The 57,671-nt window shown below is 58.7% G+C and carries 50 protein-coding genes and 1 pseudogene (2 of these 51 running past the window's edge); 31 read left to right on the forward strand and 20 right to left on the reverse strand.

The features are described from left to right. The 4 genes from fapC to fapF all read left to right on the forward strand — a co-directional run. Window positions 1-871, forward strand: partial view of an amyloid-like fimbrin subunit FapC gene (fapC, locus tag ACA079_RS17225; protein ID WP_497700200.1) — the 3' portion only. It extends 644 nt beyond the left edge of the window; 871 of the gene's 1,515 nt are visible here — the last part of the coding sequence; the start codon falls outside the window, past its left edge; the stop codon is at window positions 869-871. Between the two features lie 62 nt (window positions 872-933). Then, a complete protein-coding gene (gene fapD, locus ACA079_RS17230) occupies window positions 934-1,614 on the forward strand; it encodes a fibril amyloid maturation endopeptidase FapD (protein ID WP_497700201.1) in 681 nt (226 codons plus the stop codon). 34 nt (window positions 1,615-1,648) lie between these two features. Then, window positions 1,649-2,389, forward strand: coding sequence for a fibril amyloid subunit FapE (gene fapE / locus ACA079_RS17235; protein ID WP_497700202.1), 741 nt, complete (start codon window positions 1,649-1,651; stop codon window positions 2,387-2,389). Between the two features lie 46 nt (window positions 2,390-2,435). Beyond that, entirely contained in the window at window positions 2,436-3,716 is a 1,281-nt protein-coding gene (fapF, locus tag ACA079_RS17240; protein ID WP_497700203.1) for a fibril amyloid transporter FapF, read from the forward strand. A 148-nt stretch (window positions 3,717-3,864) separates the two neighbouring features. Here the strand turns inward: fapF and ACA079_RS17245 are convergent, their stop codons facing one another. Next, window positions 3,865-5,190 (reverse strand): sigma-54 dependent transcriptional regulator, encoded by a 1,326-nt coding sequence (locus tag ACA079_RS17245; RefSeq protein WP_497700204.1) that lies wholly within the window; start codon window positions 5,188-5,190, stop codon window positions 3,865-3,867. 342 nt (window positions 5,191-5,532) lie between these two features. Between ACA079_RS17245 and ACA079_RS17250 the strand changes: the two genes are divergently transcribed. The 3 genes from ACA079_RS17250 (at window position 5,533) to nhaB (ending at window position 8,911) form a co-directional block, all read left to right on the forward strand. Beyond that, complete coding sequence (locus ACA079_RS17250; RefSeq protein WP_008149930.1) at window positions 5,533-5,802, forward strand: hypothetical protein; 270 nt, start codon at window positions 5,533-5,535, stop codon at window positions 5,800-5,802. A gap of 238 nt (window positions 5,803-6,040) precedes the next feature. Beyond that, window positions 6,041-7,330 carry an NHL repeat-containing protein gene (locus tag ACA079_RS17255; RefSeq protein ID WP_497700205.1) on the forward strand — a complete coding sequence of 430 codons (1,290 nt, stop codon included), beginning with the start codon at window positions 6,041-6,043 and terminating at the stop codon, window positions 7,328-7,330. A gap of 78 nt (window positions 7,331-7,408) precedes the next feature. Then, window positions 7,409-8,911, forward strand: coding sequence for a sodium/proton antiporter NhaB (nhaB, locus tag ACA079_RS17260; RefSeq protein WP_497700206.1), 1,503 nt, complete (start codon window positions 7,409-7,411; stop codon window positions 8,909-8,911). Window positions 8,912-9,030: 119 nt separating this feature from the next. Here nhaB and ACA079_RS17265 read toward each other — a convergent pair. From ACA079_RS17265 to gnd, 3 genes and pseudogenes are all read right to left on the reverse strand, one after another. Then, window positions 9,031-9,851: pseudogene (locus ACA079_RS17265) on the reverse strand (HAD family hydrolase). Beyond that, entirely contained in the window at window positions 9,848-11,371 is a 1,524-nt protein-coding gene (gene zwf, locus ACA079_RS17270) for a glucose-6-phosphate dehydrogenase (protein ID WP_497700207.1), read from the reverse strand. Before zwf ends, ACA079_RS17265 begins: the two are co-directional and overlap by 4 nt. After that, window positions 11,368-12,348, reverse strand: coding sequence for a phosphogluconate dehydrogenase (NAD(+)-dependent, decarboxylating) (gnd, locus tag ACA079_RS17275; RefSeq protein WP_415769191.1), 981 nt, complete (start codon window positions 12,346-12,348; stop codon window positions 11,368-11,370). The genes zwf and gnd overlap by 4 nt, the downstream gene beginning before the upstream one ends. A gap of 272 nt (window positions 12,349-12,620) precedes the next feature. Here gnd and ACA079_RS17280 point away from each other — a divergent pair, with 272 nt between their 5' ends. The 4 genes from ACA079_RS17280 to ACA079_RS17295 all read left to right on the forward strand — a co-directional run bounded on the left by ACA079_RS17280 (window position 12,621) and on the right by ACA079_RS17295 (window position 17,505). Next, the gene (locus ACA079_RS17280) at window positions 12,621-12,803 is read left to right on the forward strand and encodes a DUF6026 family protein (protein ID WP_033055075.1); all 183 of its coding nucleotides are present in this window, start codon (window positions 12,621-12,623) and stop codon (window positions 12,801-12,803) included. 200 nt (window positions 12,804-13,003) lie between these two features. Beyond that, window positions 13,004-14,737, forward strand: a complete 1,734-nt coding sequence (locus ACA079_RS17285; protein WP_497700208.1) for a phosphoethanolamine transferase CptA — start codon at window positions 13,004-13,006, stop codon at window positions 14,735-14,737. A 224-nt stretch (window positions 14,738-14,961) separates the two neighbouring features. Continuing rightward, entirely contained in the window at window positions 14,962-17,199 is a 2,238-nt protein-coding gene (locus tag ACA079_RS17290; RefSeq protein WP_497700209.1) for a TonB-dependent siderophore receptor, read from the forward strand. Window positions 17,200-17,295: 96 nt separating this feature from the next. Continuing rightward, on the forward strand, window positions 17,296-17,505 hold the full coding sequence (locus ACA079_RS17295; protein WP_497700210.1) for a hypothetical protein: 210 nt from the start codon (window positions 17,296-17,298) through the stop codon (window positions 17,503-17,505). A 74-nt stretch (window positions 17,506-17,579) separates the two neighbouring features. Here ACA079_RS17295 and ACA079_RS17300 read toward each other — a convergent pair whose 3' ends face one another. The 5 genes from ACA079_RS17300 to ACA079_RS17320 all read right to left on the reverse strand — a co-directional run bounded on the left by ACA079_RS17300 (window position 17,580) and on the right by ACA079_RS17320 (window position 21,191). After that, entirely contained in the window at window positions 17,580-18,071 is a 492-nt protein-coding gene (locus tag ACA079_RS17300) for a GNAT family N-acetyltransferase (RefSeq protein ID WP_497700211.1), read from the reverse strand. A 113-nt stretch (window positions 18,072-18,184) separates the two neighbouring features. Further along, on the reverse strand, window positions 18,185-18,766 hold the full coding sequence (locus ACA079_RS17305; protein WP_497700212.1) for a DinB family protein: 582 nt from the start codon (window positions 18,764-18,766) through the stop codon (window positions 18,185-18,187). 16 nt (window positions 18,767-18,782) lie between these two features. Beyond that, a complete protein-coding gene (zapE, locus tag ACA079_RS17310) occupies window positions 18,783-19,901 on the reverse strand; it encodes a cell division protein ZapE (protein ID WP_497700213.1) in 1,119 nt (372 codons plus the stop codon). Window positions 19,902-20,080: 179 nt separating this feature from the next. Beyond that, window positions 20,081-20,422 (reverse strand): nuclear transport factor 2 family protein, encoded by a 342-nt coding sequence (locus tag ACA079_RS17315; protein WP_497700214.1) that lies wholly within the window; start codon window positions 20,420-20,422, stop codon window positions 20,081-20,083. Window positions 20,423-20,474: 52 nt separating this feature from the next. Further along, a complete protein-coding gene (locus ACA079_RS17320) occupies window positions 20,475-21,191 on the reverse strand; it encodes a helix-turn-helix transcriptional regulator (RefSeq protein ID WP_046047173.1) in 717 nt (238 codons plus the stop codon). 203 nt (window positions 21,192-21,394) lie between these two features. Here ACA079_RS17320 and ACA079_RS17325 point away from each other — a divergent pair, with 203 nt between their 5' ends. Continuing rightward, window positions 21,395-22,447, forward strand: coding sequence for an aldo/keto reductase (locus ACA079_RS17325; protein ID WP_497700215.1), 1,053 nt, complete (start codon window positions 21,395-21,397; stop codon window positions 22,445-22,447). 126 nt (window positions 22,448-22,573) lie between these two features. Here the strand turns inward: ACA079_RS17325 and speB are convergent, their stop codons facing one another. Together speB and ACA079_RS17335 are read right to left on the reverse strand one after the other, a co-directional pair. After that, window positions 22,574-23,533 carry an agmatinase gene (speB, locus tag ACA079_RS17330; RefSeq protein WP_497700216.1) on the reverse strand — a complete coding sequence of 320 codons (960 nt, stop codon included), beginning with the start codon at window positions 23,531-23,533 and terminating at the stop codon, window positions 22,574-22,576. 14 nt (window positions 23,534-23,547) lie between these two features. Next, entirely contained in the window at window positions 23,548-24,639 is a 1,092-nt protein-coding gene (locus ACA079_RS17335; protein WP_497700217.1) for a polyamine ABC transporter substrate-binding protein, read from the reverse strand. A gap of 101 nt (window positions 24,640-24,740) precedes the next feature. On the opposite strand from ACA079_RS17335, the gene ACA079_RS17340 reads away from it, so the two are divergent. The 3 genes from ACA079_RS17340 (at window position 24,741) to ACA079_RS17350 (ending at window position 27,955) form a co-directional block, all read left to right on the forward strand. Further along, window positions 24,741-25,634, forward strand: a complete 894-nt coding sequence (locus ACA079_RS17340) for a LysR family transcriptional regulator (protein ID WP_497700218.1) — start codon at window positions 24,741-24,743, stop codon at window positions 25,632-25,634. A 162-nt stretch (window positions 25,635-25,796) separates the two neighbouring features. Continuing rightward, window positions 25,797-27,245, forward strand: a complete 1,449-nt coding sequence (locus ACA079_RS17345; protein WP_497700219.1) for a nucleobase:cation symporter-2 family protein — start codon at window positions 25,797-25,799, stop codon at window positions 27,243-27,245. 53 nt (window positions 27,246-27,298) lie between these two features. Next, on the forward strand, window positions 27,299-27,955 hold the full coding sequence (locus ACA079_RS17350; RefSeq protein ID WP_497700220.1) for a TetR family transcriptional regulator: 657 nt from the start codon (window positions 27,299-27,301) through the stop codon (window positions 27,953-27,955). Window positions 27,956-28,040: 85 nt separating this feature from the next. On the opposite strand, the gene ACA079_RS17355 is transcribed toward ACA079_RS17350, so the two are convergent. The 4 genes from ACA079_RS17355 to ACA079_RS17370 all read right to left on the reverse strand — a co-directional run bounded on the left by ACA079_RS17355 (window position 28,041) and on the right by ACA079_RS17370 (window position 33,947). Next, window positions 28,041-31,595 carry a molybdopterin cofactor-binding domain-containing protein gene (locus tag ACA079_RS17355; protein WP_497700221.1) on the reverse strand — a complete coding sequence of 1,185 codons (3,555 nt, stop codon included), beginning with the start codon at window positions 31,593-31,595 and terminating at the stop codon, window positions 28,041-28,043. Window positions 31,596-31,611: 16 nt separating this feature from the next. Beyond that, on the reverse strand, window positions 31,612-32,088 hold the full coding sequence (locus ACA079_RS17360) for a (2Fe-2S)-binding protein (protein WP_140678490.1): 477 nt from the start codon (window positions 32,086-32,088) through the stop codon (window positions 31,612-31,614). Between the two features lie 161 nt (window positions 32,089-32,249). Further along, window positions 32,250-32,696, reverse strand: coding sequence for a MarR family winged helix-turn-helix transcriptional regulator (locus ACA079_RS17365; protein ID WP_462050771.1), 447 nt, complete (start codon window positions 32,694-32,696; stop codon window positions 32,250-32,252). A 198-nt stretch (window positions 32,697-32,894) separates the two neighbouring features. Next, window positions 32,895-33,947, reverse strand: a complete 1,053-nt coding sequence (locus ACA079_RS17370) for a 2,5-dihydroxypyridine 5,6-dioxygenase (RefSeq protein WP_497700222.1) — start codon at window positions 33,945-33,947, stop codon at window positions 32,895-32,897. Between the two features lie 312 nt (window positions 33,948-34,259). Between ACA079_RS17370 and ACA079_RS17375 the strand changes: the two genes are divergently transcribed. From ACA079_RS17375 to ACA079_RS17405, 7 genes are all read left to right on the forward strand, one after another. After that, the gene (locus tag ACA079_RS17375; protein ID WP_008149895.1) at window positions 34,260-35,408 is read left to right on the forward strand and encodes an FAD-dependent monooxygenase; all 1,149 of its coding nucleotides are present in this window, start codon (window positions 34,260-34,262) and stop codon (window positions 35,406-35,408) included. Further along, window positions 35,405-36,211, forward strand: a complete 807-nt coding sequence (locus ACA079_RS17380) for an alpha/beta fold hydrolase (protein WP_497700223.1) — start codon at window positions 35,405-35,407, stop codon at window positions 36,209-36,211. The genes ACA079_RS17375 and ACA079_RS17380 overlap by 4 nt, the downstream gene beginning before the upstream one ends. Before the next feature lie 18 nt (window positions 36,212-36,229). Then, window positions 36,230-36,982 (forward strand): maleate cis-trans isomerase family protein, encoded by a 753-nt coding sequence (locus ACA079_RS17385; protein ID WP_008149891.1) that lies wholly within the window; start codon window positions 36,230-36,232, stop codon window positions 36,980-36,982. Window positions 36,983-36,994: 12 nt separating this feature from the next. Then, the gene (locus ACA079_RS17390) at window positions 36,995-37,627 is read left to right on the forward strand and encodes an N-carbamoylsarcosine amidohydrolase (protein ID WP_489268549.1); all 633 of its coding nucleotides are present in this window, start codon (window positions 36,995-36,997) and stop codon (window positions 37,625-37,627) included. Window positions 37,628-37,866: 239 nt separating this feature from the next. Next, a complete protein-coding gene (locus ACA079_RS17395; RefSeq protein WP_056739956.1) occupies window positions 37,867-39,177 on the forward strand; it encodes an MFS transporter in 1,311 nt (436 codons plus the stop codon). A 148-nt stretch (window positions 39,178-39,325) separates the two neighbouring features. Beyond that, on the forward strand, window positions 39,326-40,405 hold the full coding sequence (locus ACA079_RS17400; protein ID WP_497700224.1) for a nucleoside hydrolase: 1,080 nt from the start codon (window positions 39,326-39,328) through the stop codon (window positions 40,403-40,405). Window positions 40,406-40,541: 136 nt separating this feature from the next. Next, entirely contained in the window at window positions 40,542-41,015 is a 474-nt protein-coding gene (locus tag ACA079_RS17405) for an LEA/WHy family protein (RefSeq protein WP_497700225.1), read from the forward strand. Between the two features lie 121 nt (window positions 41,016-41,136). Here the strand turns inward: ACA079_RS17405 and ACA079_RS17410 are convergent, their stop codons facing one another. Next, the gene (locus tag ACA079_RS17410) at window positions 41,137-42,060 is read right to left on the reverse strand and encodes a carbon-nitrogen hydrolase family protein (protein ID WP_497700226.1); all 924 of its coding nucleotides are present in this window, start codon (window positions 42,058-42,060) and stop codon (window positions 41,137-41,139) included. A gap of 85 nt (window positions 42,061-42,145) precedes the next feature. On the opposite strand from ACA079_RS17410, the gene ACA079_RS17415 reads away from it, so the two are divergent. Beyond that, window positions 42,146-43,060 carry a LysR family transcriptional regulator gene (locus ACA079_RS17415; protein WP_497700227.1) on the forward strand — a complete coding sequence of 305 codons (915 nt, stop codon included), beginning with the start codon at window positions 42,146-42,148 and terminating at the stop codon, window positions 43,058-43,060. Between the two features lie 96 nt (window positions 43,061-43,156). Here ACA079_RS17415 and ACA079_RS17420 read toward each other — a convergent pair whose 3' ends face one another. Continuing rightward, on the reverse strand, window positions 43,157-43,408 hold the full coding sequence (locus tag ACA079_RS17420) for a hypothetical protein (protein ID WP_129444401.1): 252 nt from the start codon (window positions 43,406-43,408) through the stop codon (window positions 43,157-43,159). 165 nt (window positions 43,409-43,573) lie between these two features. Here ACA079_RS17420 and ACA079_RS17425 point away from each other — a divergent pair, with 165 nt between their 5' ends. After that, window positions 43,574-43,891: an ElaB/YgaM/YqjD family protein gene (locus tag ACA079_RS17425; RefSeq protein ID WP_497700228.1), complete on the forward strand. Its 318-nt coding sequence runs from the start codon at window positions 43,574-43,576 to the stop codon at window positions 43,889-43,891. Window positions 43,892-43,970: 79 nt separating this feature from the next. On the opposite strand, the gene ACA079_RS17430 is transcribed toward ACA079_RS17425, so the two are convergent. Beyond that, a complete protein-coding gene (locus tag ACA079_RS17430; RefSeq protein WP_497700229.1) occupies window positions 43,971-45,011 on the reverse strand; it encodes an Ldh family oxidoreductase in 1,041 nt (346 codons plus the stop codon). A gap of 231 nt (window positions 45,012-45,242) precedes the next feature. Here ACA079_RS17430 and ACA079_RS17435 point away from each other — a divergent pair, with 231 nt between their 5' ends. Beyond that, complete coding sequence (locus tag ACA079_RS17435) at window positions 45,243-50,066, forward strand: dermonecrotic toxin domain-containing protein (RefSeq protein ID WP_497700230.1); 4,824 nt, start codon at window positions 45,243-45,245, stop codon at window positions 50,064-50,066. Window positions 50,067-50,163: 97 nt separating this feature from the next. Continuing rightward, on the forward strand, window positions 50,164-51,165 hold the full coding sequence (locus ACA079_RS17440) for a FecR family protein (RefSeq protein WP_497700231.1): 1,002 nt from the start codon (window positions 50,164-50,166) through the stop codon (window positions 51,163-51,165). A 55-nt stretch (window positions 51,166-51,220) separates the two neighbouring features. Here the strand turns inward: ACA079_RS17440 and pvdQ are convergent, their stop codons facing one another. Then, entirely contained in the window at window positions 51,221-53,566 is a 2,346-nt protein-coding gene (gene pvdQ, locus ACA079_RS17445) for a bifunctional acylase PvdQ (RefSeq protein ID WP_497700232.1), read from the reverse strand. A gap of 245 nt (window positions 53,567-53,811) precedes the next feature. Between pvdQ and ACA079_RS17450 the strand changes: the two genes are divergently transcribed. Beyond that, a complete protein-coding gene (locus ACA079_RS17450) occupies window positions 53,812-54,183 on the forward strand; it encodes a fe2+ zn2+ uptake regulation protein (RefSeq protein ID WP_415769212.1) in 372 nt (123 codons plus the stop codon). A 19-nt stretch (window positions 54,184-54,202) separates the two neighbouring features. On the opposite strand, the gene ACA079_RS17455 is transcribed toward ACA079_RS17450, so the two are convergent. Beyond that, window positions 54,203-54,391, reverse strand: coding sequence for a hypothetical protein (locus tag ACA079_RS17455; protein WP_033055104.1), 189 nt, complete (start codon window positions 54,389-54,391; stop codon window positions 54,203-54,205). Between the two features lie 157 nt (window positions 54,392-54,548). Between ACA079_RS17455 and ACA079_RS17460 the strand changes: the two genes are divergently transcribed. The 4 genes from ACA079_RS17460 to ACA079_RS17475 all read left to right on the forward strand — a co-directional run. Beyond that, window positions 54,549-54,686: a hypothetical protein gene (locus ACA079_RS17460; RefSeq protein ID WP_347805931.1), complete on the forward strand. Its 138-nt coding sequence runs from the start codon at window positions 54,549-54,551 to the stop codon at window positions 54,684-54,686. Window positions 54,687-54,960: 274 nt separating this feature from the next. Further along, window positions 54,961-56,202, forward strand: a complete 1,242-nt coding sequence (locus ACA079_RS17465) for an MFS transporter (protein WP_497700233.1) — start codon at window positions 54,961-54,963, stop codon at window positions 56,200-56,202. A 21-nt stretch (window positions 56,203-56,223) separates the two neighbouring features. Then, entirely contained in the window at window positions 56,224-57,354 is a 1,131-nt protein-coding gene (locus ACA079_RS17470) for a LuxE/PaaK family acyltransferase (protein WP_497700234.1), read from the forward strand. A 1-nt stretch (window position 57,355) separates the two neighbouring features. Continuing rightward, window positions 57,356-57,671, forward strand: the beginning of a protein-coding gene (locus tag ACA079_RS17475) for an aldehyde dehydrogenase family protein (protein ID WP_497700235.1). Its footprint extends 2,087 nt past the window's final position; 316 of the gene's 2,403 nt are visible here — the first part of the coding sequence; its start codon is at window positions 57,356-57,358; the stop codon falls past the right edge of the window.

The following is a 57,671-nucleotide window of genomic DNA, read 5'->3' on the forward strand; positions in this document are numbered from 1 at the left end:
TACGATTACGGTTACCAAAACGGCCAGCGGTAGTTTCTCTAAAGATAAGTCGTTCGAGGTTAGCGGCAGTGAAAGCGCTTCGTCGAGCTGGGCCGCGGCCGGGGCCAGGAGCTCTGATAGCAGTGGTTCCCTCAGCATTGATGTAAGCGGCTCTAAGAGCAGCAATGCGAGCGGTTCCAACAGCAGTTCTGCGAGCGGTTCTAACAGCAGTGCTGCGAGCGGTACCAACAGCAGTACTGCAAGCGGTTCCAACAGCAGCAGTGCAAGCGGTTCTTCGAGTGCATCCTTGGATGCTTCCTTGACCGCTACTTTGGACGCTGCTGCGGCGGCTTCCCATTCCACTACCGTCAATAATGGCAATGGCGATCGCACCCGCAGCAGGAGTTCCGACGCATCGCTTACCGCATCACTTGACGCATCGCTTAGCGTATCGGTAGACAAATCGTTCGACAAATCGCGCGATTCCTCGTTCGACAGATCTCGCGACTCCTCGTTCGACAGAACTCGCGACTCCTCGTACGACAAGTCTCGCGAATCCTCGTACGACAAATCGCGCGATTCCTCGTTCGAAAAATCGTTCGATAAGTCGTTCGAGAAATCGAACGCCTCCTCGTTCGAAAAATCGGGCTCGAAATCGTCCGAATCCGAGTTCGCAAAAGCGGGAAGCTTCAGTGAGAGCAGTTCATTTGATTTGAGCAACACCTATTCCTATCAAGTGCTGACTCCAACTGGCTGGGCCAACCCTGTGACCAACACTGCAACCCTGAGCGGTTCGGTGAATGGCGGCAGTGGCAACCTGGGCGTCAACGTGGCTGCCGGTGTGGGCAACCAACAAAGCAACTCGCTGTCCATCGCCAACCAGTCGTTCTAATTGTTGTCTCTTGAGGCCCCCTTATGGGGGCCTTTTTCAACACAACCAGAAGGCGTCCCACTATGCGCATTATCGCCTTGGCATTTTTGCTTTGCGTGGCCAGTGTGATCGAGGCTGCACAACTGCCGCTTTCCGTCCTGCCGGGCGGCGCGGTGGTGTATAAGCCGATCCAGAGCATACGCGAGCGTAAATTTGCCGACCTGGTGCAACAGAAAACCGACTTCAGTTGCGGCGCAGCTGCGCTGGCTACCGTATTGCGCCAGGCCTATTGGCTGGACGTGAACGAAGAACAAATCATCGAAGGCATGCTGTCACACTCCGATCAGGATCTTGTCCGCGTCCAGGGCTTTTCCATGCTCGACATGAAGCGCTACGTGGAAAGTATCGGCATGCGGGCCCGTGGCTACCGGGTAGCGCCGGAAACGTTGAGCCAGATCAGAATTCCGGTGGTGGTACTCATGGATATCCGTGGCTACAAACATTTTGTGGTCATGCAAAAAGTCCATCAGGGCTGGGTATATATCGGCGATCCGGTACTCGGTCATAAACGTTACAAAGTCGAAGACTTTGTAAAAGGCTGGAACGGCATCATCTTTGCCGTGATCGGCCAGGGCTACGACAAAACCAATGCGTTGCTCTCCCCCCCCCTGCCACTGACCGCCAAGAACCGCATCAACACCTTCAGCCCGGTGCAAGACGCAGAGTTGATGGATTTCGGATTCATCCAAAGCGACTTCTTCTAATAACAAGGGAGCACGACGCTCCGGGAGCATTCCAATGAAGACTCCAATCTGGCTGGCCGTGGTTTGCCTGGCCGCCAGCCTGCCGACCCAGGCACAGACGTTCAAACCTATTGAACTCAATGATCAGGAATTGGCGACCCTGCGAGGCCGTTATGTCATGCCGGGACGGATCGTCAGTTTCGGCATTGTCATGACCAGCGCTTGGCAAAATGCCAACGGTGAAGTGATCGGGGCAACTACCTCGATGCAAATTCAACAATCGACCATCCAGCCACAGTTCTATGTGACGATGATCGACGAAAAAGGTAATGGTTCAGCGAGTTCGCAAGGCACCGGTACCGTCACTGGCGGCAACGGCCTCAACAGCACCGAAGGCGTCACTCAAGTCGTGCGCGCTGCCGGCGACCATAACACTGCCTACAACAACGTTGATATCAACGTCACAAAGGCTAACCAAGCGCCAACAACGCAACAGCAGGGCCAGGCACTGGCCGCAGGCTCGACGTTGGTCGGTTCCAATGGCGCGGGCTCGCTGAGCATTTCCTCGACCGGTACTGGCGTGCAACTCAACATCGTGGCCAACAACAACCAGGGCAGTACCGTACAACGCCTGGCCCAGGGTGGGCTGATGCAGAACACGACTTTGCTCGGCGGTGGTAACCAGGTCCGTAACCTCACGTCCCTCAATGTCGTGCTGCGTGACAACGTGGCGACAACCGGGTCGCTGAACGGCAACCTGGACCAGCTCAAAGGTCTTCGCACTCAAGGATTCTGATCTACGCTCAGTCTCATCAGATGTACTCAGAAGGGACGGCTAACCCATGCACCGATCGTTAACGCTCAGAGCTATCGTATGTTTGAGTAGCCTGGCCCCGGCGACACTGCTGTACGCAGCACCGGACCCCCAGGTCGAGATACTAAAACAAGAACTCATGGAGTTGAAACAGCGTTACGAAGCACAACAGAACGCGCTGATGGTACTCGAGCAACGCGTTCGCCAAGTCGAAGAAGCACCTGCGACACCGGCTCCCAAACGCCTGACCAAATCCCCTGCCGAAACGACCAAGGGTGGCCAGACGGTGGCCGCCGGTGCGCCGGGAACCACAGGCAGTTCATACGGCCAATCGCTCAAGGACGATTCGGAGCCTGCGCAAAGCGTTTCCAACCTGTATGACGAAGCCAGCGGCTTCTTCGGTGGCGGCAAGTTCAGTTTCGAAACCGGCCTGACCTACACGCACTACGATACCCGTGCATTGGTACTTAACGGCTTCCTGGCACTGGACTCGATTTTCCTCGGCAACATCAACCTCGATCGCATCAAGGCCGACAACTGGACACTGGACCTGACCGCCCGCTACAACACGGGACAACGCTGGCAGTTCGACATTAACGTCCCCGTGGTTTATCGCGAATCAACGTACTCCTCCGGTGGCGCTGGTGGCGCGGGCCCGGTGACGTCGGACGCAACCGTTACCCGCGACCCGACCATCGGCGATGTAAACGTTGGTGTTGCTTACAAGTTTCTGGATGAGTCGGCCAACCTGCCCGATGCGGTCGTTACACTGCGCGTCAAGGCGCCGACCGGTGATGACCCTTACGGCATCAAGCTGGTCAATGATCCGTCCAACGATAACCTCTCGGTACCCGAGGACTTGCCTACCGGCAATGGTATCTGGTCGATTACCCCGGGTATCTCGCTGGTCAAGACCTTCGACCCGGCCGTACTGTTCGGAAGCCTGGCCTATACCTACAACATCGAAGACTCTTTCAGCGACATCAGCCCTCAGGTCAACTCCAAGGTGCCCGGGGACGTGAAACTGGGTAATTCCTGGCAGGCCGGCGCCGGCATTGCATTCGCCTTGAACGAGAAGATGAGTATGTCGTTCTCGTTCACCGATCAGTTCGCCCGCAAGAGCAAGATCAAGCCGGACGGTGGTGATTGGCAATCGATTACCAACAGCGATTACAACTCGGCCAACTTCAACATCGGCATGACCCTGGCAGCAACCAATAACCTGACAATCGTTCCCAACCTGTCCATCGGACTGACCGACGACTCGCCGGACTTTTCCTTCAGCCTGAAATTCCCTTACTACTTCTAATCCACAACAACAAAGCCCCGCTGCGACTTCAATCGCAGCGGGGCTTTTTTTGTAGTAGATCAAAAGATCGCAGCCTTCGGCAGCTCCTACAGGGTGAACACATTCCAATGTAGGAGCTGCCGAAGGCTGCGATCTTTGGATCTCGCGTCTAACGTATCTGATGCTTGTGCAACAAACGGTAGAAGGTAGGCCTGGATATCCCCAGCACCTTCGCGGCAATGCTCAAATTATCGCTGTGACGGTTAAGTACATCGCACAAGGCCTGGCGCTCTGCCCGGTGCTTGTAGTTTTCCAGCGTGCCCATCGGCGCGGCAACGGCCTGCTGGCTGATCAGCCCGAGGTCTCGCGCTTCGATCTGCCGGCCTTCGGCGAGTACCAACCCGCGACGTACCCGGTTGGCCAGCTCACGAACATTGCCCGGCCAGTCATGCTTGCCCATGGCAATCAAGGCGTCTTCACTGAAGCTGCGCGGACGGCGGCCGGTTTCATGGCTGTAGAAATGGGAAAAGTGGTTCGCCAGCATCGACAGATCGCCATTGCGCTCACGCAGGGGGGCGGTCGCGACCTGCAAAACGTTCAAGCGATAATACAGATCTTCGCGAAAGCGTTTCTTCTCGATCGCGGCCTCAAGATCGACATGGGTCGCGGCCAACACCCGCACATCCACGGGAATCGGCTGACTGCCGCCCACCCGTTCGATGTGCTTTTCCTGGAGGAAACGCAACAGGTTCGCCTGCAGCTCCAGGGGCAGATCACCGATTTCGTCGAGAAACAGCGTGCCGCCGTTAGCCGCTTCGATCCGCCCGACCTTGCGTTGATGGGCGCCAGTAAAAGCACCCTTCTCGTGGCCAAACAGTTCGGACTGGATCAAGTGTTCGGGAATTGCGCCGCAATTGATCGCGACAAAGGGTTTGCTGTGACGTTGGGATTGTCGATGGAGCGTGCGGGCGACCAGTTCTTTACCGGTACCGCTTTCACCACGGATCAATACCGGCGACTCGGTGGGCGCCAGCTTGCTCAGCAACTTGCGCAGTTCGCGAATGGGTTTGCTGTCGCCAAGCAACTCGTGTTCAGGCTGATCAATGTGAACCGTGCCCTGCCCACGCAGGCGTGCCATCCCGAATGCCCGGCCCAGCGTCACCTGAACCCGGGACACATCGAATGGCAAGGTATGGAAATCGAAAAACCATTCGCAGACAAAGTCCCCGACATTCTGCAATCGCAGGACTTCCTGGTTGAGTACGGCGATCCACTCGGTACCGCTACGGCTGATCAGCTCTTTGACGGCTTCCGGGCGTTCGAGGTGAAAAGGCTGCAAACGCAACAGGCCGACATCGCAGGTTTTGTCGTTAACGTTTTCCAGGGTGCAGCTGTCAACGTCCCAACCCACAGAGCGCAAAACCGGCAGCAGACGATGGCAGTCGTCGCAAGGGTCCACTACTAACAGACGTCGTAAAGCAGGCGCTTCGATCATGGCTGTTCCTTGGCGCCAAATTTATGAAATATTATTAAAAACAGTCGTTTGGCGGACCTGGCTGTAACGTTAGCAATAATTTGACGTGACCTTGTACCGTTTGACTATAGAGCAGTTGCGTTATTAGTTATAAGAAGCGACTTAGTTAGTTACCTAACGACTCCATCCTTTCATTCAGCTTTCAAACCCTGTCCACACCTTGAGCCCATGAAAGAAAGTTGATATTTCTTTTAATTGTATGTGACCCGCCCCCCGGTTGCGGGCATCAGTACAAGTAACCAGCCGAACGGTAAGCCCAACCGACGGCACATCACTTGATTGGGCATACAGAGAGAAAAACCCATGAACGCCCCGCTCCGCATCAACGAAGCTCTTTTGATTGCCGACCGCGCATTCCAACCGTTCCAATGCGTGGCCTGGGCTCCACAAGACGGCAATGGCGAACTCAGCCTGACCGTTATCGATCGCACCAACACCCGCAGCATCGGCCGTAAGCAGATCCCAAGCAGTGCCTATACCGATCCTGCGCAACTTGAATGCCTGCTTGAAGCAGCACGTGCGGAATTGAGCGAGGAGGGTTACAAACTCCAATCGTGGTCGATGCCACACTAAACGTTTTGCGGGTTACTAAACGGTAACCCGCACCCTCCCCGATTAATCTTCGAACTTGCACGCGCCCAACTAATTGGCAGGCTTGTCAGTGGTTCGAAAAGACACTGTTCTGGCACACAGCGACCCTCCGTCTGTTAGTTATGACAGTTGTGCATCCAGGCGTTCAGGGATTGAATGTTTCCTTATAAAGTCGCCATCCAAACTCCCGGTTCAGGACGACTCGCAAGGAGCTGCGTGCATGTCAATCCAGACCGCGTTTGCATTACCGGCAACCCTGAACAACGCCGGCAAACTTGATGCAACCTTTGCCTCGTCTGGCAAAACCCAAGTGTATTTCGCTGGCAGCCTCTCAAGCATGGCCAACGGGGTCGCGATTGATTCACGTGGCAGGTTGTTAGTCGCGGCGAAGGTCGGAACGCCAGGCGGTAGCCGCTTCGGCGTGGCACGCTTGCTCGAGGACGGCTCGGCGGATCTGGCGTTCGGCAATCAAGGCAGCGTCATCGGGCAATTTGAACACGGCTTCGAGGCCATGGCCGGCAAAGTCCACGTACTGCCTGATGGGCACATTCTGGTAGCCGGCCTGCACTACGAAAATGCTCACCGGACACTGCCCGCCCTCGCCCTGTTTGATCAGCATGGTCGGCCGGCTCAATGTTTTGGCGACAATGGCCGCTGCGTTGTGCGTCTGCCGGGCGATCTTTCCCAAGGCGTGCGTGACACCTGGCTCCCTCCCGGCGTATCGGGCGCAGAAGGTTGTGATATCTGCGTGCAGGAGGATGGTCGAATCCTGCTGCAGGCCAATCATCACTTCGAACTGTCCGATCATGTCGGCATGCTGATACGCCTCAACACCGACGGCTCACTGGACAACACCTTCAACGGTCGTGGCTTCGTGATTGTCAGGCACTTGTTGATGAACACCTGGCTCAGCAGCCTGATGGTGCAACGAGACGGCCGGATCCTGGTGGGCGGGTCGATCAACTTCCCTGAAGAAGGTCTGCTGGCCCGCTATCAAACCGACGGCAGGCTCGACGATAGTTTCGCCGTGGATGGTTTCATGACCTTCAAGGCACGTGGGTATAGCGCTCAGGTCAGCCAGATCGTCCAACAGGAAAATGGCGATGTGCAGTGCTTTGGCAGCAGCCGCGACCCGATGCATTGCCTGGCACTGAAAGTACACAGCAACGGCCGCCCGGACATTCATTGCAATGGAGGCCAGGCCCGACTGCTGGAAATCGGTCACAGTGGCTGCCAGTGGACCGACGCAAAGGCACTGCCGGACGGCGGCGTGGTGACGGTCGGAGCCACGATCGGCGGCGTCGAGGCGGATTTCATTCTGGCGCGGCATCTACCCGACGGGCAACTCGATCGCAGCTTCGGCAATGGCACCGGCTGGGTTCGCACCCGCCTTGGCCGCAGCCTGGATACCGCGACTTCAGTGGTCATGCAGGCCGATGGAAACATCGTCGTTGGAGGCTATTCACTGGACGGCAACTATCGAGCGATCGTCTCACGCTATCTGGGGTAGGCCTGCACAGCTTTCCTACACTTGATCTTCCCTTCCTCTTACGGCAAGTTGCGCGCTTCTTAATACAAGGAGTAGCCGATGCCCGGTTCAATGGCTCAGGCGTTCGCGCACAATTTTCTCGGGCATTCACCCCGCTGGTACAAGGCAAGCATTGTCGGTTTCCTGATTCTCAACGCACTGGTGTTGTGGACCGTCGGCCCGGTGGCGGCTGGCTGGCTGCTGGTGCTGGAGTTCATCTTTACCCTGGCGATGGCGCTCAAGTGTTATCCGTTGATGCCCGGCGGCCTGCTGTTGATCGAAGCACTATTGCTGAAGATGACCACGCCCCAGGCACTCTACGACGAGCTGGTGCACAACTTCCCGGTGATCCTGCTGCTGATGTTCATGGTGGCCGGCATCTACTTCATGAAAGACCTGCTGCTGTTTCTGTTCTCACGACTGCTGCTCGGGATTCGCTCCAAGGCGCTGCTGGCGTTGATGTTCTGTTTCCTGTCGGCGTTTCTGTCGGCGTTTCTTGATGCCTTGACCGTGACCGCCGTGATCATCAGTGCAGCCGTCGGCTTTTACTCGGTGTATCACCGCGTCGCCTCGGGCAACGATCCGCGTCAGGACAGTGAGTTTGGCGATGACCAGCACCTGCCCACACTCCATCACGCCGACCTCGAACAATTCCGCGCCTTTCTGCGCAGCCTGCTGATGCACGGTGCCGTGGGTACCGCACTCGGCGGTGTTTGCACATTGGTCGGTGAGCCGCAGAACCTGCTGATCGGCCATGAGATGGGCTGGCACTTCTCTGAGTTCTTTCTGAAAGTCGCTCCGGTTTCATTGCCGGTCCTGGTGGCCGGCCTGATGACCTGCGTCCTGCTGGAGAAACTGCGCTGGTTCGGTTACGGCACGTTGTTGCCGGACAACGTGCGGGCGGTTCTGGCCAATTACGCCGCCGAAGACAATGCCGCACGCACCTCGCGCCAACGTGCAGCGCTCATCGTGCAGGGATTGGCGGCGCTGATTCTGATTGCGGGGCTGGCGTTCCACATTGCCGAGGTCGGCCTGATCGGCTTGATGGTGATCGTGCTGATCACCGCATTCACTGGCATCACCGACGAGCACCGTATCGGCAACGCGTTCAAGGACGCCATGCCGTTCACAGCGCTGCTGGTGGTGTTTTTCGCGGTGGTGGCGGTGATTCACGATCAGCAACTGTTCACGCCTTTGATCCAGTGGGTGTTGGCGCTGCCAGCGGATCAACAACCGGGCATGCTGTTTATTGCCAACGGCTTGCTGTCGGCCATCAGCGATAACGTGTTCGTCGCGACCATTTACATCACCGAAGTCAAACAGGCCTTCATCTCCGGCCACATGAGCCGTGAACATTTCGAGACGCTGGCGATTGCGATCAACACCGGCACCAACCTGCCGAGCGTGGCGACGCCCAATGGTCAGGCTGCGTTTCTGTTCCTGCTGACCTCGGCGATTGCACCGCTGATTCGCCTGTCGTACGGGCGGATGGTGTGGATGGCGTTGCCGTACACCGTGGTGATGGGTGTACTGGGATGGTATGCCGTGAGCTTCTGGCTGTAACACCAATCAATCTGTAGGAGCTGTCGAGTGCAACGAGGCTGCGATCTTTTGATGTTGCCTTTACAAGCGAAGATCAAAAGATCGCAGCCTCGTTGCACTCGACAGCTCCTACAGGGGTTTCAGCGTTTCAGGATATAGCGCTCGATTGCTTGCGCCGCTCCGTCCTCGGTATTGGCGCCCGTCACCACGTCCGCCTGGCGCTTCACTGCCTCTTCCGACTGCCCCATGGCGATCGACAAGCCTGCGCGGTGAAACATCGCCGGGTCGTTGCCGCCATCGCCCAGCGCCGCGGTCTGCTCCAGCGGCACGCCGAGAAATTCGGCCAGTGTCGCCAGTGCTGAACCCTTGTTGGCTTGCATCGCGGTCACGTCCAGATAAATCGGCTGCGAACGGGAGACCTGTGCCTGGCCTTCCACTTTGGGCAGCAGGAGCGCTTCCAGCTCAATCAACAACTGCGTGTTGTTGCTGGTGGCGACGATCTTGTCGATGCGTTCCAGGTACGGCTCAAAACTCTCGACCACCACTGGCGGATAACCCAGGCCGTGCTGTTCACGAGGCACCATTGGGCCGTTCGGATCTTTCAGCAACCAGTCGCCACCACTGAACACCCAGATTTCGATGTCCGGCCGGTCGGCAAACAGCGCCAATGCCGTCAGCGCCGCCGTTGCCGGCAAGTAATGCGCGACCAGCAAACTGCCATCCGGGTTGACGATAGTGCCGCCATTGAACGCTGCCGTTGGCAGGTCGACGCCCAGGGCTTCAATCTGCTGCAACATGGCCTGGGTGGACGACCAGTGGCCAGGCTGAACAGTACGCCTGCCTCGCGCAAGGAACGGACCGTTTCAATGGTGCGTTGGCTGAGGCTGTGATCGGGCAGCAACAAGGTGCCGTCCATGTCGCTGAGCAGAAAACGGATGGGTTGTTGCGTCGGCTCACTCATCCGAGGCCGTGCCAGACGCGACCGTCGCGAGTCAGCAGATCTTCCGCAGCCTGCGGGCCGTCTTCGCCAGCGGCATAGCTCTGCACGCTCGCGTCCTGCTGCCAGGCATCAAGGAAAGGCTGCACGGCGCGCCAGCCGTTCTCGATGTTGTCGGCGCGCTGAAACAGCGTCTGATCGCCGGTCAGGCAATCGTAGATCAGGGTTTCGTAGCCGGTGGACGGCTGCATTTCAAAGAAATCCTTGTAGGCAAAGCCCAGTTCGATATTGGCCATTTTCAAGGCCGGGCCGGGCCGTTTGGCCAGCAAATCGAACCACATGCCTTCGTTAGGCTGAATCTGGATTCGCAGATAGGTCGGTTGCAGCTCATCGACTTCGGTATCGCGGAACTGCGCATACGGCGCCGGTTTGAAGCAGATGACAATCTCGGTGTCGCGCACGCTCATGCGCTTGCCGGTGCGCAGGTAAAACGGCACGCCGACCCAGCGCCAGTTGTCGATCATGACTTTCAGCGCGACGTAGGTTTCGGTATTGCTGTCGGGCGCCACGTTGTTTTCCTGGCGATAACCCGGCAACTCTTTGCCGTCGACTTCACCAGCCGTGTATTGGCCGCGCACCGAATTGGCCAGCGCTTCCTCGACCGACCAGGGGCGAATCGCACCAACCACCTTGGCTTTCTCGCCGCGTACCGCATCGGCGCCAAAGGCGGCCGGAGGCTCCATTGCGACCATCGCCAGCAATTGGAACAGGTGATTGGGCACCATGTCCCGCAAGGCGCCGGTGTGTTCGTAAAAACTGCCACGGGTTTCCACGCCGACGGTTTCAGCGGCGGTGATTTGTACGTGGTCGATGTAGTGATTGTTCCAGAACGCTTCGAACAGGCTGTTGGAAAACCGGCTGATCAAAATGTTCTGCACGGTTTCCTTGCCCAGATAGTGATCGATCCGGTAGATCTGGTTTTCTGTCATCACCTTGAGCAAGCAAGCGTTCAAGGCTTCGGCAGTATGCAGATCGGAACCGAAGGGTTTTTCGATCACTACCCTTCTGAATGCTTCTGGCGATTCTTGCAGCAAGCCGGCGGCGCCGAGACGACGCACCACCTCGCTGAAGAAACGTGGCGCAGTGGCCAGGTAGAAGACGGCATTGCCGGTGCCGCTGGCGGCGATTTTCGCCGCCAGCGCTTGATAAGTGCTGTCGTCCAGGAAGTCGCCCTGGACGTAGCTGATGCCTTTGGCCAACTTGGCCCACAAGTCCGGGTCAAGGGCTTGATCGCCCTTGCCGACCTTGGCGGCCACTTCGGCCCGAATGAAGTCTTCGAGTTTTTTCGCAAAGGCTTCATCGGTGATGGCGTTGTGGTCAACGCCGATGATCCGCAGTCCATCCCCAAGCAGACCGTCACGACTCAGGTTGTACAGCGCCGGCATCAGCAGACGCTTGACCAGATCGCCATGGGCACCGAACAGAAACAGCGTGGTCGGTGGTGCGGGTTCTGCCTTGGACTTATTGCGGATCAGACGGGTCATTTTTTCGAAGTCTCCACGTGGCCGCCGAAGCCGAAGCGCTGGGCCGAGAGAATCTTGTCGCCAAAGGTGCCTTGCCCGCGCGAACGGTAGCGGGAGAACAGCGAGTTCGACAGCACCGGTACCGGCACCGATTGCTCCATGGCGGCTTCGATGGTCCAGCGACCTTCACCGCTGTCAGCCACTTCACCTGTGTAACCGTCGAGTTTCGGATCGCTGGCCAGCGCGTCGGCGGTCAGGTCGAGCAACCAGGACGACACGACGCTGCCACGACGCCAGACTTCGGCGATGTCGCCTACGTTCAGGTCGAAACGCTGATCTTCCGGCAGGTTGGTGCTGGCCTTGGTCTTGAGGATGTCGAAGCCTTCGGCGAAGGCCTGCATCATTCCGTATTCGATGCCGTTGTGGATCATTTTCACGAAATGGCCCGAACCGGCCGGGCCTGCGTGGATGTAACCGCGCTCGGCACGATCGTCTTCGGACTTGCGGTCCTTGGTCCGAGGAATGTCACCCAGGCCCGGCGCAAGGCTCTCGAACAGCGGATCAAGGCGTTTAACCACCTCGGCTTCGCCACCGATCATCATGCAGTAACCACGCTCCAGGCCCCAGACGCCGCCGGATGTGCCGACGTCGACGTAGTGCAGGCCTTTTTCCGCGAGGGTTTTCGCCCGGCGGATGTCGTCCTTATAGAAGGTGTTGCCGCCGTCGATGATGGTGTCGCCAGCTTCGAGCAAGGTGCTCAGGGTGTTGATGGTGTCTTCGGTCGGTGCGCCGGCCGGCAGCATGACCCACACCGCACGTGGCTTGGCCAGGCCAGCGACCAGCGCCGGCAGGTTGATGACGCCAGAGGCGCCTTCTGCGGCCAGGGTGTCGACAAAGGCGGTATTGCGGTCGTAAACAACGGTGGTATGCCCGTTGAGCATCAGGCGCCGCGCAATATTGCCGCCCATGCGGCCCAGTCCAATAATCCCGAGTTGCATGTGCTGATGCTCCCTACTACAAATAATGTGTGTCAAAGGTTTATAGCCCAACGCGACTCATTCGACTTAGTCCAGCGTCGGGGCACATAGTTTCCGGGCATTGTGCCCGATCCAGATTGATAACGTCGGTAATCACGCCGAAGACACAACGACCATGAAAAATAAAAAAGTTCCCTTCCGGGGCAAAAGAAATCAAAATCAGGGCCGATAGTAAATCAGCACCCGATTTCGGGGCAGGTTTACAGTTGAGGCAACCATTTGCGAGGTGAGCAATGGGCACAGTACACGCAGCACGGCCAGCACAAACCCTTTACGTCACGATCCGTCGTGATGAATTACGCCAGTTGAAAGACGAGCGCGACCAGTTGAAGCAGGAGCTCGCGCAATTGCGCTTGTTGACACAAAGCAATCAGGCTCAGCCTTTGCCCGTCACTCACCGTGTGCCTCACGCCTGATCCCCTCGCTTGATTCGGAAGCAGCCCTCTGCTGTTTCCGACCTGCCATTCCCCTTTTGACAAACCCGGCAACTCACGAAGTTTTCACATCCCCTTGTTGATACTCCGGCTCATTATGGCCGTTCGGTATCCGTGCGGTCCCCGTTCGTCGGTGACATTGATGTCCCGGCGATGGAAGTGATTATCGGCTGGAGCGCTGAATGGCTTTGTTTAAACGCAGCAATACGTCTGCGAAAGGTTTCGACTGGACAGGATTTCTCTGGCTGTTCCTGTTCTTCTGGTATTTTTCCGGCATTACCCAACTACTGATCCAACTGACAGGCACCTCCGGTTTTACCGGGTTCCGCCAGGCCTTTGTGATGAGCGCCATCTGGCTTGCGCCGATGCTGCTGTTCCCCAAACAAACACGTGTCATGGCTGCACTGATCGGTGTGGTGCTGTGGGCCTGTTCAATGGCCAGCCTGGGTTACTTCTTCATCTATCAGCAGGAGTTTTCCCAAAGCGTCATCTTCATTATGTTCGAGTCGAACGTCTCTGAAGCCGGCGAGTACATGACTCAGTACTTTGCCTGGTGGATGGTGGCGGCGTTCCTCGCTCACACCGCTTTCGCTTACTTTCTCTGGACTCGCTTGCGCCCGGTGTACATGCCTCGCGGTCGGGCGCTGGTGGCTGCAACGGCGATTGTGGTTGCCGTCGTCGGTTATCCGCTGATCAAGCAAACCGCGCGTACCGGCAGCCTTGCCGGCGGTTTCGAGAAGTTCGAAACCCGCATCGAGCCCGCCGTGCCTTGGCAGATGGCCGTGGCCTATCACCGCTACCTCGATACCCTGGCCGGCATGCAAGACATGCTCAATAGCGCCAGCAAGATTCCACCGCTGCACAATCTCAAAGATTCGGCGGCCAATCAGCCGGCAACGATGGTGTTGGTGATCGGCGAGTCCACCAACCGTCAGCGCATGAGCCTCTACGGCTACCCTCGGGAAACCACCCCGGAGCTGGACAAACTCAAGGATCAACTGGCGGTCTTCGATAACGTCATCACCCCGCGCCCTTACACCATTGAGGCGTTGCAGCAGGTTCTGACCTTCGCCGATGAAGAGAACCCGGACCTGTATCTGTCGACTCCGTCGCTGGTCAGCATGATGAAACAGGCAGGCTACAAGACCTTCTGGATCACCAACCAGCAGACCATGACCAAGCGCAACACCATGCTGACGACCTTCTCCGAGCAGGCTGACGAGCAGGTGTACCTGAACAACAACCGCAACCAGAATGCCGCCCAGTACGATGGCGACGTGATCGAGCCGTTCAACAAGGCCTTGGCCGACGCTGCGCCGCGCAAGCTGATCGTCGTGCATTTGCTCGGCACGCACATGAGCTACCAATACCGTTATCCGTCGTCCTTCGATAAGTTCAAGGACCGCAAAGGGGTTCCGGACGGTGTACGCGACGATCAGGTGCCAACGTACAACAGCTATGACAACGCGGTGCTGTACAACGACTTCGTGGTTTCGAGCCTGATCAAGGACTACGCCAAGTCTGATCCGAACGGGTTCCTGCTGTACCTCTCCGACCACGGTGAAGATGTTTTCGATTCTCCTGGCCACAGCACTCTTGGGCGCAACGAAAGCAAACCGACGGCGCCGATGTACACCATTCCGTTCATGGCCTGGGCCTCGCCGAAATGGCGCGAAAACCATGACTGGAGCTTTGCCGGTGATCTGGGGCGGCCTTACAGCAGCTCGCACCTGATCCACACCTGGGCTGATCTGGCGGGTCTGAGCTTCGATGAACTGGATCGCAGCAAGAGCCTGGTCAGCGACAGTTTCAAGCCACGGCCATTAATGATCGGCAATCCTTATGAGCGCGAGCAAAAGGCATTGATCGACTTCAGCCTGATGAAACCCAAGGCGGTGGCAGTCATTCAGAAGTAATCCTGCTGAACCTGTGGGAGCGAGCTTGCTCGCGATAGCGGCGGCACAGTCAGCATTGATGTCGACTGATCTACCGCTATCGCGAGCAAGCTCGCTCCCACATGAATTGCGTTGTCCGAAACATTTACAAATAACAATAATTCTCGTTAATTGCTAAATCCCTCCTCCCCTCTTCGTCTTTGAACAAACGGAATTTTTCCCTCGAAGACAAGGAGTCGGCTGCGATGTTCGCGCCTATCACCCGTTCCATGACCTTTACCCTGGGCCTGTGCAGTGCCGCCCTGTGCCCCGACTTGCTGGCCGAAACCGGCCCTGATCAAGAGCCCGGCCGCACCCTCGAACTGGGCGCCACCAATGTCACCGCCCAAGGCTTGGGCAGCACCACCGAAAACACCGAGTCGTACACCACCGGCGCCATGAGCACGGCCACGCGCCTGAACCTGTCGATCAAGGAAACGCCGCAATCGGTGTCCGTGGTCACGCGCCAGCAAATGGACGATTTCAAACTCGGCACGCTGTCCGAAGCCATGAGCCAGACCACCGGCGTGGTGGTTCAGCACAACGATTCGGACCGGGTCAGCTATTCGTCCCGGGGTTACTCGATCACCAATTTCCAGATTGATGGCATGCTGAACACCTTCAGCTACATGAAGTCTGATTCCGACACCATCATCTACGACCGTATCGAAGTGGTTCGCGGTGCCACCGGCCTGACCACTGGCGCGGGCGACCCTTCCGCCACCATCAACATGGTGCGTAAACGGCCGACGTCGCAGTGGCAGGTCCAGACCGGTGTCAGCGGCGGCAGTTATGACGACTACTACAGTTATCTGGATGTCGGCGGCCCGCTGGCTTTCGACGGCCGCTTGCGCGGACGCAGCGTGCTGGCCTATCGCGACAGCGATTCGTTCCGCGACAAGTACCAGCAACAACGGGAAGTCGGATACGGGATTCTCGAAGCCGACCTGACCGATGACACCGTGTTGGCCGTGGGTTACGACTATCAGAACAAACACGTCCAGGGCACGTCCTGGGGCACGGTGCCGTACTGGAACGCCGACGGTGGCAAGGCCAACCTCGGACGCTCCACCAATATGGCCACGTCGTGGAGTTCCTGGCCGCTCAAGGACAAAACCGCGTTCGCCACGCTGGAACACCAATTGGGTGCCGGCTGGCACGCCAAGGCCGCCTACACCCATCGCGAGAGCGACACCGACGGCAAGATCTACTACGGCGGCGGGGGTTTTCCTGAAGCAGATCGCAGTGGCATGAGCGCCAACGTCAGCCACATGCTCAGTACGCAAAAAATGAAGGCTTATGACTTCAATGTGGCTGGACCCTACTCGCTGTTCGGACGGGAACACGAAATGATGATCGGCTATGGCGAGGCCGAACGCCGGGAAGATTCCCCCTACATGGTGGACGGCCCCAGGGCGGCGGATTACGAAAGCATCCGCGACTGGAAATACATGGGCGACATCGCCAAGTTTCCCGACACGGTCACCAGCCTTTCAGGTTCAAAAGACAGTACCCGCCAAAAGGCCGGTTACCTGGCCACTCGCCTGAGCCTGACGGATGACCTGCACGCCGTACTCGGCAGTCGTTATGGCAGCTGGAAAGTGTCGAGCAAGACCAACAAGTACGACTACAACCTGCAGCTGAGCAGCGTCGATGCCACCAGCCAGGAACACAACGACATGTGGACGCCCTACGCTGGGCTGCTCTACGACCTCACCCCCGAATACACGGCGTACGTCAGTTACACCGACATCTTCAACCCGCAAGACAATCGCGACAGCGATCGCAAATACCTCGAACCGGTAGTGGGCAGCAACTATGAACTGGGGCTCAAGGGCAGTTTGCTGGAAGAGCGCCTCAACCTGGCGACCGCGCTGTTCTGGAGCAAACAGGACAACGTTGCCGAACTTGACGATTCGGTGCCACCGGACCCGGCGACCGGCGAGGAGTTCTTCAAGTCAGGCGGTAAAGGCAACAAGGTTCAGGGCTTCGAAGCCGAGGTCTCGGGCGAGGTCATGACCGGCTGGAACATGACGGCCGGCTACACCTACACCCACTCGGTCAATGGCGAAAAGAAACGCGCCAATACCAACCAGCCGCTGAATATGTTCCGGCTCTCCACGGCCTATCGTCTGCCCGGCGATTGGCAGGCACTGACCGTGGGTGGCGCGGTGAACTGGCAGAGCGATGTGTTCCGCGCCGCCAGTCGCCCGGTGGGACGTAATGCCAACGGTGCGGTGATCACCGAAAGGACCAACATCCGGCAGGAGGCCTACACCGTGGTCAAACTGATGTCGCGTTATGAGTTCGACAAGCACCTGTCCGCCTCGCTGAACGTCGATAACCTGTTCGACAAGAAGTATTACGACAACGTCGGGTTCTATAACGGTGTGTTTTGGGGTGACCCGCGCACGGTGACCCTGAGCCTGGACTGGAAGCTCTAGGCGCAGGTAATTCCCATTTCACGGAATCGGCGGATAATGTCCTTTCGACATTGCTTCATGGACGAAAGGACCCGACAACTCGTAGTGGGGCACACCATGAAACGTACAACCATGATCCTCGCCGGCCTGATGATGTTCAGTTCAACCGCTGCATTTGCCGAAGGTGGTGCTGAACGCATGCGGTATTACTTCGAGAGCCTGCGGTTCAGTCAACAACAGGCCCAGGGCCAGGTTACCCAGAGCAATGAACTCCGGGTTCCGGACGATCAAACCGCGCAGGTGACCGAGACCTACAAACCGAAATAACCGCTGTTTGCGCTGCGGTCAAAGATGGCAATCGGGCGTCCTGATGGACGCCCTTTTTTATGCCCTTCAGTTGATTAAAGCGCCTTGGTCCAGAACAACATCCGACCGTGCGCCGGGTCGAACATGCCTGCGGCAAAACCGAACTTGCCATAGGAAGCCTGGGCGACTGCATTACCTTCCAGCACCTCCAGTGTGATTTTGCAGCAACCGCGCTGGCGGGCGATGTCCTCGACCTTTTGCAGCATTTTCTGGCTCAACCCCAAGCCGCGAAACTTCTTTACCACCACCACATCGTGCACGTTGACCAGCGGCCGACAGGCGAAGGTCGAGAAACCTTCAAAGCAATTGATCAGGCCGGCCGGCTCGCCACCGACAAAGGCCAGAACGCTGAACGCGTGGGGACGTTTGGCCAGTTCCGCCGGCAGTTGCTTCAACAAGTCGGCGGGCAACGAGTGGCCGCCACCCATCGGGTCTTCGGCGTAAGCATTTAGCACCAGTCCAATAGCCTCGGCATGCACCGCATTGGTGTAACTGGCCTGAAGCACAAGAATTTCTGCGGATTCCATTTCCACCCTCGTTCACACATTAAGTTGCCCCAGTGCATCTCGCACTGAAGGGCCGACCGACAATATCGCGGGCACAGCCGTGTCGACAACCCGATCCTGCTGTAATTTTTCGCTCAAGCGCCCCAGATCAGCGCCTCGGTCCACCCCAGCTCGGCAAAATCCTCAGCTCTCAGGCCTGACTCACCGGCACAGAAAAACTCGTCCAGTTGCGGTGGTTTGATCGAGGTGCCGCTGAGCATGGCGTGAACCTGCCCGCGATGATGAATCTGGTGCTCGAACAGATGGGAGAGCATGCGTACGCGGCTCTCATGTTGCGGCGTGTCCCGGGCGATGGTCACGATCTTGCCGAGGTCTGCATCGCGCATTTGCTCGCAATAGGCAATCAGTCGAAGGTCCACCAGCGCTTGTTCGCGCTTGAGGTCTACTGCGTGCGTAAACGGCTCGTCCTGATTGAAAAACACGTAGCAATCGGGATGCGGATCGTCGCCGCGCAACTCCCGCTCCAGCGCATCCACGTAAAACCAGTCGCAGGTCAGGATGTGATTGAGGGTCGCGCGCAGACTGGGAAAGAAGCTGACCCGCGGTGCCGCCAATTCGGCCGGGCTCAGCTGGCTCCAGGCCTTGGCGAGTCGATGATTGGCCCAGGCGTTCTGATAGGCCATGGTCAGCAAATGGTGCGACAAAGGCTGGTTCATGTTCGCGGTTCCTTGTTCAAGCTTCGTCGAAACGTTGCAGCTGCATTTCCTGTAAACGGCTGAGGGTGCGACGGAACGGAAACTCCAGATAACCTTCGGTGTACAACGCTTCCATGGGCACCTGCGCTTCGAGGCACAGCGGCACCTTGCGGTCGTAGCACTCGTCCACCAGGGCGATGAAACGCCGTACACCGTCGTCATGCACCGACAATTGCGGCAATTCGCGATCGCCCGCCACCACCCGTTCGACGCCGTCTTCAGTGCCTCGGGCGATGCGCCCTTCGCGCTTTTGCGCGCTGAGGTTGGGCACGTCACTCAACAGAATAGCGCTGAAGGTATCGCACAGGGCGATGAAATCCATGGCGGCAAACGGCTGTTCACAGAGATCGGCGTAACGAGTCCAGAGTACGGTTGGACTGGCCTGCACGACATTGAGTGAGCGGTAGCCCACCTTGATCGGGTCACTGGACACCGACTGGCCGACGGTCAATGCCTTGAACACTTCACCCAGAGCGCTGGGTTGCCCCGGTGCCGCCACCCAGTAACGTTGCAAACCTTTGCCTGGGTGCAGGCGATGATCTTCGCCACCATCCACTGCAATCACCTGCATATGTTTCTTGATGGCCTCGATGGCGGGCACGAACCGGTCGCGATTGAAGCCATCGGCGTACAGCTGATCCGGTGGTTGATTGGAGGTGCAGACCACCACCACGCCCTGCTCGAACATCACCTGAAACAAACGCCCGAGAATGATCGCGTCGCCGATGTCGTTGACGAACAATTCGTCAAAGCACAGGACCCGCACTTCCTCGCTCAGTTCGCGAGCCAGCGCCTTCAACGGGTCGGCGGTGCCGGTCAGTTGAAACGAACGCTGATGCACCCAGCCCATAAAGTGGTGAAAGTGTTGGCGACGGGCCGGGACCTTCAGGCTTTGGTAAAACTGGTCCATCAACCAGGTCTTGCCGCGCCCGACCGGGCCCCAGAGGTACACACCAGTGATCGGCGTGCGCCCTTCATGCAGCGCCTCGTAGCATTTCTGCAGCGCCCACACGGCATGTTCCTGGGCTTCGTCCTGGACGAAGCCCTTCTGTTCGATGGCGTGTTGCCAGGCGCTTAAGGGGGAGTCGATTTTCATGCGGCCGAGTATACGTCCCTGTAGCAGCTGGCGAAGCCTGCGTTCGGCCGCGGAGCGGTCGCCATCGGAATCGCGGATCTTGCTGAATTACCGCGTTTTCAGGTTTAACGACCGCTTCGCGGCCGAACGCAGGCTTCGCCAGCTGCTACAGGGGCTCTCGTTGCGACCTTTGATTGCGGTTAAAGCGAGATGTCTAGCCGGGCAATCTTGCCCTGCTCATTCAGGCGAAACATGTAACGCAATTCCAGCGGGCTGCCGGGAAACGTTCCGGAGATCAGGTTATGTACCAGCACTTTGCCGGTGCGCAGTTGCACGTCGAGCACTTCAACCCGTGGCTGGTAACGCTCGGCGGTTTCTTGCATCCATTGGGCGATGGCGTGAGTGCCGACCTGGTGCTGGCCTTCATCGAACACATTGGCATCCTCAGCGAAAAAACTGGCGACCCGCGAGGTGTCGCGGGCATTGGCGGCGGCAATGTAGGCGGCGATGGCGGGTGCCAGTGAAGAGGCGGGATTGGACATGGTTACGGCTCCTTGTTTGTTGATTCTGGAGCCATGCTAAAACAAGCCTGTGTCAGTTCTTGTCAGGAGTGAAGCGCCCTGCTTCGTCCAGTTGCATCTGCTTGCGCCAGGTGCGCAACAGGTCGCTGCGCCGCCCCGGATAACGCTCGCCCTGCTCGTTCGCTGCCGAGATCCGGTCGGTGCGAAAGGTGCGATAGGCGCTGCGCAACTCACACCAGGCGACGATGATTCGCACCTCGTTCAGAAACCCCAGGGCCAGCGGCCAGATCAACCGTTGACTCGGCACCTGATTGGCGTCCGCATAATCGATGTGCAGCTTGATCTGATCGCGGATGGCCTGGCGAAATACATTCAGTGGCACCGCGTTGGGCGCAAAGCCATAGCCGGGCGGCCCCGGCAATACCGTCGGGTTGCGTAACGCGTCCAGCGCTTCAGGCGCCAATACCGCAGCAATCTTGGCCAGCGCATCCGCCGCAGCCTTGCTCAACACCTCATCGCCGCGCTGATCCACATAGCGCAACCCCAGCACGATGGCTTCGGTTTCATCGGCATTGAGCATCAGCGGCGGCAGAAACAAACCGCTGCGCAGCACATAGCCGATGCCCGCTTCGCCGTAGATTGGCGCGCCGAGGGCGGTGAGTTCGGCGATATCGCGATACAGCGTGCGCTCGGAAATCTCCAATTCACCGGCAAGCGTCGCCGCGGTCACCGGACGACTTTTGCCGCGCAGCACTTGCAACAAGGTCAGTAAACGAGTGGTCCGCGACACGATCGGCAGGCTCTGTCCGTAAAAGTTGTCGGAGCTTAGCAGAGCACCCTGTCAGAAAGTGGCAGTAGCAATGAGGCCGGTGGTCGGCCTTTCTCTTGCGAACGGAAAAGCGCCTTGACGGCGAATATTACTCACATCATATTAAATACATGTCGATAGACATTTATATTCGACCCAGTGTCTTTTCCTTCAGGAGTCACCCCATGCATTACAAAGTCTTCGGCCGTAAAACCGGCTTGCGGGTCTCGGAACTGGCGCTGGGCGCCGGTAACTTCGGCACCGGTTGGGGCCATGGCGCCGAACGCGACGAAGCCAAACGCATCTTTGATGGCTACCTGGAGGCCGGCGGCAATTTCATCGACACCGCCAACGGCTATCAGGCAGGCCAGTCGGAAAGCATGCTCGGCGAGTTCATCGCAGCGGAACGGGATCGTCTGGTTATCGCCACCAAATACACCCTGGGGACCACGCCGGCAGCGGGCATTTCCCACACCGGCAACAACCGCAAGAACATGGTTCGCGCCGTGGAAGAAAGCCTGAAACGACTCAACACCGACCACATCGACCTGTTCTGGGCCCACATGAGCGATGGCGTGACGCCGATGGAAGAAATTCTGCGCGGTTTCGACGACCTGGTGCGCGCCGGCAAGATTCATTACGCCGGGCTGTCGAACTTCCCGGCGTGGCGCATCGCTCGGGCCGATTTGCTGGCCGAGATTCGTGGTTTCTCACCTATTGCTGCGATTCAGGTCGAGTACAGCCTCGCAGAACGCACCGCCGAACGTGAACAACTGCCGATGGCCGAAGCCTTGGGCCTGGCCGCTACATTATGGTCACCGTTGGGTGGCGGGTTCCTCACCGGCAAGTACCGCACCAACGATGTCGACAACCGCGCCGCCAAACTCGGCATGCTGATCCACGCCGAAAAAAGCGCCCGTGAAACCGCCCTGCTCGACACTTTGCTGGCCGTCGCCGCAGAACTGGGCGCCAGCCCGACGCACGTGGCCATTGCCTGGCTGCGGGAAAAAGCCAAGCGTTCGACCACGGCACTGATTCCGATCCTCGGCTCGCGCACCCGTGAGCAACTGGATGCGACCTTGGGTGCTTTGGATGTGCAATTGAGCGGGGACCAACTGTCGCGGCTTGATGGGGTCAGCGTTGTGGCGATGGGCGTGCCCCATGAATCCATTGCCGGGTCGATGGCGCGATTTACCGGGGCTGAAACGTTGGATCTACCAAAAATCCCGGTCGCCTGAAAAAGCATCGCGGGCAAGCCTTGCTCCTACAGGATTCTCGGCGAACACAAGATGTGTGAACGTCACAAAACCTGTAGGAGCAAGGCTTGCCCGCGATGGCGTCAGCAAAGTCGCCGCAAATCAGCGTTATCGGTCGACCTTATGCTTCGCCGCATAGAGGCACAGCATTTCCATCGCCAACGTCGCCGCCGCCAGTGAGGTAATGTCCGCACTGTCGTAGGCCGGTGCCACTTCCACGACGTCCATTCCCACCAGATTAATCCCGCGCAAACCACCCAGGATTTCCAGCGCCTGCACTGTGCTCAAGCCGCCGCACACCGGCGTTCCGGTCCCTGGAGCGAAAGCAGGATCGAGGCAATCAATGTCGAACGTCAGGTACACCGGGTTATCACCGACCCGCGCCCGAATGGCCTCGACGATCGCATCAACACCCTGTCGATGCACTTGCCGCGCATCCAGCACTTGAAAGCCCTGGTGATCATCATTGGTGGTGCGCAAGCCGATCTGCACCGAACGCGACGGATCCACCAAACCTTCCTTGGCCGCGTGCCAGAACATTGTGCCGTGATCGACGCGCTTGCCGCCTTCGTCCGGCCAGGTGTCGCTGTGAGCGTCGAAGTGGATCAACGACAGCGGACCATGTTTGCGCGCATGGGCCTTGAGCAGCGGATACGTGATGAAGTGATCTCCGCCGAACGTCAGCATCGCGCTACCGGCGTTGAGTATGTGTTCGGCATGGGCTTCGATGCTTTCCGGCACCGACTGCGGTGTGCCGTAATCGAAGTCGCAATCGCCGTAGTCGATGACCGCCAGATGGTCGAACGGGTCGAAGGTCCACGGCCAGTGGCGTTCCCAGGCAATCCCGGTGGACGCGGCACGTATGCCGCGTGGTCCGAAACGCGCGCCGGGGCGGTTGCTGGTGGCAGTGTCGAACGGGACACCGCTGACCGCTACGTCAACGCCGCGCAAGTCGCGACTGTAGCGTCGACGCATGAAACTGGTGATACCGGCGTAGGTACTTTCGGCGGCGGTGCCGTAAAGGCTGTCGCGGGTCATGGCCTGATCGTTTTGCACAGGGACGTCCATCAGGTATTCCTTTTTTATTGGCGGCTACGGAAAGTGGTCCACACGCGAGTGCGTTGACGCATGTCCTTGAGGCTCATGCTGCGGTCGGCATACAGCCGGTCACGCACGTCGGCGGGTGGGTAAATGTCCGGGTCGGTGCGCACGGCCTCATCCACCAGCGGCGTGGCGGCCTGGTTGGCGGTGGCAAAGAACAAGGTGTTGGTCAGCGCCGCGACGGACTCCGGACGCAACATGAATTCAATGAACTGGCGTGCGGCTTCAGGATGAGGCGCGTCCTTGGGGATCGCCAGGTTGTCCTGCCACACGATCGTGCCTTCCTTGGGAATTCGGTACGCGATTTCGTACGGTTTGTTGGCCTTGCGCGCCTGATCGGCGGCCATGCTCGCGTCACCGTTATAGGCCAGGGCCAGACAGACGCTGCCGTTGGCCAGATCGTTGATCTGTCGGCCACTGGCGACGTACAACACGTTAGGTTGCAACTGATGCAGCAACGCTTGCGCCGCGTCCAGGTCGTTCTTGTCCGTGCTGTAGGGATCTTTACCCAGATAGTGCAACGCCAGACCGATCACCTCCTGCGGCGAGTCAATGATCGCGATGCCGCAGTCCTTCAGTTTGCTGGCGTACTCTGGTTTGAACAGCAGGTCCAGGCTGTTGAGCGGCACGTTCGGCAAGCGTTTCTGCACCGCTTCGACATTCATCCCGAGCCCCAGCGTGCCCCAGGTATAGGGCACACCGTAGAGATTGCCCGGGTCGACCGCGGCGAGTTTTTCCAACAGATCCGGATCAAGGTTGGCGTAGCCCTTCAGGCCTTCGTGAGGAATGGCCTTCAGCGCGCCGGCCGCCAACCCGCGTGCCAGAACACTGGATGACGGCACCACCACGTCATAACCGCTGCCACCGGTGAGCAGTTTGGTTTCGAGCACTTCCGGCGCGTCGAACGTGTCGTAACGCACGTGAATGCCGGTTTCCTGCTCGAACCGCTGCAACGTTTCCGGCGCCACGTAATCGGCCCAACTGTAGAGATTGACGACTTTTTCCTCGGCCTGAGCCGATACGGCCATGGCGAGAAACAGCGCGGGGAAACACAGTTTGAAGGTGGTAGCCATGACGAACACCTGACCAGAGGAAGTGGATGCAGAATGCGTCGTCGGATACATTGGTGAAATATCAAGTTTGTTATCCTGACTTTATCCCGGAGTAATGTTTGATGCTTGGCCAACTCCACGATCTCGATCTGCAACTGCTGCGCCTGTTCGTCAACGTGGTGGAGTGCGGCGGCTTCAGCGCGGCTCAGGGTGAGTTGGGCCTGAGCCAATCGAGCATCAGCCAGCAAATGGCCAAACTGGAAACCCGACTCGGCTATCGCCTGTGCAGTCGCGGCAAGGGTGGTTTCAAGATCACGCCCAAGGGCGAACAACTGCTCAGCGCGACTCGCAGCCTGTTCGAGTCCATCGAAGCCTTCCGCCATCAGTCCAATGGTGTGGCCGGGCGTTTGATCGGCGAGGTTCGTCTGGGGTTGTCCGAAGCGCTTGATCAATCGGTGCTGCAACGGGTGGCCGATGCGATCCGGCGCTTTCGTGAACGGGACGAATCGGTGCGCATCGAGTTGATCAGCGCCATGCCCGGCGAAATGGAACGGTTGCTGCTGCAACAACGACTGGACCTGGCGATCGGCTATTTCTCACAAGTGCAAAGCGCTTTTGACTACCGCGAACTGTTTACCGAAACCCAGCACTTGTATTGCGCATCCGGCCATCCGTTGTTCACCGACGATGCACCTGACGATCAAGCGCTACAGGCTTGCGATCGGGTCGATCACCCTTACCGCTTCCTGCGCAGCGACGAGCCCTTCCAGGGGAAGATGTGTTCGGCGCGCTCGGAGCAAGTCGAAGGCACCCTCGCCTTCATTCTTTCCGGCAAGCATGTCGGTTATTTGCCCAGCCACTTTGCCCGCAGCTGGGAAGACAAAGGATTGCTGCGGGCCGTACGCCGTGCCGATATGAGTTTCGACGTGGCATTCCATCTGGCCCGCCATCGCGCCCAGGTGCCGGGGGATGCGCAGAAAGCCTTTGAAGAGGATTTGCTTGCGGCGTTTGCCTGAAGATCAAAAGATCGCAGCCTCGTTTCACTCGACAGCTCCTACATTTGCAACACTATCCCTGTAGGAGCTGTCGAGTGAAACGAGGCTGCGATCTTTTGATCTTTTGCCGGTTTCTGGCATCCTGCGCCTCCATTTTTTGACCTGGCCCCTGGCGCATTCCTCGTGACCTCATCCGAACACGCAAAACCCCGGCCCCGTTCCGACCTGATTTACGGCCTCGACGACCGCCCGCATCTGACCGCCACCGTCTTCGCCGCCCTGCAACACGTGCTCGCCAGTTTCGTCGGCATCATCACCCCGACCCTGATCATGGGCGGTGCCCTCGGCCTGCAAAGCGAAGTGCCGTACCTGATCAGCATGGCGCTGTTCGTCTCGGGGCTGGGCACGTTTGTTCAGGCACGCCGTTTCGGCCCGATCGGTTCCGGCCTGCTGTGTCTGCAAGGCACCAGTTTCTCGTTCATCAGCGTGATTCTCAGTGCCGGCTTCATGGTCAAGGCCCGGGGTGGCGGCACCGATGAGATCCTGTCGACGATCTTCGGTGTGTGCTTTTTCGCCGCCTTCATCGAAGTGGTGTTGAGCCAGTTCATCGGCAAATTACGGATGCTGATCACCCCGGTGGTGACCGGCACGATCATCACGCTGATGGGCCTGTCGCTGATCAAAGTCGCCATGACCGACATCGCCGGCGGTTTCGGTGCAGCGGACCTCGGCGCGGCCAGCCACTTGGCCCTGGCGGCATTGGTGCTCGGAACGATTGTGGTATTGAACCGGGTCGATGTGCCATTCCTGCGCCTCGGTGCAATCGTCATCGGCCTGACCCTCGGCTATGTCGTGGCCTGGTTGATGGGTGACGTCAACTTCGCCAGCCTGCCCGACGTACCGCTGATGAGCGTACCGGTGCCGTTCAAGTACGGCTTTAACTTCGATTGGGTGGCGTTTGTGCCGGTGGCGGTGATTTTCCTGGTGTCGCCGCTGGAAGCCGCCGGTGACTTGACTGCCAACTCGATGATTTCCCGTCAGCCGGTCAAAGGCCCGATCTACATCCGCCGGATCAAGTCCGGCCTGCTCGCCGACGGCCTCAATTCGGCCATGGCCGCCGTGTTCAACAGCATGCCGATGGTGACCTTCGCCCAGAACAACGGCGTGATTCAGCTCACTGGCGTGGCCAGCCGTTACGTGGCGTTCTTCATTGCCGGTTTGTTGGTGGTGCTGGGGTTGTTCCCGATGATCGGCGCGGTGCTGCAACTGATGCCCAAACCGGTACTGGGTGGTGCTGAACTGGTGATGTTCGGCACCGTCGCCGTCGCCGGGATCAAGATCCTCGCCGAAGCCGGCCTGCATCGGCGCAACATGCTGATCGTGTCGATTTCGCTCGGCATGGGCCTGGGTGTCGCGGCGGTTCCGGAAGTGCTGCGCGAGTTGCCGAAGGCGCTGCACAACATCTTCGAATCGCCGATCACCGTCGGCGCGTTGTGCGCAATCGTGCTGAATATCTTCCTGCCCGAGGAATTCATCGAGCTGGAAGAAGATGACTTCGATCCGGAAGCCTCGATCCTGCAAGTCATGGAAAATCCGCCGGCCACTGAAACCGCCGCCAGCCTGAACCGCTGAAGGGACCGTGCTACATTCGTTGCGACTCCGCTTGGTAGAAGGTTGACCGCACGTTGAACAAGAAAACCGGCATCCGGGCCGCCCAGGCCCATCAAACCCGAACCCGGATTCTCGAAGCGGCCGTGAAGGTATTCACCCGTGACGGCTACTCCGGGGGGCGGGTGGAGAGCATTTCCCGCGAGGCCGATTCCAACGACCGCATGCTCTATTACTACTTCGGCAGCAAAGAGCAGCTGTTCATCTGCGTGCTGGAACACACCTATGAGCAATTCAATAAAGCCGAAAGCCAGCTCAAGCTGGACCTGAGCACACCGCTGTTGGCCCTGCAGGATCTGGTGGCGTTCGTCTGGAACTACTACGTCGAACACCCGGAATTCGTTGCCATCCTCAGCAATGAGAACCTGCACAACGGCAAGCACGCCCAACAGTCCAGCGAGTTGCGCAGGTTGTCGGGAGAAGCGGTCGGTGTGTTACGGCCGATCATTGAGGCGGGTCAAGTTCAGGGGTTGTTTCGTCAGGATCTGGACATCAAGCATGTGTATTTGATGATCGCCTCGCTTTGCTACTTCTATAACTCCAACCGGCATACGCTCAGTTCCTTCCTTGGGGAGGATCTGGCGGACAAGGGGCAGCGGGAGGATTGGTTGGGGTTTATCAAGGATCTGGTGGTGCGGGGGGTTATGAAGTTGTCCGAGCAGAATTCGGGGTGAATGTGCCGGCCCCAATCGCGGGCAAGCCTTGCTCCTACGGGATCAGCGTTTTCTCCTGTAGGAGCAAAGCTTGCCCGCGATGCTTTTAATGGCTCCCTGGATTGGCCCGCAGATGTGCAACCTTCTGTTCCAACTCTTCCCAACCCGGTGCATTTGAAGCAAATCGATTACGCAAATACGCCGCCAGTTCCGCCACCTGAGTATTGGACAGGCTGTCCTTGAAACCGGGCATGTAACCCAGGTCCTTGGTGGCCGGTGCATCGATGCCTTGCAGGATGACCTTGATCAGGTTGTCCGGTTGATCGCTGTGCACATTGGTATTGCTCGCCAAGGAGGGGCTCACGCCGAATAGTTTCGGCCCCAGGCCATCCGCATGACAGGCCTTGCACGAACCTTCAAACACCCGCTGACCGTTGCTCAATGACAGGTTCGCAACCGGCGACGGCCGGGTGGCTTTCTCCACCACCTGCGCTTCAGCCTGCGCGCCGTTGAGTGACGCCAGGTACACCGCCATCGCGCGGATATCCGTCTTGGGCAATTTCGCCAGTTCACTGACCACCGGCCCCATGGGCCCGGTCGCCACGCCATGGGCGTCGGAATAGCCGGTGCCGAGATAGTCGAACAGCTGATTCTCCGTCCACGGCGTGGGCGCTTTCGATAAACCGTTCAACGCCGGCGCTTCCCAGCCATCGACCATGCCTCCGGCCAGGAAAGATGCACCACCCTTCTCCGCGCCCATCAGGTTGCGTGGCGAATGGCAGGCGGCGCAGTGACCCAAACCGTTGACCAGGTAAGCGCCGCGATTCCATTGCTCGCTACGTTCTGGCTGCACGCTGATTTCACCCCGGCGCAGGAACAGCGAATTCCACCCGGCCATCAACGGCCGCAGATTGAACGGAAAACGCATGTCGTTGGCTGTCGCCGGTTGGCTGACTGGCGCTTGCGACATCAGGTACGCATACAGCGCCTGCATGTCGGCATCGTTGATATTGCGAAACGCGGTGTAGGGAAACGCCGGGTACAGATTGCGCCCGTCGCGACCGATGCCGTCGCGCATCGCACGTTCGAACGCCGGGTACGACCAACTGCCGATACCGGTCTTCACGTCGGGCGTGATGTTGCTGCTATAGAGCGTGCCGAAGGGTGTCTGCATCGCCAGGCCTCCGGAATTGGTCGCGCCACCCGGCGCGGTATGGCACACCGCGCAATCGCCGACCGCCGCCAGCAACCGCCCGCGCTCCAGGGTTGCTGCCGACCAGGTGCCGGCACTTGGCGGGGCAATCGGTGCGATTTCACCGTGAAACGGCCACGCTGTCGCGGCCATACCCAGCACCGCGCCGAACGCGGCAAACAAAGAACCGAACAACCACTTCGAGCGTTTGGCCGGCGACTTCGGTGGCTCGTCACAGGTGCCGGCATTCAGCGCCGCCAGCACCCGCTCCGGGGTAATCGGCAGTTCGCGAAAACGAATCCCGGTGGCGTCATAAATGGCGTTGGCTATCGCCGCCGCACTCGGCACCGAAGCCGATTCACCGGCGCCCATGGGCGGCTGGTCCTGACGCGGCATCATCAAGACGTCGATCTGCGGCACCTCGGGGAAGGTCAGGATCGGATAACCGCCCCACTCCTTGCTGGCGACGGTGGACTCCTCGAAAGTCACCCGTTCCTTGAGCACCCGACTGGTGGATTGAATGACATTGCCGTGGATCTGATGCTGCACGCCCGCCGGGTTGATCATCATCCCCGAGTCATGGCCGATCACCACCCGCGTGACGGACACATCACCGGTCTGGCGATCCACCGCCACGTCCGCCACCCACGCGGCCCACGCCGCACCAAAACCGGGGAACTTGCTATGGATGTAGCGCGCGTAGGCAAAGCCGCGACCGCGCAGGAACTGATCGTCGTTGGGGGTTTGCATCGGCGCGGTGCGCGGGGTCCAGGCGGCGCGCTCGGCGGTGGATTTCACCAGGTCAATGGCGCGCTCATCGCGCAGATAGCGCAGTCGGTATTCCACCGGATCGACGCCCGCCGCGAACGCCAGTTCATCGATGTACGACTCGTGGGCGAAGGTGTTGGGCAGCGCCGACACCCCGCGCATCCACGAAGCCCGGACAATCGGCGCCATGTCATTGATGGTCACGCGCATGTGTTCGAAGTCATAAGGCGGGATCGACGTGCGATCGCCCATCTCGAACATCGCCGCCACCGGCTCGACCCGTCCGGTCAACAGCAAGGCCAGGGTCGGCGCGCCGTTGGACGGGTAGCTGGTCTGGAAATCGTAAGCAGCCACACTGCCATCGGCGTTCAAGCCGCCGTCGACGTCCATCAGTTGCGCGGTGCCCTTGGGTTCCCACAGGTGCTCTTGCTCGCGAGTCAATTGCACCCGGACCGGTTTGCCCACGGCGCGGGACAACAGCAAGGCATCGGCGCAGACATCGTCGGCACAGTTACGCCCATAACAGCCTGACGCTTCCATGCGAATGATCTCGATCGATTCTTCTGCGCACTCCAGCAACCAGGCGAGATCCGCTCGCAGCAAATGCGGGTTCTGGCTACCGGACCACACGCGAGTGCCCGACGGCTGATAGTCCGCCAAACCGCAGGAGGGGCCGATGGAGCCGTGCATCTGATACGGCCACAGATACGTTCGCGGCATGCGCTGATGGGCCCCGGCCAAGGCGTCGTCGACGTTGCCCTGATCGAGAACAACGCGCTGCACACGCGGGTTATCGCGGATGGCCTGCTCGACATTACTCATGTCCGGCAATTTATGGTTCCAGGCTTTCCATGTGATTTTCAACGCCTGGGCGGCCTTGATCGCCTGCTCTTCGCGCAGCGCCACCACCCCGACGAAATCACGAATCACCACCACCGCAACAATCCCGGGAATATGCGCGATGGACGACTCGTCGACTTGCAGCAGGCTGTTGCCGACAAAGTCGCCACAATCGAGCCCGGCATAGGGCGGGCGAATCACCCGGCCGTGGAGCATGTCCGGCACCCGCATATCGTGGACGTAAGTCAGTTCGCCAGTGGCCTTGGCCGGAATATCCACCCGCGCGGTGCCCTTGCCGACCAGCCGATAGTCTTCGGCAGGCTTGAGTGGCGCAGTGCCTGAGATGCGCAGTTCAACGTGGTCACCGCGCACCAGATCGGCGTAGGACGTGGTGCGTCCGTCCGCTGCGACAATCACCCCGGCGTCGACCTTCAGACTGCCCGCCTCCACCGACCAGCGTTCTGCCGCCCGCTCCAGCAGAAAACGCCGGGCCTCGGCAGCCGCATTGCGCAACGGGATCGCTGAAATCTGCAGGGTGGCGCTGGCGATGGTCGCGCCCTGATTGGGCACTCGTTCGGTATCGCCCAGCACCATGCACACCTGCTCCAGTTGCAGGTCCAGTTCTTCGGCGACGATCTGCGCCAGCGAAGTGCGGATACCGGTGCCGAGGTCGACATGCCCGTTGAAGGCATACACCCGTGCGTCATCGCTGATGGCGATGAACAACCCAAGCTCCTTGGGTTTGATCAGCGGTGTACCGCCTTTGGCCACCGGGCCGGATGGCGGCAGGATGTCGTCGACGATCAGCAGAACGCCGGTCTTGGCCAGCAATTGGTCGCGGGTGGGGATTGCGTCAGTCATGGTCATCGATCCACGTTCAAGGCGTTTGACGGGCGGCACGCAGCACCGCGCGAAGGATTTCGATATGGGTGCCGCAACGGCAAAGGTTGGCCGAGAGTTCGTTGCGGATCTGGGTTTCGCTGGGGTGCGGAATGCGGTCGAGCAAGGCTTTGGCGGTCATGATCATGCCGTTGAGGCAGTAGCCGCATTGCGCCGCCTGCTCGTCGATAAAGGCTTGTTGCACCGGGTGCGGATCGGCTCGGTTGCCGAGCCCTTCGAGGGTGACGATCTGCCGGTCGACCGCGCCAGCCAGCGGAAAGACGCAGGAGCGCGCCGCCACGCCATCAATGATCACCGTGCACGCGCCGCACTCGCCCAGGCCGCAACCGTACTTGGGGCCGTTGAGTTGCAGGTCATTGCGCAGGATCAGCAATAACGGCGTGTCCGCCATCGCGGTGACGGTGGTGGTGTGGCCGTTGACCTCAAGCGCTACCGTGATTTCCTGGCTTGTCATTCGCTTCGCCCGCTTCGGTTGATGAAGTATCCACTACACCAAAAGGTCGAAGAAAAAGTCGCGGGCCAGAATCAGTTTGTGGCGTCGCGACACACTCGAGTGGTGAAGTGGTTACTACATGAAAAGAGAGCAAAAACGATGCCAGACACTTGAACCAGTGATCAGTCCTGGGGGTCGTCGATCATTTTGCGCAGCAAAAACAGCACGGCGACCTGCTCTGCCGGGTTGAGGTTGCTCATGGTCAGCTCGGTGATTTTCCCGGCACAGGGCACGGTTTGCTGCACCAGGCGATCGCCGGCTTCGGACAGGCCGACAATCACTTTGCGCCGGTCCTGCGGGTCGGGTTCAAGGGTGATCAGTTCCCGAGCCTTGAGCCGCTCGACGATGCCGCGAATGGTTGCCTGGTCCACGGCGGTGGCTTTGACCAGTTCAGTCAACGAACTGGGGCCGTGATCACGCACGGCGCACAGGGTAACGAACTGCACCGCGGTGAGCTGGGAGTCGCCGACGTTCTGCTGAAAAATCGCCATGTGCCGTTGATAGGCTTTGCGCAGCAAATGCCCGACTTGTTCGGAGAAAACGTAGGAGGAATCAGGAGTTTCAGGCACGGCAGACTCGAAAGGCGATGAGTGGTGGGAAGGCATGATGGACAGGTTGGCAGGTGGACTCAAGAGATGACCCTTTTTGCAGGCTACCCGCAACCCCTGTAGGAGCTGCCGAAGGCTGCGATCTTTTGATCTTGATCTTAAAAACAAAATCAAAAGATCGCAGCCTTCGGCAGCTCCTACAGGGGTGTTCCTGCGAGCTTAGCGAACTCTGGAAGCTTCAGGAGCCACCACATCCCCACCAATCACCACCGCCTGGTCATCCAGGTACACATCACAATGGCGCAGCGGAATATCCAGGTGGCACGGGGTTTTGCGGGTGCCACCGACTTCGGTATTCGGTCCGGTGGAGAACAGGAAATTGCCGTAGAACGCCCGGGCATCCATGCACATGCCATCGTTTTTGTCGTGCAACCCCATGGCAGTCCACTGCGCCCGTGGCTGCAATCCCCAGCCAATGTGGGAAATACCGTAGACCTCGGGATCGTTGAAGTACTTCATGTAGTCACGCAGGTATTCGGCCTCGAAACCGCCATGGATCGAGGTGATGAAGCCCTTCTCGATTTCCAGGGTGATCTTCTCCCGGGTGTAGTTCTTGAACGGCAGCAGAATGTCGCCGACATCCAGCACCAGTACGCCCTCGGCGGTTTCTTCGTTGGGCCAGGAGAACAGAAAGCCGCTGGGCCAGTGATCCCAACGGCCCGGTTCATCAGCGAAACCGTATTCGGTGACTGAAGGATATTGCCCCAGCGCCGCATGGAAATCGCTGCCGGCGCGGGAGGTGACGTGGATTGATTTGGCCCGTTTGAGCAGTTGCTCCGCCGCCATCACCCGCACCTTGTCAGCCTCGGTCGGCAGCATGCGCGCCAGGACTTCCGGGGGTTCGACAGCCAACAGAATTCGCGTGCCGGTCTTGAGGATTTGCTCCTGTTCCGGCGAGTGCAGCAGCATCATCGTGTCGATGATCAAGTCCGCCGCTTCCAGCGCCCGCTGCGCCGCGATATTGCCGGTCAACGCGGTGTCGCCGCAGTAGGCCGTCATGTCATTGCCCATGGCCGTCGGATGGTTGAACGAAGGCAATTCCACCGCGTAGACCTTGGCCCCCAGCCGCTGGGCCGCCTCCATCGCCGCACGCACAGTGCGCGGGTTTGAATAGTGGCTCTTGAGTACGGCGACGCTCTGGGTCGGGTCGACCTTCGACAGCTTCAACACGTGCTCGAACATCTGGGTCAATTCGCAATCGCTTACCGGCATTTTCCTGTCTCCTCGATCGTCTGCTTCGCACCAAGTCGAGGCACCCTGCCTCACTCCAGTGCATTTTTATAGCGTGTACACCATTTGTTTACGATAAGACCCTAAAAGAAGGCTGACTGCAAGCGCCGGACAACAACGTTACCAACTCACACAAAACCAATATTTACGGGTTACATTTGGTGACTATCGAGAAATAAGCCTGGAAATTATTTTTTCCAAACGGCACTTTCTTTTTGAATTTTATAGCGTATACACTTTAAAAACCTTGCGGCGACACAGCCAGCGACTATTCGAAGAAGAGGAACAAGCCCCATGGCAAGAACACAGAAAATCGCCATCGTCGGTGCGGGTCTGGGCGGTGCAGCCGCTGCGACGCTGCTGCAACAAGCCGGGTTTGAGGTGGACATCTACGAACAGGCACCCGAGTTCTCCCGCCTCGGCGCCGGGATTCACATGGGTCCCAACATCATGAAAATCTTCCGGCGCATGGGCATCGAGCAACAGCTCGACCTGATGGGTTCGCACCCGGATCACTGGTTCAGTCGTGACGGTTTGAGTGGCGATTACCTGTCACGCATCCCATTGGGAGATTTCGCTCGCAAGGAATACGGCGCGTCCTACATCACCGTGCACCGCGGCGACCTGCACGCCCTGCAGATGTCGACGATCAAACCCGGCACTGTGCACTTCAACAAACGCTTGGAAACCCTCGAAGAAACCGACAGCCAGGTGCGCCTGACCTTCAGCGATGGCGAAGTGACCTACGCCGACATCGTCATCGGCGCCGACGGCATCAATTCGAAGATTCGTGAAGAGTTGCTCGGCGCGGAAAAACCGCTGTACAGCGGCTGGGTGGCGCATCGTGCGCTGATCCGTGGCGATCAACTGGCCAAATACGATTTGAAGTTCGAAGACTGCATCAAGTGGTGGACCGAGGATCGGCACATGATGGTCTACTACACCACCGGCAAGCGCGACGAGTACTACTACGTGACCGGCGTGCCGCATCCAGAATGGGATTTCCAGGGTGCGTTCGTCGACAGCAGCCGCGAAGAAATGTTTGAGGCGTTCCAGGGTTATCACCCGACGGTCCAAGCGCTGATCGAATCCACCGAAAGCGTCACCAAATGGCCGCTGCGCAACCGCAACCCGCTGCCGCTGTGGAGCCGTGGGCGACTGGTGCTACTGGGCGACGCTTGCCACCCGATGAAGCCGCACATGGCCCAAGGCGCCGGCATGGCCATCGAAGACGCCGCGATGCTGACGCGTTGCCTGCAGGAAACCGGGCTCGGCGATTACCGCACCGCGTTCGAACTCTATGAAGCCAACCGCAAGGAACGCGCCTCCCGTGTGCAGTCCGTGTCCAACGCCAATACCTGGCTGCGCACCCAGGAAGATCCGGCCTGGGTGTACGGCTATGACCTGTACGCCCAGCCGCTGAAATCGGGGGTAGCCGCGTGAGTACGTTCATCCATGGCGGCAACGTCCAGGCCAACGGCATTCGCCAGCACTACCTGCGCTATGGCGGTAAAGGCCCGGCGCTGATTCTGATTCCCGGCATCACCAGCCCGGCGATTACCTGGGGTTTTGTCGCGGAACGACTCGGCGAGCATTTCGACACTTACGTGCTGGACGTTCGCGGTCGCGGCCTCTCCTCCACCGGGCCCGAGCTGGACTACAGCGCTGACGCCTGCGCCGACGACATCGGCGCTTTTGCCAAAGCCATGAAGCTGAACAGCTACAACCTGGTCGGCCATTCCATGGGCGCGCGGTTTGCGGTGCGCAGTGCCGTAAAGCATCCGGCTGGTGTGAATCGTCTGGTGCTGATCGATCCACCGGTGTCCGGCCCTGGTCGGCGCGAGTACCCGAGCAAACTGCCGTGGTACGTCGATTCGATCCACCAGTCCTTGATCGGGATGGATGCCGAGGCGATGCGCGCCTTCTGTGCCACCTGGACCGACGAGCAATTGCAACTGCGCGCCGAGTGGCTGCATACCTGCTACGAACCAGCGATCGTGCGGGCCTTCAACGATTTCCACGACGTGGATTTCCATCAGGACCTGCCGAAACTCCAGGCCCCCACGCTGCTCATGATCGCCGGCCGCGGCGGCGTCATTCAACCCGAGGACGAAGCGGAAATCCTCGACCTGCAACCGAACATTCGCAGTGTCCACGTCGAAAACGCCGGGCACATGATTCCCTGGGATGACCTCGACGGCTTCTTCAGCGCCTTCGGTGATTTCCTTGGCCCACGCCTGAACTAATCGAATCCGGAGACTTTTATGCTCACGCCTTACCGCATCGGCCAGATCGTGCCGAGCTCCAACACCACCATGGAAACCGAGATCCCGGCGATGCTCACCGCGCGTCAGTTGATCCGCCCCGAGCGCTTCACCTTTCACTCCAGCCGCATGCGCATGAAACAAGTGCGCAAGGAAGAGCTGGCGGCGATGGACGGCGAATCCGACCGCTGCGCCGTGGAATTGTCCGACGCCAAGGTCGACGTATTGGGTTACGCGTGCCTCGTGGCGATCATGGCCATGGGTCTGGGTTATCACCGCAAATCCGAACAACGGCTGCGCAAGGCCACCGCCGATAACGACGGCAACGCGCCGGTCATTACCAGCGCCGGCGCCTTGATCGAAGGCCTGAAAGTGCTGGGCGCCAAACGCATCGCTATTGTCGCGCCGTACATGAAACCCCTCACCGAACTGGTGGTGGATTACATCCGCGCAGAAGGCTTCGAAGTCGTGGACTGGCGCGCACTGGAAATTCCCGACAACCTCGCCGTGGCCCGTCACGATCCGGCGAATCTGCCGGGCATCGTGGCCGGTATGAACCTGGAAGGCGTCGACGTGATCGTGCTCTCGGCCTGCGTGCAGATGCAGTCATTGCCGGTGGTGGCGCAAGTCGAAGCACAAACCGGTAAACCTGTGCTCACCGCCGCCATTGCCACCACCTACGCCATGCTCAAGGCCCTGGACCTGGAACCGATTGTTCCCGGTGCAGGCGCCCTGCTCTCCGGCGCTTATTAAGAGGTGAGCGACATGAGCGAACAAACCGCCAACGACAACTATCAGGGCGTGTGGGGCCAGCGCATCGGTTTCGGCCAGAAAGCCGCGTTGCTGATGATCGATTTCATGCGTGGCTACACCACCGAAGGGGCGCCGCTGTTCGCGCCCGGCGTGGTCAGTGCAGTGGCCGAAAGCGTTGAACTGCTGGCCAGCGCCCGTCGTCAGGGCATCCCGGTGGTGCACACCAATATTCGTTACCATCCCGGCCATTTCGCCGACGGTGGCATCTGGGTTAAAAAGGCCCCGGTGATGAAAGATATGGTCGAGGGCAACCCCTTGGCGGCGTTTTGCGAAGAGGTACTGCCCCAGGAAGATGAAGTGGTGATCAGCAAGCAATACGCCAGTGCCTTTTTCGGCAGCAGCCTGGCCTCGATGCTGCACGCTCAAGGCATCGACACCGTGGTGCTGGCCGGTTGCTCCACCAGCGGCTGCATTCGGGCGACAGCGGTGGACGCCGTGCAACACGGTTTTCGCACCATCGTCGTGCGCGAGTGCGTCGGCGACCGACATCCGGCGCCCCATGAAGCCAACCTGTTCGATATCGACAGCAAGTACGGCGATGTCGTCAGTAAGCAGGAGGCCATCGCCCACTTCAAAAAAATGTAAGGCGTACCACAAGAACCGCGCCATAGAGCGCAGGTCTTGGTAAAAACTGAGGAGCGAACTTTGTAGGAGCAAGGCTTGCCCGCGATGGCGATTTCAAGGATGCCATCGCGAGCAAGCTTTGCTCCTACAGATGGGCCCTCAGTCTTCTGACACTGCCTTTGGACGCCGCTTTCAGCGCGCCAGAGCGCTGGAAAAAAGCGGCTGTATAAAAACCATAAGTCACCGCCAGGAGACACCCGATGCCCATTGCGAATGCAGCACCTGCGACCACGGTCGCCGACCCGATTCAAGCGCTTTACCACAAGATCACCTGGAAGCTGATCCCTTTCCTGTGCTTCTGCTACCTGGCCGCGTACCTCGACCGGATCAATATCGGCTTCGCCAAACTGCAGATGCTCGATCAACTGCACTTCAGCGAAACCGCCTTCGGCCTCGGTGCCGGACTGTTTTTTGTCGGCTACATCCTGTTCGAGGTGCCGAGCAACCTGGTGCTGGAGAAAGTCGGCGCCAAAATCTGGATCGCCCGCATCATGATCACCTGGGGCCTGCTGTCGGCCTGCACCATGCTCGTGACGTCCACCACTCAGTTCTACATCCTGCGCTTCTTGCTCGGCGCCGCTGAAGCGGGCTTTCTGCCCGGCGTTCTGTATTACCTGACGACCTGGTTTCCGACCTATCGACGGGGCCGCATCATCGCCTTGTTCATGATCGGCCTGCCACTGTCCAGCGTCATTGGCGGTCCGCTGTCCGGCTGGGTCATGGGTTATTTCGATAACTTTGGCGGCCTGCATGGCTGGCAATGGCTGTTCCTCATCGAAGCGGTACCGAGTGTCATGCTGGGCGTGCTGACCTTCTGGGCCCTGCCCAACAACTATCGCCAAGCCAAATGGCTCAACGACGATGAAAAAAACCTGCTGGAACAAGAACTGCGCGCCGATGAGGCCAGTGGCGGGGACAGCAAACACAGTTTTCGCGACGGCTTCTTCAACCTGAAGGTCTGGATGCTCGGCGGGATCGACTTCTCGATCCTGCTCAGTGCCTATGCCATGGGTTTCTGGATGCCGACCTTCATCCGCAATGCAGGCATCAGCGACACCTTCCACATCGGCGTACTCACGGCGCTGCCGAGCATCGCCGCGTTGTTGGGCATGCTATTGATCGGCGCCAGCTCCGACAAACACCGCGAACGTCGCTGGCACATCATCGTGCCGTTTCTGGTGGGCGCCGCCGCCATGGCCAGTGCGCCGTTCTTCGTCCACAACGTGGTGGCGACCGTGGCACTGTTCGCCATTGCGTCGGCGGCGATCATTGGCGCGGTGCCGGTGTTCTTCAGTCTGCCGGCGACCTTTCTCAAAGGCACCGCGGCGGCCACCGGCTTCGCCCTCGCCTGCTCGTTGGCAAACATCGCCGGGCTGGTCAGCAACTCGCTGATGGGGGTCGCCATCGACGTCACCGGCAGCAGCGCCGGCGCGCTGTGGTTCTTTGCCGGCTGCCTGATTCTCAGCAGCTTTCTGGTGATCGCCTTGCCGGCCAAACTGGTCAACCGCTGACACACCACACCGCCTCTGTAGGAGCTGGCGCAGCCTGCGATCTTTTGATCTTGTTTTTTTGATGGACCAAAGTCAAAAGATCGCAGGCTGCGCCAGCTCCTACGTGGATCGCGGTAGCCGCCAAATACAACTTCTCAGGTGAGTCCCCATGCAAGGTTTGATCAAACGCTGCGCCCTGCTTGTCGCTGCCGGCCTCTGCGCCGGCTCCCTGCAAGCGGCGGAAAAAGTCATCTTCGACACCGACTTCAACGTGCTCAACGATGATGGCCAGGCCTTCATCATGCTCGCCCAGCTCCACGCCCAGAAACGCATCGACCTGCTCGGCATGACCCTGGTCAGCGGCAACGCCTGGGTCGACCAGGAACAGGTGGATGCCCTCAAGGCTGTAGAGCGCATGGGCGTGGAAAAGGACGTCGGTGTCTATTCCGGCGCGGCCTACCCGTTGCTGCATGACTTCGCCACCTACCCGCAGGAACAAGCCCTGTTCGGCGCCGGCTGGCCGGGTGCTTTCAAGGCGCCGCGTCCGACATCCGCCGCGCAACTGATCGCCCCGCCGGATGGCCTGGCGACCCACACCGCATTGCGCAAGGAAACCGCTGCCCAGTTCATCGTCGACAGCGTGCGCGCCAATCCTCGAGAGGTGACATTGCTGGCGGTCGGCCCGCTGACCAACATCGCCCTGGCCATTCGATCCGCCCCCGACATCGTGCCGTTGATCAAACGCATCGTGTACATGGGCGGGGCCATCGAGATTCCGGGCAACACCACACCGGCCGCCGAATTCAACTGGTGGTTCGACCCCGAGGCGGCGAAGATCGTCCTGCGCTCACCCATCGAACACGTCATTTTTCCCAACGATGTGTGCGAAAAGGTCACCTTCGATGCCTCGATCTATCACCGCGTCATCGCCCGGCCGGGAGCGATTGCCGAGTTGTACAAACACGAATTCGCACCGTTGTTCAGCAAAGACCCCGGCTATCACAGTTTTACCTGGGACAGCCTGCCAGCCCTGTTTCTGGTCGAGCCGGGCATCGTCACCGAATCCCGCGAGCTGTGGGTCGATGTCAATGCCCAGTTCGGTGCCGACTACGGTCGCGCCTTGGGTTACAAGAAAAGTCCACCGGTGGGCACGCAAAAAGCCAAGGTGGTGTTTGCCATCGACCAGAAGCAGTTCTGGGATGATTATGTGAATCTTGTGACCTTGCCGACGCCGGTCAAAGGCAGCTGACGCCGCACCGCTCATGAAGAAGTGACAGCTTGCGGCGAACCCCTCACAGTGAGCGTGGTCGCACAGGTGAACCGCTAAACGTTGCTCAAGGGTCGAGCCGTCAGCGGTTCGGTCCCTTTTCTGTCGAGAACCCTTCATGCGCAGACTCCTCGCTTTATCCTTCTCGTTACTGTTGCTCTCCCTGAGCGCCTGTGCCCTGCTGCCCAATCGCGACCCGCTGAACATCAATGTCGTCGGCTTCGAGCCGCTGCAAAGCCAGGACATGGAAGTACGCTTTGCCGTGAAAATACGCGTGCAAAACCCCAACGAGACCACCATCAATTACAACGGCGTGGCCCTGGACCTGGAAGTCAACGGCCAGCCACTTGCCTCCGGTGTCAGCGATCAATCGGGCTCGATTGCACGCTTTTCCGAAACCGTGCTGACCGTGCCGGTGAGTGTTTCGGCGTTCTCGGTGCTGCGCCAGACCCTGGGGCTGAGCAAAACCCAAACACTCGACAACCTGCCCTACGTCCTGCACGGCAAACTCGCGGGCGGCTTGTTCGGCACGATGCGTTTCGTGGACAGTGGCAAACTCAGCCTGCCAACGTCGACGACCGGCACCTGGTGAGACCGACAGATCAATGTGGGAGCGAGCTTGCTCCGGGCGGCGTTCCGACGATGGCGACGGCACATTCAACGCATTAGTTGCCTGGCCCACCGCTATCGCGAGCAAGCTCGCTCCCACAGAGTTATGCGTTGAAACGGACGCCCGGTTTGGCGCGCTCATCTACCGTCAGTTCGAACACGTCCGGGCGCGCGTAGTGCCCCACCACGTCGAAGTCGTAACGGGCACGAACCAAGTCATCGGTGTCGATTTCTGCCGTGAGCAAACCGGCGCTGTCACGCAGCGGTCCAGCCAGAATATCGCCCATCGGCCCGACGATCACGCTACCACCGGCAATCAATGGGCGGTCCGCCGGCCAGTTGGCGATCTCCACGCCCAAGGCTTGCGGTGAATCCTGAATCTGACAGGCGCTGACCACAAAGCAGCGTCCTTCATGGGCGATATGGCGCATGCTGACCTGCCACATTTCCCGCTCGTCCACCGTTGGCGCGCACCAGACCTCCACGCCTTTGGCGTACATCGCGGTGCGCAGCAGCGGCATCATGTTTTCCCAACACACCACCGCGCCGATCCGCCCGACCTGACTGTCGATCACCGGCAGCGTCGAGCCATCGCCTTTGCCCCAAATCAACCGCTCGGTGCCGGTAGGCATCAGTTTGCGGTGCTTGGCGACCAGCCCGGCCTGCGGATCGAAATACAACGCGGTGCAGTACAAGGTGCTGCCAGCGCGTTCGATGACACCGATCACCAGGTTGGCGCCGGTGCGCGCTGAAAGCCCGGCCAACGCTTCGGTTTCCGCGCCGGGTACGTCGATCGCATTGGCGAAATACCGGGCAAAGGCTTCACGACCTTCCGGCAGTCGATAGCCCAGCTGAGTACCAAAGCCCTCGCCTTTGGGGTAACCGCCGAGCAACGCTTCCGGCATCACCACCAGCGCAGCACCGGATTCGATAATCGCGTTTTCCCAGGCAAGGATCTGTTCCAGGGTCTCGGCTTTGCCGCCGGGCAAAGAGCCGATTTGCAGTGCAGCAACGATTGACTTGGGCATCGCAGTAACTCCGAAAGCAATGAGGTGTTGCTCATTCTCAGGCGTCACATGATCATGAATAAAGCCCCATTCACTGCTGAATGATATGAACCAAATGAATATCGCCTCCATCGATCTCAACCTGCTGAAAGTGTTCGAAGCGCTGCATGAAGAGTCCAGCGCCAGCCGGGCCGCGTTACGTCTGGGCGTGACGCAATCAGCCGTCAGCGCCGCACTGCGAAGGCTTCGCGAGGTGTATGGCGATCAGTTGTTCGTGCGCACCGGCCGAGGACTCGCGCCCACGCTCAAGGCCAACCAGTTGAAACCGGTGGTCAGCGATGCCCTGAACAAATGCCGGCAGAGCCTGGCGATGGTCGACCCGGCCGCCCACCATTACGACGGGCGTTCGGTGACCGTGGGTATGTCCGATGATTTCGAAATCGCTTATGGGCGCCGGCTGATCGAGGAAATCGCCTGCGTCGCGCCGAAGCTGCGGTTGATCTTTCGTCAGACCCACAGTCAGATCGTCGCCCAGGCGTTGATGGAACGCAGCATTGATCTGGCGATCACCGCCGGTGGGTTTGCCGAGCGCTTGCTCAGCCGTCAGGTGTTGGGAGAAGGCGGTTATCTGTGTTTGGTGGACCCGCTCAGCCTGACCGAGGGGCAGCAGACCCTTAGCCTTGATGAGTTCGTTGCCCGCGAGCACATTCTGGTGTCGTCGGGCGGCTTTATCGGGATCACCGATGAGGGGCTCGCGGCGCTGGGGTTGAGTCGGCGGGTATGCGCGTCCACCACACACTTTGCCGCGTTGCCGCACTTGCTCAAGGGCAGTCAGGCCGTGGCGACCATTCCGGCCCATGCGGCGCAAAGCATTGCGGCGCTCAGCGGACTGGCGCTGCTGCCCTGCCCTCTGGCGTTGCCGCGATACCCGATCGAACTGGGCTGGCGCACCAGTACACAGCTCGATCCGGTGGTGCTGAAAGTGCGGGAAGCGATTGTCGCGAGTTTTGCGAGCGCGTAGGAGCTGCCGAAGGCTGCGATCTTTTGATCTTGCTTGAAAGATCAAAAGATCGCAGCCTTCGGCAGCTCCTACGCGGGAATAGTGTCAGGCAGGAATTTATTTAGCAGCCATCAGGCGATTGATCTCGCTGCGCACCATGTTCGCGAATTCCGGGGGCGACATGCCGTCAAGTTCGGCACGGACCCACTCGGCCCATTTGCCTTTGCGCTTGGCGCGTTCACCGAACAACCGAGCGGCTTCGCCCTTGGACTTGCCCAGGTTGCTTTGCCAGAGATCGAACAGACGGGATTTCTCATCTTCAAGCGCAGCGCGCTCGGCAAGGGGTTTGTCGGCCAGATTGAAGCTCATGGGAGTTACCTGCGGCGTAAAATAGGCGACATCTTACACTGAAGGAGGAAATGTCCGACTCAGGATTTTTCCTCAGGGTTGGGTCAACGCGAAAATCCACTGCAACTTTTTCGCTGACGGCAGACTCCATTGTTCACTGTCCATTTATCTGCAAGGAGTACCTCAATGGCCCGGAAAACCGCCGCACAAGTAGCCGAAGACCAGATCAAGGATCAAGCCTTCAGCGAACTTCAGGTTCTGATCGAAGAGTCGGAAAAACTGCTCAAAAGCAGTGCCTCGCTCGTCGGAGAGGAAGCGGACACACTTCGTGGGCAGATCGCCCAGAAACTTCAGCAGGCTCGGGACTCCGTCACCAGCGTTCGTGACCGGACCAAACCTGCGGTCGAAGCCACTGAAACCTACATCGGTGGTCATCCGTGGCAAACCGTGGCGATCTCTGCCGGTTTCGGCCTGGTAGTCGGGTTGTTGCTGGGTCGGCGTTAAGCGGTCCCGTTTTAATCAGTACAGAGCAAAAAGGCGAGCATTGAGCTCGCCTTTTTCTTGCCCGGGTTTTATACAAACCTCAGAGCCCGGCCAGTTCCCGCAAACTCGCCAACGTCTGATCATCGAGCCGGATGCCTTCCGTGCTGGACTTGGCCCGTTGTTGGTGACGTCGATCACCCGGCAAACGCTTGAGCCCCACCCCGTGCATCTGCCGGACCAGTTCCTGACTGCGCTCGGCAAAACTCTGCCCGGCCGCCTTGCTCGGGTCGATCACGATCAACAGTTGGCCAGTCCACGGCGTCTTGGCGCCCGGATGATTTGACCAATCGAACTCGAAGGAAAAATTGCCGCCGGTCAACGCCGCCGCCAACAGCTCCACCATCATCGACAGCGCCGAGCCTTTATGCCCGCCAAACGGCAGCAACGCGCCGCCCTCAAGAATCGCTTTCGGGTCTTGGGTCGGCTGGCCAAGACCGTCCACACCCATGCCTGGCGGCAAACGCTCGCCTTTGCGTGCGGCGATCTGCACATCCCCATGGGCAATGGCGCTGGTCGCCAGGTCGAAGACAATCGGATCGCCGTCAGCCCGCGGGGCGGCGAAAGCAATCGGGTTGGTCCCGAACAGCGGACGATCGGCGCCGTGCGGCACCACGCAGGTCATGCTGTTGACCACACTCAGCGCCACTAGCCCTTCATAGGCAAAGGGCTCGACATCCGGCCACAAGGCGGCGAAATGGTGGGAGTTACGAATCGCCAGCACTGCAATGCCGGCACTGCGGGCCTTTTCCACCAGCAAGGCGCGTGCTGCTGCGAGGGCCGGTTGGGCGAAACCATTACCGGCGTCGACCCGGACAAAGCCCGAAGCCACGTCCTCGACCACCGGCACGGCCTGGCCATTGACCCAGCCGCTCTGGAGCGTCGATACGTAACCGGGAATGCGGAACACGCCATGGCTATGGGCGCCATCGCGTTCGGCGCCGGCGCAGTTGAGGGCCAGTGTCCTGGCTACCTCGGCGGAGGTGCCATGGCGCTGAAAAATCTGCTCAAGCAAAAGAACGAGCGCGTCGAAATCGAGCGTTTGAGTGTTCGAACTGACGGCCACTTCGGGCGTTGCGGTCATCTGAAGCTCCAGTTTTATTATTGAGTACGGGCAACAGGGTGAAACAAGGTTGCAGGGCAACCCAAAACAGTTGTCGATTAAGCGCTGTTCTACCGGCTTCCTGTCAAGTCTCGACAGCCTGTTCGGATCAAGCAATATGTACCGCACCCGAGCCTTCCACTGACCGTACTGTTTTTCCTCAATCCAACGACCGGCGATCACCCGCCGATCGCAGCACATCGAGGAAAAACCATGTCTGCTCCCCCACTGCCGTATTTTTTCGACGAGGCAGAACTTGCATCCAATGGCAAACAGCCCGGTGATCGCGAGAAAGCGCTGTACTTCACGCTTGATGACCTGAAGTGGTTGAAGGTTGTTTATCTGGCGACGCATGAAGTCCGTATCGCCAATAACAAGCCCATGCACGTCGACCAGCTGCTTTTAAGCGTGCCTGATGCAGCCAATATCCCCCTGGCCGGCGCTTTTGCCATGAGCCAGCCCAACGATGGAGAAGTCACGCTCTACACTCCGTGGAAAGGCCTGATCAAATTCGCGGACATGGAGGACCTCAAAAGCAGACTCAAGGAATGGTTGGCACAGCCCACTGGCAAGCGTGAGTTACTGCGCTTTCTCTCCATCGAGCAACGCAGTGCTTTACCCGCCGCCACTGCACCAGACATTGCCACGCAAAAAATCGAAGGGGCGGTGTTCCAGGACCAGCAGCTCACCCTCGAGCGCAATCAGGCTCAGAACATCAAGACGATGATGGGCGAACTGGTCAAGCTGCCAACACTGCAATCGATGCTGGACGAGACCCTCAAGAACGCGTTGCACAAACCGTTCCCCAAACTGGACCAGCGCCTTACTCGACTGAAGAGCTTTGTCAGGACGATTTCAGCCTCCGACGGCAGCGATTACCAGCACACGCTTTCCTCGTATTCACTGAGCGATGCCCTGCTGCATTACTACCTGACCAACCAGTGGCCGACTGGCGATTCCAGAGTCTTTTCCAATCCCCAACACAGTGTGAGCAGCGACGCCGATAACCAGGCCTGGGAAAGTGCAGTCAAAGAAATCGCGCAAAGCTTTACCCCTCACTTGCAGAGCCTGCTCAAGACGTTCTGGAACACACCGATGATCAACGGGCAGTCACGCTCGGAGTTTTTTGCCGAGGGTTTGCGCGATACCTTTCACGTGAAACTTTTGCTTGAGCATCAGCAAGGAATTTTAACGACGCAGGAATACCAGCGACTGATGAATGTCAGCCTCGAACCTGAAACCGTCGATCCTCTTCGCATCGAAAAAGTGCGTATCACCGCGCCCTTCAAGCATTACGCAGAGCTGGCCTCTACCTTGATGATCGGCAGCCGCGAAACCCTGGGCTTTCTGTACACACAGTCCAGAGGCATCGAGGCAACGAGCGACCTGCCCGCTGTCAGGAGAATCGTCCTGGAGATGATGAAAAGCGAAGGCCACGAAGACACGCTGCTCAACTTCATGTCTTTGGACGAACGCGGCACGTTTCTTTCATTGGGCCCGGATGAGCGCGTCATTGTCGGTGAACCGATCATCAGCCCGGTGTTTGGACAATTGATGGACGACATCCTTGGCAAGCAACGGGAGAACCTGTCCCACGCGCTGAGCCGTTACCGTGAAAGCGAAGGTACACAGGATCCCCATGCCTTGATCGACAAAGCACTGGATGTCCGGGGACTGATCGACGATCGACTGCTGGCGGCCGATGCCCAAGAACGCTGGAGTACTCACGCCGACCAGCGCTGGAGCGCGCAACCGGCCACCGTTCGTGCCGAGTCGGCCAAAGAGCAACTGGCCCGACTCTCCTCCGTTAAGGTGGCGCTCGACCAACTCCTCGAAAACCAACCGGTCATTCCCGCAACAACCCGCACGATTGCCGAAGTGCAGCGTATCGTCAATTCATCACTCGGGAGCCTGCAATCGAGTTTCACTCACACTCTGTCAACGGCATTGCGCAGTGAATTGAAGCTGCACACCGTCATGCGCACCCTGGGTGCGACGGAACAGGCGATCATCAACACCGTACTCGATACTCCGGTACGCTTGCGGCGAGCCGCATTGAACGGTTTTTTGCCGGACGTGTTTTCCTTGGCGCTGAAGGCAAGCGAAGCCGCGGCCCCGTTGAAACTGGCCAGTTGTTTTGTGCTGACCGAACGAGGTGGCCTGGACCCGAAGCATTCGGGCAAGGCGATTTTGTGGACGCCAGCGTCGGGATTTGAAGCCTTCAGGGCGTTGGCGCCGCTGCTGACCGAGCTGGATCGACGCCTCAAAGACTATGATGATCGCACCACCCTTCTGGAGAACCTTGGACGCAGCGAGCGTTTGCCTGGCAAGCACTACACCCTCTCCCCACTGCAGCGAATAGATCAGCACTTTCTCGATCACGTGCAAAAGCCCTATGTCCAGCTGGACCAGGTGTGCGTCACCCGTGCGCTGGCCACGAAGCTCCCCGGGCCGGCCCTGGCCAGTCTCCTGAACCTGGTGGCACTACGCCAACCGATGACCGGGTTACTCCGTGCGACGGACATTGCCCAATCTCTCACCACTCAGCAAAAACTGCCGGCATGGCTGGCCAAGGCGTCCATCAAAGATCAGATATTGCATGGGGAGTTGCTTCAGCAATACCTCAACAATGTCACCGACGACCAGGACTACCTCACCGGCATACGCTCCCTGGCGCGCACGGCCCACCATGCACTTGAAAAACAACTCAAGGCAGATAAGTTCGACATCGATCCGGACAAGGTCCAGATCCTGATCAGCGCACGCCCGAGGTCTGCGGCCAGCACCCAAACCTTGACCGACTTTGCATTGACCCACTTCAAGAATCTGGACATAACCCATTTCAGATGGGTGTCGCTTGATAACACCGAGATTCCCGAGGACATGGACCAAAGTTACATCAGAGACCTGATACGAAACTTGAAGCTGGGTGAACATCAACAAAAGACATTGAACGAAGCCTTTGCAGACACCCAGGCGGATGCAATGGACCGCAGGAAGCGGTTTTACACGCAATTACCCTGGCAGCTGATGCACTACGCTCATTCGGAAAAACTACAAGAGCGCCTGAGCGAAACCGGGTTTAACCTTATTCGCCAAGTCATGGATATGCCCGATGCCATCGCCCGCGCGGCAGTCGACGGCGCCCACGCGATCATCCGACCACTTGAGTTCCTGGGCATCAAGAGCGGGCAAACGATCAAAGTGCCAGGCGTCTATCTGATTGGCTCATCGGCCGATAGCACCGCGCCACAGGTCCTTGTCGCGCCTCACAGCCCTCGGCACGGAGTGAAAGAATATAAGAATGAAACACAACTGCTGACAGAACTGAAGACTCGCGGCAGTCTGCTCGACTGGGTACTCATGAACGTCCCGCAGCCTGACCGGATACAGCTTGAGTACAGGATGGAGACCTCCAGTAACCGCCTCCCCGACGTGACGCTGGCGTCCAATCCGATCAAGGGGAATCTGTTCAAACACTTGTTCAAGGATAACGTCGAGTTATTAGTCCGATTGCTCGGTTGTCAGACCGATGACAACAAGCAGGGTGAATGGGCAACCATCAAGCATGTGCTGGGTGAAGATTTGCACGAGGCATTTACGTTCTTGACGGGCAAGCTTGCCTACCCGATCACGGTGTGGCGCAGTTATCGCGACATCAAGCAATCCGCCGAAGACCTTCAAACGCACAAATGGGGGGCGGCGATAAAAGAATTTATCAGCGGCATTGCACAACTGGCCTCGTTGCGGCAATCGATGGAGGATCCAGTGAAGACGCCTTCGACGACCAGCGCGCCGGAGCCAGAAACGCGCGACACCCGACTCAAATGGCAGGACATCGACATCACCGCACCCGAGCGCACGCAGTTGAAGCGTCATGAGAGCATTGACGTCGATCTGGGTTCGCTGACACACGACTCCAAGCTCGGGCTCTACTCTCATCCGTCGACAAAAAAACACTACGGGCCGGTTGAAGGCAAAGTGTATCCCGTTGAAAAGCATGGCACCCGCTGGCGTATCGGCGACACAAAAAACCGTGGCCCTTATCTACGTCTGAACGAATCGAAGCAATGGGTTCTGAACAGGGAAACACCGGCGCCCCGCTTCGGCCTTATCAACCGGGCACATAACGCGATAACGGTTTGGGAAAGCATGAATGTCGAAGCACATGGAATGACCCAAATCCGTCAAATTTTTCCGCTAAAGGCTCGTCAGATTGACGAGGCGCTGGATCTGGCAACCACCTATGCCTGGAACAGCTTCCGCAACCTGCAACTGCTCAAGACTTCTGACGACACGGTCACGCCCGTGCACCAGCTCATCATGGATTTTATTGATGTGCCCGCAGTGACGGACGCACATGTGGAGAAGATCGAAAAAGTCCTGGGCGACACTTTTGCAGCCTTGTTGGAACCTACACTCAGAAAGCCGAACTCCAAGCGTTTTGTGATCGGCAAGCTCCTCAATCACGAGGAAAACTCCTACGCCTTCACCCTTCCAAAGGACGTACAAAGGAAAATTTACCTGGCAGAGAAATTCTTCTTTCCCAATTTCGACCTCTACCGTGAACACTTGTCCGACGCCGCCTTCCCCATCCACACTCATGCCCGGGCGGCAGCCCTGATTCATGAGGTTTCGCACATTGCCTGCAATACCGAAGACATTTCTTATCTCGATACCGGCAGACCGTTCGTCGACCTGATAGGAACGGCCAGTGCTTTCGCCACTGAGCTCAAGACTGCCTTAAGCGATCTTCAGGGCAGCGCACTGTCAATCAAGACGCCTTATACACAGCTGTTCAAAGTCCAGAACCCTGATGACGGTGAATGGGAGGACCTGGGTGATACCTCTGATCAAAATACTGATCGGATAAAGAAACATATCTTGACCTTGACCGGCGAGGACAACCTGAGCGGTGCCCGCACAACCTTCAAAAAAGACCCACTGATCAGACTGGCGGTGCAACTCGCTAACGCCGACAGCGTGACCTGGCTGATCACTCATCTGGGGCGCCAATTGCACACCAGCACCCCGTGAGTTTTAAAAAAAGTGCCAGTTTGATGGGTAATTGCCATGACGGTTGTTCTCGCAGACTTCCGCACAAGGTTAGAATGCAGGAAATCAGGATGAGTCAATGACCGACAACCCTCTCTCGCAAGCCGAATACGACGCTGTCACCGATGCCGCTGCGCATTGGTGCATGCGTCTGCACGCCAACGATTGCACTGCTGAAGAGCGGTTGGCGTTCGAGCAATGGCATGACGCTAATCCGCTTCACGCGTTCGAGTACGAGGCCATGCTGGAGATCTGGGATGTCGCGGGGGACCTGCCACGTCCAGAAACCGTGGTCCCGATGGTCCGCGCCAGACCTGCTACGCCTTGGCGCACCTTCGGTATCGCCGCCGCGGTTTGCGCCATGGCATTGCCGCTGGCGGCCTATAGCGGCTGGAACCTGGGCTGGCTACCCAATTCCTACCAACATTTCGAGGCGAACGACAATGTCCGCCAGGTCACCCTGAGCGATGGCAGTCAGGTGGAACTGAACCTGGGCAGTGAGCTGACGTTCAGCAACTACAAGGATCAACGTCGGATTACGCTGAAAAAAGGCGAAGCCTTCTTCAGCGTCAGCCATGACACTCGACACCCCTTCATTGTCAAAGCAGCCGAAGGCAGGATTCGAGTCACCGGAACCAAATTCAACGTCTGGATGTATGAAGATCAGGTACGCGTGAACCTGATAGAAGGTTCGGTGCTGGTGAGCAGCAATGATGCCTTGACGGGAGACGGCTTGCGTCTTGAGCCCGCGATGCAGGCGAGCTTTAGACGCGGCGACTTCACTCCCCGGATCAGCCAGACTTACGACAATGACAACTCACTGGCCTGGCGCAGCGGAAAACTGGTGCTCAATGATCTGGCGCTGACCGACGCATTGCCATTGATCAATCGCTACTTGAGCAAACCGGTGATGGTGGCCGACAACAGCACTGGCTCGATTCGCATCGGCGGCATCTACAACATCAAAGAGCTCAACAACCTGGTGGCTTCCCTGCCCAAGGTGTTACCGGTCTACCTGACCCGCAACAAGGATGGCAATCCAGTCCTCAATTCTATTCCGCAACAAGCCCCAAAAAGCTGAAGGCCGCGACCTTTACAAGGTGCGGCCTTCATTTTTCGTTCAAACACCATCAGCGTTACTGTACGGCCACCTTCCCGGCTTTTTCATCCTGCTCGCGGATCGTCTGAACCTGGTACTGAGGATCGGACCTGATCTGCTGTTCGGTGAACGGCAACACACTCAACTGCTTCCTGGAAAATGCCACGGTCTGATCTCTGGAGTACTTGGAGGCCGGGTCACTGGATAGCGAGAATGCCAGCAGCCCCTGGGCCTGCGGCCCCTTGTCATCGAAGGTCACCACCTGCAAATAGCTGGTACCACTGACGACCTCGAGTTTTCCGTCGGTTCTCGGCACGCTCTGAATGGCGTTATAAACTCCAAGAGTGCCAGGTCCACCGTGAATCGGCGTCTGCTGGCCGCCGCTGCTGACCACCTGGATATCACCCCAGCGACTATCCGCCTTGAGCCCCATCTTGTTCACCTGAGCTACCGACGCCAGCATCGCTTCGCGAACCGCCTTTGCGACTTCCGGGCGATCGATCGCCAGGCCGCGCGGGGTGTGTTGCGGGTCTTTCGGATCGAACGCCACACGCCACAGATCAGGCGTTTCCTGTAGCGACGCCATGACATCCTGGAAATGCACAAACCCCAGACCACTGTCCAGATTCGCACTGCGATCCCAGGCCTTGAGACTGGCACACAGCGGCGCGAGCGCCGGCGCATCGGTACCCAGTGCCGCCGCACAGAACTGCAGCAGGTCCGGCATCACTTGATCCGCCTGATACACCTGGTCGTCCATCACCATGTGTTGCAGATCCGTCGCTGCTATGGGACCTGCCTTGTTCAACGTGTTCAGGCGATCCAGCGCAAAACGCGAGCGCAGCCCCAATGGCTGGCCATCCTGGCTGATCAGGGGCGAAAAACCGGTGAGTGGTTGCGCCGGGTTGGCCATCCAGGCCGAATCGTTGGAGTGCTGCACAAAATCCTTGCGCAACAGCTGCGGCAACTTGTCTGACGCAAAAATGCCTTTTTGTGCCGCCGTCGGGTCGATGTCCCAGGCACACGCACTGTTGGAACCGTCGAGGACGATCATCTGCAACCCGACCCGAGGGTCACTGCACTGGGCCAGTTTGTCGGCACTGACGTTCGGCACCACCGAGAGATTCATGTACAGCGTCTGCCCCTGATCATCCGTCGCCAGGGTGTTGACCCACGGTATCCCCTGGATCTTGTGCACCGAGGCCTGCAAGTCCTTGAGGCTGACCGCGTGGTTCATTGCATACCACTGCTGCAAGACCCGGTCGTTATCCAGATTGGCGTCACGCAAGCTGTAGGCGAACTGGTTGTCCCAGTCGAGCTTTCCGGGCCATTGCACGATCGGGCCGAACTGCGAACTGTAGACCACATGAGAAACCGGTCTGGTCTGGCCATCCGGTTGTTTCACGTTCACGGTCAGGGTCTGTTTCTTCATCGGCAATGACTTGCCGTCGAGCAGATATCGGGTCGTATCCTTGGGATCGAGTTGCAGGCGATACAAGGTGAAATGCTTGGACGAGTCCACCGTGTGAGTCCACGCCAGGTGCTGGTTGAAACCGATGTTGATCATCGGCAGCCCCGGCAGCGCTGCGCCCATGACGTCCAGTTTGCCGGGAATGGTCAGGTGCATTTGATAGAAACGCATCCCGCCGACCCAAGGGAAATGCGGATTGGCCAGCAACATGCCGCGGCCGTTGAACGAACGCTCACTGCCGACCGCCACGGCATTGCTGCCGCGATCCAGGGCAAAACGCTGCATGCGCGAGGCGGCCATTTGGAACGACACCGGTTCGCTTGCCACATGTGCCACGGCTTTGGGTGGCGTTGCTCCGGCCAAGGCTTCGGCAAACTGCCCTACTCCACCTTCGACCAGCAGGCGCCGCGTCAACTTGACCAGATCCTGGGCGGTAATCTCGCGCACCCAGTCGCCCTGACACTGCTGCGGCAAACCCTGCACCCGACGTTCTGTCAGCGAACGGTTATAGCCCGCCACATACCCTTCAATGAGATCGCGCACTGGCGGGGTTTGCGCCTGCCAGAAACCCTCGACAGCCTGTGGCGTGTTCAGCCAATTGAAAAACAGATCGCTGACCAGGTTTTCGCGTTCTTCGACCGTGAACTGATCCGGGCCGAAATAGCGTGAACGTTCGCCGTTCACGGTAGTGATCTCATTGGCCAGCAGGCACAGGTTGTCCTGAGCGTAGGCGTAACCAATGCCATAACCGAGCCCGCGCTCGTTGTCGGCACGGATATGTGGCACACCGAAACTGGTCCGGCGAATGTCGGCGCTCGCCTGCTCCGGCTGACTGCGTGCGTTTGCCGTAAGACTCAAGCCCACCAACACGCCTGCAAGGCTCAACCGGGTTAACTGCCTGGAAATAATCACGCTCGCTCCTGATCGAAAAGACAAACACCCTGCGTCATACACGCACTGCGCCTTCCCCTAGGAACGAAACAAATGACAAAAATTTAGGCCCTGAAAGGCGCTTTTTACGGCCGTCTCACAGGCTGCTGACGTGATGGCGACAAAATTTCTACATTCGGGGCTTCATTATTTGCCCTGCTCGTACGTCTTATTGAATGAGAGCACCCATCACATTTCCTGGCCGGCTCGGAAAAGGAGTTTTTTGCATGTACAACTCGCAACTGCCAACGGACGGTAGCAATGCGCCAAAGGGCTCTGCCATGGGCTCCGGTGTTTTCAGTCAACGGGGCGAGCGCAATGGCAACGAGCGGATCAGGCTGCTGCTCAAAAGCTATGGTCTGCGAACCAGTCTGATTCGCCTGAAAGTCATCGACGCCTTGCTGACCGCCGCCGAAAGCGACCGTAGCCTTGGCGTGCGCGGCGTGCACAGCCACTTGCTGGACCTGGATATTCCCCTGTCCTTTCTCAGTGTGCGGGAAGTGTTGAAACGCTTATGCAGCGAAGGCGTGATCACGCTCAATGCGGACAAAAGCTACAGCCTGCATCCGCACGCTGCAGCCATGCTCCATCGCGAGTGATCCGCTCAAGGTGCGTCGTTCAGGGTTTGACCTTGCGACGCATCATGCCATTGATCACCACCACGATCACCGCCACGCCGATGGCGATGTACTGAAACAGCTTCTCGCTGATGACGCCTGCGTTTTGCAGATACGAAAGGCCGAACATGATCCCCAACACCACGAGGGAGATCAGAATCGAGTATTTCAAACGTTGCGACTGAGTCATTGCGAGTTCCTGAACCTGAAAAATGTATCCGGTTTGTATCAGAACGCATGCCAAGCCCCTACCTTTCTCCGGGGATGGGACGCTACAAACGGGGTCTCATGTTACAGCCGATGAAGAGTTTTGGCTTCATAGTGGCGATAACCATGAGGATTTTGAAATGCTCCGTCGAATCACACTGCTGATTCCCCTGCTCGCTCTCCTGACACTGAGCGGCTGCATCGTTTTCCCCCACGGCGGCTGGCACGGCGGTCACCATTACGACCGTGGCGGGCCGGGTTATTACCAGCATCGATAATGGTTGGTTGTGTCATAAAGCGTGAATAATTGAACATTCATTCGTAAGACAAATACCCCACCCAATAACTACTGAACAAATGCCCGCCCTGTCGCGGGCATTTTTCGTACATGCATATTCACTTCTTGTTTCCTTCCCTGTGCACATCGAAACATAGGGATAACCATTGAAGCTTTCGGTCTCAATCGTCCATTTGAGCTATTCATATTCGATGATTACTCTCGGTGCATCGCAATAAACCCGTTATTAAATTTTGAGCAAGAACAGGGATGCCATGCACAAGCCTTTAATCAATATCAGCCCCCACCATTTGTTTGGCTTTTGCCTTGCAATAACTTTTTTCGAACTGCTGACTTATATGGCCAGCGACATGATTATGCCGGCTATGTTGACCGTCACACGACAACTGGATGCCAGCCCCGACCATGTCCCCTACGCCTTCAATCTGTATCTGGCCGGCGGCATTCTTTTGCAATGGCTAATTGGCCCGCTGTCTGATCACTTCGGCCGCCGCCGAATGTTGCTCATCGGTTGCGCGGTATTCGCCCTGGCCTGTGCCGCCGCGTTCAACGTGCAAAGCATTTATGCGTTCAGCGGCTTGCGACTGATTCAGGGCATGGGGTTGGGGTTTGTCATCGCGGTCAGCTACCCGGCCCTGCAAGAAGTTTTCTGCGAAGCCGACGCGGTCAAAATCATGGCGTTGTTGGGGAACGTTGCGCTGCTCTCCCCGCTTCTGGGACCGCTGCTCGGCAGTCTGCTGCTGGAGTGGTTGTCCTGGCGGGAATTGTTTTTACTGCTGGGTATCAGCGGCGTGATGGTCTGGCTCGGGCTTTACCTGTTCATGCCGGAAACCGTGGGCACCCTGCGCCACGACGGTCAGCGACTGGAAGCCGTGCGCTTTGAATGGCACGGCACCCTGCGCCGCTATGCCGCGTTGCTGACTAACCCGCGATTCCTGTGCGCCGCTATCGCGCTGGGCGTGATGAGCCTGCCCTTGATTGCCTGGATCGGGTTGGCGCCGCTCTTGCTGATCCACAACCAGGGGCTTTCAAGTCTGCACTATGGCCTGTGGCAAATCCCGGCGTTTGCGGCAGTCATTCTCGGCAATCTGATCCTCAACCGACTGATTGCCAACGCTGAGCTGCCACAACTGATTCGATACGCACTTTGGCCGTTTTGCGGCGGGCTGATCGCGTTAGTCGCCGTCAGCTTCTACGGTGCTTCGACAGTCGTGCTGATCAGTTGCCTGGCGCTTTACGCCGTTGGGCTTGGCATGAGCAATGCCGCGCTGTACCGGCTTGCACTGTTTGCAAGCGACGACAGCAAAGGTCTGGTCTCCGCCATGATCGGCATGATTTCGATCGCTGTCATGGGCGGTGGCGGCTCACTTATTGCGGCCGCCGGTGCCGGTGACAGCCACGAATCCTTCGCTTTGATGGCGGGTATTGCGGGGCTTCTGAGCCTGGCGCCCCTAAGTCTGTTTCTGCGGCGTTCTCACATCGCGCTTGCCGTCTGACACCACACAGTAGGTCTTTTGATGATCCATCTACCTCACACCGATGCGCTTTGCGCGTTAACGCAACCCTATTGCCTGGATTCCGTACCCGAGGGTCTGTTCGACCGGTCGATGGGGGAAATCAGTCTGTTTCATTGTCACCACACGCCTGGCTACGAACGCTGGCTAAACGCCAACGGGCTCGATGCCCGGGACTTGGAGACACTGGATGACTGGTCCAGGTTGCCACCGATTTTCGCCAACTATTTCAAACGGCACTTGTTGTTCGGCCCCACCGGCGAAGGCGCGCTGGAGCTGACATCGTCTGGCACCAGCGGCCAGAAGAGTCGCATGCGCTATGACCCTCGCAGCATGGCAGCGGCCCAAGGCATGGTGAGCCACATTTTCCGGCACTACGGCTGGGATACTCCGCAAAGCCCCTGCAATTATTTGCTCCTGAGCTACGAGCCCGAGGCTGCCATCACCTTGGGCACCGCTTACACAGACCAGTTTCTCTGCAGCTATGCGCCCGTCAATCGAGTCGTCTACGGATTGCGCCGGACGGGTAAAGGTCACGAGTTCGACCTGTTTGGCGTGATTCGCGCCTTGCAGGAGTTTGCCGACGAGGGATTACCCGTGCGGATTCTCGGATTTCCAGCGTTCCTTTCCCATGCGCTACAGCACATGGAAGACACCAGTGCACCGAGTCTCAAGCTACCGGCCCAGTCGCTGGTGTTTCTGGGTGGCGGCTGGAAAACCCAGGCAGCGCAAGAGATCCCCCTGCTTGAGTTGTATGCCCGAATCAATCGGCAATTAGGTATCGACCTGTCCCGTTGCCGGGATGGTTACGGTGCCGTCGAGCATGCCGTGCCCTACATCCAATGTGCCCACTATCATTTTCATGCCCCCATTTACTCGAAGGTTTTCGTGCGCAACCCATCCGATTTCACTGTCCAGCCATACGGCCAGCGCGGCTTGCTGGAATTCGTCTCCCCGTACATTTCCTCAAGCCCTGCCCACGCTGTGGTCATGGGCGATCTGGCGACATTACACCCTGGAGCCAGTTGCGGATGTGGCCTGACGACCGATTGGTTCGAGCTGCACGGACGCGCTGGCACCACCGCCAGTCGCAGCTGCGCAATGGCGGCCTCAGAACTGCTGGGAGGGGCTTGATATGTACCTCATCAATGGCCAACTGCGTGACGACGTTACCCCGGAAAGCGCCCTCGACAGCCTTCGAAAACAATTGCCCGGGTTGCTTTCTGCACCGATCGACAGCGAGACCGTCATCAAGACCGCAGCTCATTTCGCCACGCAACTACAGACTCACAGCCTGAACCTGCCTCTGGACGACGACCAATGTCAGGGACTGATCGAGTTCTGCCAGCGCAGCAACCTGAGCACGAAGCTTGAGCGAGAACTGGGTTCGCAACCCCGGTCGCTGAGGCGTATCGACTACCGGCAGCCGCACTTTGAAAGCTGGCACCCGT

The organism is Pseudomonas sp. LBUM1645, from assembly GCF_059716185.1.

Bases quoted from the DNA above. Each gene is read 5' to 3' on its own strand.
- fapD (WP_497700201.1), top strand. From the start codon at position 934: ATGCGCATTATCGCCTTGGCATTTTTGCTTTGCGTGGCCAGTGTGATC.
- fapE (WP_497700202.1), top strand. From the start codon at position 1,649: ATGAAGACTCCAATCTGGCTGGCCGTGGTTTGCCTGGCCGCCAGCCTG.
- fapF (WP_497700203.1), top strand. From the start codon at position 2,436: ATGCACCGATCGTTAACGCTCAGAGCTATCGTATGTTTGAGTAGCCTG.
- ACA079_RS17245 (WP_497700204.1), bottom strand. From the start codon at position 5,190: ATGATCGAAGCGCCTGCTTTACGACGTCTGTTAGTAGTGGACCCTTGC.
- ACA079_RS17250 (WP_008149930.1), top strand. From the start codon at position 5,533: ATGAACGCCCCGCTCCGCATCAACGAAGCTCTTTTGATTGCCGACCGC.
- ACA079_RS17255 (WP_497700205.1), top strand. From the start codon at position 6,041: ATGTCAATCCAGACCGCGTTTGCATTACCGGCAACCCTGAACAACGCC.
- nhaB (WP_497700206.1), top strand. From the start codon at position 7,409: ATGCCCGGTTCAATGGCTCAGGCGTTCGCGCACAATTTTCTCGGGCAT.
- zwf (WP_497700207.1), bottom strand. From the start codon at position 11,371: ATGACCCGTCTGATCCGCAATAAGTCCAAGGCAGAACCCGCACCACCG.
- gnd (WP_415769191.1), bottom strand. From the start codon at position 12,348: ATGCAACTCGGGATTATTGGACTGGGCCGCATGGGCGGCAATATTGCG.
- ACA079_RS17280 (WP_033055075.1), top strand. From the start codon at position 12,621: ATGGGCACAGTACACGCAGCACGGCCAGCACAAACCCTTTACGTCACG.
- ACA079_RS17285 (WP_497700208.1), top strand. From the start codon at position 13,004: ATGGCTTTGTTTAAACGCAGCAATACGTCTGCGAAAGGTTTCGACTGG.
- ACA079_RS17290 (WP_497700209.1), top strand. From the start codon at position 14,962: ATGTTCGCGCCTATCACCCGTTCCATGACCTTTACCCTGGGCCTGTGC.
- ACA079_RS17295 (WP_497700210.1), top strand. From the start codon at position 17,296: ATGAAACGTACAACCATGATCCTCGCCGGCCTGATGATGTTCAGTTCA.
- ACA079_RS17300 (WP_497700211.1), bottom strand. From the start codon at position 18,071: ATGGAATCCGCAGAAATTCTTGTGCTTCAGGCCAGTTACACCAATGCG.
- ACA079_RS17305 (WP_497700212.1), bottom strand. From the start codon at position 18,766: ATGAACCAGCCTTTGTCGCACCATTTGCTGACCATGGCCTATCAGAAC.
- zapE (WP_497700213.1), bottom strand. From the start codon at position 19,901: ATGAAAATCGACTCCCCCTTAAGCGCCTGGCAACACGCCATCGAACAG.
- ACA079_RS17315 (WP_497700214.1), bottom strand. From the start codon at position 20,422: ATGTCCAATCCCGCCTCTTCACTGGCACCCGCCATCGCCGCCTACATT.
- ACA079_RS17325 (WP_497700215.1), top strand. From the start codon at position 21,395: ATGCATTACAAAGTCTTCGGCCGTAAAACCGGCTTGCGGGTCTCGGAA.
- speB (WP_497700216.1), bottom strand. From the start codon at position 23,533: ATGGACGTCCCTGTGCAAAACGATCAGGCCATGACCCGCGACAGCCTT.
- ACA079_RS17335 (WP_497700217.1), bottom strand. From the start codon at position 24,639: ATGGCTACCACCTTCAAACTGTGTTTCCCCGCGCTGTTTCTCGCCATG.
- ACA079_RS17340 (WP_497700218.1), top strand. From the start codon at position 24,741: ATGCTTGGCCAACTCCACGATCTCGATCTGCAACTGCTGCGCCTGTTC.
- ACA079_RS17355 (WP_497700221.1), bottom strand. From the start codon at position 31,595: ATGACTGACGCAATCCCCACCCGCGACCAATTGCTGGCCAAGACCGGC.
- ACA079_RS17360 (WP_140678490.1), bottom strand. From the start codon at position 32,088: ATGACAAGCCAGGAAATCACGGTAGCGCTTGAGGTCAACGGCCACACC.
- ACA079_RS17370 (WP_497700222.1), bottom strand. From the start codon at position 33,947: ATGCCGGTAAGCGATTGCGAATTGACCCAGATGTTCGAGCACGTGTTG.
- ACA079_RS17375 (WP_008149895.1), top strand. From the start codon at position 34,260: ATGGCAAGAACACAGAAAATCGCCATCGTCGGTGCGGGTCTGGGCGGT.
- ACA079_RS17385 (WP_008149891.1), top strand. From the start codon at position 36,230: ATGCTCACGCCTTACCGCATCGGCCAGATCGTGCCGAGCTCCAACACC.
- ACA079_RS17390 (WP_489268549.1), top strand. From the start codon at position 36,995: ATGAGCGAACAAACCGCCAACGACAACTATCAGGGCGTGTGGGGCCAG.
- ACA079_RS17395 (WP_056739956.1), top strand. From the start codon at position 37,867: ATGCCCATTGCGAATGCAGCACCTGCGACCACGGTCGCCGACCCGATT.
- ACA079_RS17400 (WP_497700224.1), top strand. From the start codon at position 39,326: ATGCAAGGTTTGATCAAACGCTGCGCCCTGCTTGTCGCTGCCGGCCTC.
- ACA079_RS17405 (WP_497700225.1), top strand. From the start codon at position 40,542: ATGCGCAGACTCCTCGCTTTATCCTTCTCGTTACTGTTGCTCTCCCTG.
- ACA079_RS17410 (WP_497700226.1), bottom strand. From the start codon at position 42,060: ATGCCCAAGTCAATCGTTGCTGCACTGCAAATCGGCTCTTTGCCCGGC.
- ACA079_RS17415 (WP_497700227.1), top strand. From the start codon at position 42,146: ATGAACCAAATGAATATCGCCTCCATCGATCTCAACCTGCTGAAAGTG.
- ACA079_RS17420 (WP_129444401.1), bottom strand. From the start codon at position 43,408: ATGAGCTTCAATCTGGCCGACAAACCCCTTGCCGAGCGCGCTGCGCTT.
- ACA079_RS17425 (WP_497700228.1), top strand. From the start codon at position 43,574: ATGGCCCGGAAAACCGCCGCACAAGTAGCCGAAGACCAGATCAAGGAT.
- ACA079_RS17430 (WP_497700229.1), bottom strand. From the start codon at position 45,011: ATGACCGCAACGCCCGAAGTGGCCGTCAGTTCGAACACTCAAACGCTC.
- ACA079_RS17435 (WP_497700230.1), top strand. From the start codon at position 45,243: ATGTCTGCTCCCCCACTGCCGTATTTTTTCGACGAGGCAGAACTTGCA.
- ACA079_RS17440 (WP_497700231.1), top strand. From the start codon at position 50,164: ATGACCGACAACCCTCTCTCGCAAGCCGAATACGACGCTGTCACCGAT.
- ACA079_RS17450 (WP_415769212.1), top strand. From the start codon at position 53,812: ATGTACAACTCGCAACTGCCAACGGACGGTAGCAATGCGCCAAAGGGC.
- ACA079_RS17455 (WP_033055104.1), bottom strand. From the start codon at position 54,391: ATGACTCAGTCGCAACGTTTGAAATACTCGATTCTGATCTCCCTCGTG.
- ACA079_RS17460 (WP_347805931.1), top strand. From the start codon at position 54,549: ATGCTCCGTCGAATCACACTGCTGATTCCCCTGCTCGCTCTCCTGACA.
- ACA079_RS17465 (WP_497700233.1), top strand. From the start codon at position 54,961: ATGCACAAGCCTTTAATCAATATCAGCCCCCACCATTTGTTTGGCTTT.
- ACA079_RS17470 (WP_497700234.1), top strand. From the start codon at position 56,224: ATGATCCATCTACCTCACACCGATGCGCTTTGCGCGTTAACGCAACCC.